The sequence below is a fragment of the Comamonas sp. E6 genome, from assembly GCF_001010305.1.
GTDB lineage: Bacteria > Pseudomonadota > Gammaproteobacteria > Burkholderiales > Burkholderiaceae_C > Comamonas > Comamonas thiooxydans.
Genome location: NZ_BBXH01000020.1, coordinates 56122 through 112462, shown reverse-complemented (window position 1 = coordinate 112462; position 56341 = coordinate 56122). Strand labels below are relative to the sequence as shown.

Here is a 56341-nt window from a genome sequence, read left to right as displayed (position 1 = left end):
ACCTTCATAGGACTCACTGTGGCCGCGCTGGCATCCATCGCCAGCGCACAAGGCGCCGGCTTTGACGACACAGCCCTCGGTGCGCCTCCTGTCCATTGGCATTGCGGCGTCACTGGCAGTGGCACGCCCCATTGGATCGTCACCACCGAGCGGGGCTCCACCAACACCGGCAAGGTGCTGCTGCAGGACGGGCGCGGAACTTATCCCTGGTGCGTGAAGGACGGAACCTTGATCACCGACGGGTTTGTCGAAACACGGTTCAAGCCCTTGGCTGGCCGGGAGGATCAGGCCGGCGGCATCGTCTGGCGCTGGAAAAACGCCAACAACTATTACATCGCCCGTGCCAACGCGCTGGAGAACAACCTCTCGCTGTACTACGTCGAGGGCGGCAGCCGCAAAACCATCAAGTACACCGACGCGCCGGTGGCCCCTGCCTCGTGGCACACCTTGCGTGTCGAATTCTCCGGAACCCATATCGCCGGCCCCGGCGCCGCCGGCGTCTGGACCAAGGCCGACAGCGTGACCGCCTTCAGCCGCTTTCACGCAGGCTCAAGCAACTAACGACATCCCCACGCAGGAGCATCTCATGGATCTGCAGCCACGTCCTCTTATCCTGAACCCGGCGACTCTCAACGGCCTGTCGGAGAAGCTGATCGTCCGCCACCACGCCAACAACTACACCGGCGCCGTCAAGCGCCTGGACGCCATCCGCCAGCAACTGGCGCAACTGGACTGGCCGAGCGCACCGGTGTTCACGATCAATGGCCTGAAACGCGAGGAGCTGATTGCCGCCAACTCGGCCTGGCTCCATGAACTGTATTTCGACGCGCTGGGCGGCGACGGCGTCTTGCCTGATTCCGGTTTGGCCTCGGCCCTGACGCGCGATTTTGGTAGCACCGACCGCTGGCGTTCGGAATTCTCTGCGCTGGCCAAGGCCATAGGTGGTGGCTCGGGATGGGCGCTGCTGTCCTGGTCAACCCGGGAATCGCGGCTGATCACCCATTGGGCGGCCGACCACACGCACCTGCTGGCCGGGGCCACGCCGATCCTGGCGCTGGATATGTACGAGCACGCCTACCACATGGATTTCGGCGCCAAGGCGGCCGCCTATGTGGATGCCTTCATGCAAAACATCCGCTGGCGTGCGGTGATGCAGCGCTACGCTGCCGCTGTCGAAGCGAATGCACAGCCTTGGTCGGTCGCGCCCCAGGAAATCAGCGGTGGCGCTCAGCTCATCGATGTGCGCCGCGCGGCTGACTATGCGAAAGCATCCGATCGCCTAGCTGGGGCGACCTGGCGCGACCCTGCCCAATTGGCAGAGTGGAGCGCCGGACTCGATGCATCCAAACCTGTCCTCTTCTACTGCGTGCACGGCCATGATGTCAGCCAATCCGTGACGCTCGCCCTGCGGGCACGTGGCTTCGATGCGCGCTATGTAACAGGAGGCATCGAGGCCAGTCGCGCCGCCGGTGTGGCGCTGGAAGCGAAGGAGTAAAACCATGCAATGGATCACCCGCGAACGCCCGAAGATCGACCGCATCGCGTGCCCCTGGCTGATCGCGCGTTTCATCGACAAGGAGCCCGAGTTCCTCTACGTGCCGGCCAGCGAGGTGCTGAGCACCGCCAAGGCCACTGGCGCCATCCCCTACGACATTCCGAATGTCGAGCTGAGCCATGTGGGCGAGTTGTGCAGCTTTGATGCCTTCCTAGCGAAGTACCACTTAGACGACCCCGCATTGCGCCAATTGGCCGAGATCGTGCGCGGAGCCGATACATCGCGGCTCGACCTAAAGCCGCAGTCGGCCGGTCTTTATGCGCTCTCGCTTGGGTTGTCGCACAACTTCAACGACGACCACGAGATGCTCAAGCATGGGCTCGTGATGTACGACGCACTGTATGCATGGTGCCGCTCCTGCCAGGCCGAGACACACAACTGGCCTCCCGCGATGACTGCCTGAACACCCAGATCGAGAACACACCAAATGCGTCCCTTTACCCCACAACCCCAGACCCGTAGTCGGGCCTGGGTCTCCCAGCTTGCGCTCACCGTATGCGTCCAGGCCATAGGCCTGACTGCCGCTTCAGCCGCAGTTGGGCATGGCGATCTCACCGGCTCGCAAATTCACGCTGCAATCGTCGGCAAGTATGTGACCGATGACCACCATTGGGGGCACAAGTATTTCCCCAATGGGCGCGTTGAGCGGCTGGAGAACGAGCGATTGAAATCAGCTCACTGGTCTATCAAGAATGACCGACTGTGCTTATTGCAACCAGAGATCAGCAAGGTCGAGCCGATCTGCTACCGGGTGGTGCGTGATGGGCAAGAGTTGCAATACTTGGATGACCGCAACTATGTAGTTTTCCGTGGTCTGGTGAGGTCCATGCCCAAGCGGCAGTAGAGGGAGCGGAGGGGCATACATGCGTTCGTTCCATGTCTTCCGTTTCCTGAACAATGCCTGCAAGCTTTAAGTCCCCTCCGAATCGCTACGAGGATCGCTTTCGACGTCTCTTTTATCTCCCCCCCAATTGGGGGCCACAGTAAGATTCAGTACTCGGATGCCTGCTATAGAGCTGTCGTCGAGGGAGTATCGCAGGCGGCAAAATCTAACCACCCGCGAGGGCTAACGTAGCGACTGGATTGTGTCCGGGACTACAGGGGCAAGATCAGTTAAGTTTTCAGAAGGAATGCCCATACTGGTTGATTCCGTACTTAAGTACGGAAGTAAGCTTACTCCATGAACACCATTCAGACGGAAAGCATCGGCGATAAAAATGGGCGCCGCAGTCTTGTTGCCGGAGCACTTGCGGCGTTCCTGGCCTCCACATGCTGCTTGGGACCACTGGTTTTGATTTCTCTGGGGTTCTCCGGCGCATGGATTGGCAATCTGACCGTGCTAGAGCCGTATCAACCTATTTTCATAGGCGCAGCGTTAATTGCCTTGTTCGTCGCAGGCAAGTGCATATGGCGGCCTGTGGCGCATTGCTCGCCTGGTGAATTCTGCGCATTACCCCGTGTGCGGCTTGGCTACCAAATTCTCTTTGTGGGGGTCTGCGCCCTACTGTTGGCGGTATTGCTGTTCCCCCTGATCGCTCCCAGATTTTACTGAAAAGACATTTCTATGAATACCTCTGTTGCGTCGCAATTCAAAAATCTGCTGATTTCTACCGGCGTATGCATCTCCTTGGCAGGCGTATCGCTTGCCGCCAACGCTGCGCCCAAGACGGTCACTTTGGCGATTCCGACTATGGACTATCCCGTATGCCCCATCACGGTAAAAAAGGCCTTGCTGCAGGTCCCAGGGGTCAGCCAGACTGAAGTGAACTTTAAGAAACGACAAGCAACCATTACTTATGACGATGCCAAAACCAATGTTGCAGCTTTGACGGAATCTACGAAGAACGCGGGATACCCGTCTACCTTGGTCGGAGTCGCAAATTGAAAAAGATCACGCTGGAGTCCACGCTGACTTGTCCTGCGTGTGGCTTTTCTAAGAGTGAGACGATGCCCACGGATGCCTGTCAATGGTTTTACGAATGCACGAACTGCCACACCGTGCTCAAGCCATTGCCAGGGGATTGCTGTGTGTATTGCTCCTACGGCACAAACCCTTGCCCTCCGATTCAAGAGACTGGAACGCAAAGTGGGTGCTGCGGTTAGTCGATTTGAAGCTTCCTCGCTTTCCTGTTCCACCTAAAAGTAGAGGTCAGGGAAATGTTGGACACAATACGCGACCGGTGGTATTCAACCCAGCGATTCGTGCGGACGATGGTGGTTATAGCGATGCAGCCAGTCCTCGGTCATCGAGCGGACTTCCTGCCGCGATTCAAAGACATAGCAGTCGAGCAGCTCCGTGCGATAGGTTCTGTTGAAGCGTTCGAGGTAAGCGTTATGCGTCGGTTTACCTAGCTGAATGTGACGCAGCTCTATGCCTTTGCTTTAAAGCCTGCCTGAACGAGCACTGGTTCACCAGCTTGCAGCATGCCAGAAACGTCAGAGAGACATGGCGACGGGAATACAACGAGGAAAGACCCAAGGGGCACTGGTTGGTTTGACGCCTGCAGCCTATGTGCGAACCTTAAAACAGAAAGCAGTTAAATTAACTCAGGACTCTAAACCCAGCACTACTGAAAACGGGGGACGTCGCATGAACCTTGACATACTCGGTCTACAAATCAACTCGCCCCTGGCTCATCCCGAGGCGAAGAATTTCAGGCCGCCAAGCTGGCCACCACCGTCCGATTGGGCCCCAATCGTAGACGCCCAGGGTATGGCCCAATGCGTCTACGCTGATTCCTGTTGGCCACTGGATGTATGGGCAGGCTCTCCTCTCAAAATCAATTTTGGGGATGGAAAAAAAAACAGGGGAGTGCACATCTCCCCCGCTAATGCCGATCTTTTACGCCAATGCGCGACGTGGTTCATGTGGGGCTCAAGAGGATGCCGCACTCCAACATCGTTTGCATTCAAAGTTACGACGCTCAAACCACTGTTTGCAGTCTGCACCCGAGAGGGTATCGTCGCTACTGACTTGATGCGCTTTGAATCAATAATTGACCAGATCGCAACATCGCTCGCACCGTCTCAGTTTGACAATGCGATCACCCTCTTGCATGAATTGTTCGATGCTAGAAAAGAGCTCGGTTTTTACTTGCTGAATCCGGATGGTTTGGCTCGACTGGCAAAGCTAGCACCACAGCATGAGGCCAAGCAAACGCCGTACATCCCACCAAGAATCTGGACTTACCAGCTCTCTCGTCTACGAGAGTGTCTGGAGGAGTATGTCAATCACGCTATCAGGATTGAGGAGTGCTTTGAGTTCTGTCTAGATGCCTATGCCCATAACTTTGGATCGCTCAAGCAGGCTATTAATACAAAACGTCAGCCCGGAACGTCTCCTTTTAATAGCAACAATCCATCGGGCGACTTAAAGTACCTCGGCTCCTTCAAGCTAACCACTGACCGTTTTGGAGTGACTGAACTATTTGAGAGATGGGTCGGACCATTAAAAGGTAAGAAGCAAATTACCAGGTTTTCGCAATATCTGGATCTTGTCTCCATGGCAGGCTTGGCTTATCTATTGAATTTTTCACTCATGAGAATTGAGGAGGGCTGGAATCTAAGATCAGATTGTCTGCAGGTCGAGAAGGATGAGAAATTCGGTGAAATCCACATATTATGCGGAGAGACCACCAAGACCGACCCAGATTCAGACGCACGATGGCCCGTAAGCAAAAGCGCTTCTCTCGCCATTGACGTTATGAAGCATATCGCTGCCCTACGCATGCGTTGCGCGAAAGAGCACGGCAACATTGGAGTGACACTCGGTGACGAAAACAACCCTTATTTAATTTCCTACCAGTATGAACCTTGGAGCAAAGGCAAGCACAGGTCTTACCGAACTCGTCCATCGCAGCGGCCTTATCAGCAATGTCTGAACGCCTACCCACAATTATTTGACCCAACCCAGATCACCATAAACGAAGAGGATTTTCGGATCGCTCGATTAATCACACCAAGCCTAGACACAGCAAAATTCAAAAGTGGACATCCTTGGCAATTTGCTTGGCACCAACTACGGCGCACTGGTGCCATCAACATGCTGTCCTCGGACATGGTAGATGAGTCGTCACTGCAGGTGCTCTTAAAGCATCTGTCTCGGGTGATGACTCTATATTATGGCCGCAACCACTCTCGCCTGGCCCTGAGCGAAGAAACCCGCATCCTGTTTCTCAAAACCATGTACCAAGAGATTGGACGGGATTTGCGCAAGCTGCCCTCTCCACAATTCACCAGCCTCTTGGGGCCACGCCGCAAAGAGGTCGTCATCGCCTTTATCACAGAAAACGATGCCATCTCGCTAGAGACAGCAGCCCGACAAGGAAAGGTTGGCGCTCGCCGTATTCGAGCGGGATTTTGCGTCAACCACCGCTCCTGCTCCTATGGGGGCATCGAAGCCATCGCCCATTGCCTTGGTGGCGATGATGACAAAGGCTGCCCCGACCTTTTGCTAGACATTGGCAAGGAAGCCGACATCCGGATCTATGAGAAGGTAGTTGACACACAATTAAAGATCGCTCACCCCAATTCGCCAAGACACCGAAGTCTACAGGCCGAGAAGCGAGCAATCGGAAAATTCTATGAAGTCGTTCAAGCCCAAAACCGCTGAAGTAAATTTTCGGGAGGCATTCGAGCGCCTTAAAGCAGGAGCGCCCAAGGTACTACCACCCGATGCACTTGTCAGTCAAAACAATGTTTCCAAGGAAGCAGGATGCGACCCGTCCGCTCTGCGTAAATCTCGCTTCCCCGGCCTAATAGCCGAGATCCAGAGCTACCTGATCAGCCACAACGACAAACGTGCGCCCTCTAAGCGACAGCAACTGTTCAAACAACGGCAACAGACCAGAAATGCTCGTGAAATCATCAATGATCTCCGCAGACAACGCGATGCTACGGCCTCCTTGCTGGTGGAGGCTAATGCGCAGGTTGGCATCCTCACCCGCAGAGTTCGGGACCTGGAAGCTCTCATTGAGGACCTACAATCCAAGGCTCGCATCTCACTTCTCCAGCCAGCCAAGGCCAGAGCCACTCCTAGAGCTATAGACATGCCTGACGGCAATTGAGTGAGTACCCGATCACACTATGGACATAAGTTCGAAAGAAGAATATTCATATATTTCAATACCTTAAGACTATGTCCATACCACATCAGCACGCCGTTCCCTGAATGCCGGCGGCGCCGTGTTCTATGCCAACTACCTCAAGTTCTTCGAGCGTGCCCGTACCGAGTGGTTGCGCTCGCTGGGCATCGCCCAGCAAAAGCTGCGGGAACAAACCGGCGGCATCTTTGTCGTAACGTCTGCGCAGCTTGAATATCTGCACCCGGCGCGACTCGATGACCAACTCTTTGTTACCGCTAGCTTGAAAAGTGCCGGCCGCGCTTCGCTCACAATCGAGCAGCAGGCGCTGCTGGTCCATTCCGACAGTCACGCCCAAGAGCCCACGCCGCTGTGCACGGGCTCCATCCGAATTGGGTGGGTGGATGGCAAGACCATGCGCCCCGCGAGAATTCCGAACCATATCCTGGAGCAACTTTCATGAACTCCCAAGACATGTCCATCCTCAGCCTCATCATGCAGGCCAGCTGGGTGGTACAACTGGTCATGCTGATCCTGGTGATCGCATCCATAGCGAGCTGGGCCACCATTTTTCGCAAGGCCCAGACCTTGAAGCGAGTGCGCTCGCTCAACGACAACTTCGAGCAGGACTTCTGGTCGGGCACCAGCCTCAACGACCTCTATGCCTCTGCCGCGCAGAACGCCAAGACCGGCGGCCCCATGGAGCGCATCTTTGCCAGCGGCATGCGTGAGTACCAGAAGCTGCGCGAGCGCCGCATCGGCGATGTCGCCACGCTGATGGACGGCACGCGCCGAGCCATGCGCGCAAGCTTTCAGCGCGAACTCGACGAGATCGAATCCGGCCTGTCCTTCCTGGGCACCGTGGCCTCGGTCTCGCCCTACGTCGGCCTGTTCGGCACCGTATGGGGCGTGATGCACGCCTTCACCGGCTTTGCCAACATGGAGCAGATCACTCTGGCCACCGTGGCCCCCGGCATTGCCGAGGCCCTGGTCGCCACCGCCATGGGCCTGTTTGCGGCCATCCCCGCCGTGACGGCCTATAACCGCTACGCCCACCACATCGACCGCATCGCCAGCCAGGAAGAAACCTTCATCGAAGAGTTCTCCAATATCCTGCAGCGCAATGTCGGTGCCACTGCCAGCGGCTCCGCCTCCGGCCATTGAGATGAAACTGTTTCCGAGTCGCTTCAGGCCTCTGGCCTTGACAGGACACAAGGCCCGCGGGCCTTTGCACTGCGCCTCTGGATTGAGCCTCGCGCAAGCAGGACGGCTGCGCGCCAAGCAGCCTATTTGTAAGGAGTGTGATCCATGCCAGCCATGAGTTCACGCGGTCGCAATCGCCGCACCGTCAACGAAATCAATATGGTGCCCTTCATCGACGTGATGCTGGTGCTGCTCATCATCTTCATGGTGACGGCGCCCATGCTCACGCCGGGCTCCATCAACGTACCCAGCGCGGGCAAGTCCTCGCGCCCGCCGACCAAGAACATTGCCTATGTGCTGCTCGACAAGGACGGCAGCATCCAGTTCAAGAACGGCAGCAACACCCAGACCATCAAGCTCGACGACCTCAAGGGTCTGGCCCAGTCCTGGCAGCAAGGCCAGGGCGAGGACAGCGCCATCCAGATCATCGCCGACAAGGGTCTGCCTTTTGACGACGTCATGAAGGCGCACACCACGCTGTCCAAGGCCGGCGTCAAGCGCATTGCCTTCGGCGTCGTTTCCTCTTCCAGCAATTGATCCCCTACAGGAAGCTCTGCCGCCGGCCGCGACTTTGATGCCTTGAAGCCGCAGCCCGCGCAGACCACCAATTCACCATGCCTAACCAGCAAGATCGCGATCAGTTTGCCCCGCCCCGCCCCAAAGGCCGGGCGCGCTCATGGTCGCTCGCCCTGGCCACGCACGGGTTGCTGATCGCGGCCCTGCTGTGGACGGTGCGCCCCCCCAAAGAAGCCGACGAGGCCATGGTCGAAGCCGAGGTCTGGAGCAGTTCCGCCCCGGCTTCCGCAGCCGCCGTGACACCGCCGCCTCCCGCTCCGGAGCCCACGCCGGAGCCGGCTCCGGCTCCCGAGCCGCCACCACCTCCGCCGGAGCCCGTGGTGGCACCGCTGCCTCCTCCTGCGCCTGCCCCCAAGGCTCAGGCCCATGACGACGATCATGAGGCCGAGATTGCCCTGGCCAAGAAGAAAAAGCAGGAGCAGCTGAAGAAGGAAAAGGCCGAGCAGGAAGCCCGCGAACAGCGGGAAAAAGAGCGCAAGGAAAAGGCCGAAAAGGACAAGGCCGAAAAGGAAAAGGCCGAAAAGGCTCAGCTGGAAAAACAGAAGGCTGAAAAGGCGGAGAAGGAACGCAAGGAAAAGCTCGAGCACGAGAAAAAGGAAAAGGCCGACAAGGCTGCCAAGGACAAGGCCGAGAAGGAGAAAGCGGAAAAGGCTGAAAAAGAGAAAGCCGACAAAGCCGCCAAGGACAAGGCTGCCAGGGAAAAAGCCGAGAAGGACAAGGCAGAGAAGGAAAAAGCAGCCAAGGAAGCCAAGGAGAAGGCGGCCAGGGACGCCAAGGATGCCAAGGCAGCCGATGACCGTCGCAAGGCCGAGCTGGCACGCCTGCAAGGGCTGGCTGGCGGCTCCGGCGGCAGCGATCAGGCCGGCAGCGGCGGCAGCCGCACGGGCGGCTCGGGCAGCAGTGCCAGCGGCGGTCCCTCGGCGGGTTATGCGGCCAAGGTGGCAGCGCGCGTCAAGCCCAACATCGTCTACCCCGATGCGGTCAGCGGCAATCCGCGTGCCGAGGTCCGCGTGCGCACGGCGCCGGACGGCACCATCACCAGTGCCACGATCTCCAAGTCCAGCGGCAACGCGGCCTGGGATGAGGCCGTGGTGCGCGCCCTGCACAAGACCGACAAGCTGCCGCGCGATATCGACGGCAAGGTGCCCTCGGATCTGGTCATAGGCTTCAGACCCCAGGACTGACGCGGGACTGCTCCCCGCGCTTTCCCCCAAGCCCCGCTGGCATGGCCCGCGGGGCTTTTTTATCTGTGGCCATTCCACAACGCACCGAGCTGCATGGCTTGCGCCGCCGCCCGCCAGTCCATAGCATGTCTTTCTTTGCCGCAATCCACGACGGATTGCGCGCTTTTCCACTCACGCAAAGGAGAGAGCCATGTCCCAGACGACAAATCCCTTTGCAGTCGTGCCCGCCTAAAGCCCTCTAGCGCTTCCCGCCACGCTGCAGACCTCGCCCGGCCCATCGACGCCATGGAGCCAGGCCTTGTGCTGCGCGTGAATTCCCGGATGCCTGCCGGCCGAGCATGTCGCGACTGCCCCATCGCTGATTTCATGCATTCGACCAAGGGCCATTCATGGGCAATTCTTTTTCGGACACCTACGTCAAGGTGTTCGCCAACAGCAGCGTCTGGATCGAGGACACTGCCATCCAGCAACTTCACACCACCGCCGCCAATCTGGACGGCATCCGCGCCGCCGTCGGCCTGCCCGACCTGCATCCGGGCCGGGGCTATCCCGTGGGCGCGGCATTCTTCTCGATAGGACGCTTCTACCCGGCCCTGGTCGGCGGCGACATAGGCTGCGGCATGTCCCTGTACGCGACCGACCTGGCCGTGCACAGGACTTCAGGCGCCAGGCTCGAAAAAGCCGTGGGAAATATCGACGGCCCTCTGCCTCAGGAGCTGCTGGAGACCGTGGACATGGAGCAGCTGCAGCAGATCGCGCAGACCAGCGGTGTCGCCGATCCGGCCTATCTGCTGCAGAGTCTGGGTACCATCGGCGGCGGCAACCACTTTGCCGAACTGCAGCAGGTCGAGACCCTCTACGAGGAAGGCGCGCTCGACAAAAATCGCGTGCACCTCATGGTACACAGCGGCTCGCGGGGCCTGGGCGGAGCCATACTGCGCGAGCATGTGCAGCGCTTCAGCCACGACGGCCTAGCCACCGGCACCGACGCCGCAAGGCAATACCTGCTGCAGCACGATGCCGCAATCGACTATGCGCGGCTCAACCGCCGCAGCATCGCACAGCGCCTGCTGCGCGCGATCCGCAGCCAGGGCGAGGCAGTGCTCGACATCACGCACAACCATGTGCTTGCCCACCACTGGCAGGGCCAGGACGGCTTTCTGCATCGCAAGGGCGCCACACCGGCAGACCGGGGGCTGGTCGTCATTCCAGGCTCGCGCGGCGACTACAGCTATCTGGTGCGGCCCGTCGCCGGCCGGCACGAGGCCCTGGATTCGCTGGCCCACGGCGCCGGCCGCAAATGGGCTCGCACGGACTGCATGGGCCGGCTGCGGCCCCGCTTCACGCTGGACGAGCTGCTGCGCACGCGCTTCGGCAGCGCCGTGGTCTGCGCCGACCGCGAGCTGGTCTACGAGGAGGCCCCCCAGGCCTACAAGGATGTGGACTCCGTGGTCGCCAGCCTGCAGCAAGCCGGCCTGGTGGAGCTGGTCGCACGCCTCAAGCCCTTGCTGACCTACAAGAAGGGAGCCCTGCAATGCTGCTGATGCAACTGAGCTCCGCCCATGGCCCCGCCGAGTGCGAATACGCGCTGCAGCTGACCCTGCGCAAACTGCTGCAGGCCTGCGCCGCCGAGGACCTGGCTGCAGAGGTGCTGGAGGAATTCCGCACCCCGGCCGGCTACCGGTCGGTGCTGCTGCGCTGTGAGCGCGAGACGCCCGCCCTGCGCGAATGGCTGGGCACCATCCAGTGGATCTTCGCCAGCCCCTTCCGGCCCCGGCATCCGCGCAAGAACTGGTTCGTCGCCGTACAGCGCTGCGAGCCCCCGCGCCAGCTGGCCATGGACGGCGAGATCCAGTTCCAGTCCTGCAAGGCTTCGGGCAAGGGCGGCCAGCATGTCAACACCACGGACTCGGCCGTCCATGCCCTGCATGTGCCCAGCGGGATGGCCGTCAAGGTCATGAGCGAACGCAGCCAGCATGCCAACAAGCGGCTGGCGCGCGAGCTGCTGGCCATCAAGCTGGCGCAGCACAATGCGCGCAGCGAGGGGCAGGCGCAGCGCCTGCGCAGCCAGCAGCACTGGGAAGTGGAGCGCGGCCAGGCCGTCAAGGTCTTCCGCCTTTAACCGCCCCGAGACGACATTGCCGCCCTCCTCCCGAACGCAGGGGCGGCGGCAATGTCGCCGCAGCCCCGGCCACTTAGAAGCATAGGTAGACACCCAGGGTCAGCAGACTGAGCATCAGCAGCTTCCGGAAAAGCTCGGGCGAGAGTTTCTCGCGTAGCAACTCGCCCCAGTGCATGCCGGCCAGTGCTGGAATCAGCATCAGGGCCGAAGCCAGCAGTCCCAGTCCCATCTCCTGCGCCTGAGCACCCAGGCCTTGCCCCTTCCAGAACAAACCGGCCCCCAGGGCCAGCGTGGAAGTGGTAAAGCACAGGCCCATGGCCTGCATCAGCGCGGGACGGGCCAGGCCCAGCGACTGCAAAAAGGCCACGGCGGGCACGACAAAGACCCCTGTCACCGCCGTGATGGCGCCCGTCAACAGGCCACATGCCGCGCCCAGCCAGGCCTGGTGCGGCGCCGGCGTCTGCCAGCGCAAGCCCGACAGCCCCCACAGGGCGTACATCACCAGCGCCAGGCCCAGAGCCGGCCTGGCTGCTGACAGGCTGCCGACTCCGCCCCAGAGGGCCACACCTCCCAGCGTGCCCAGCACGATGCCCAGTTGCATCCAGCCCAGACGCTGCAACAAGGGCCACAAACCCGCCACGGGCCGCATCTGCACCAGATTCGTCACCAGCGAAGGCAAAAGCAGCAAGGCCGCCGCCTGCGCGGGCGGCATGAACACCGCCAGCAAGGCCATGGAAACCGTGGGCAGGCCCAGACCCACCACGCCTTTGACACAACCCGCCAGTCCAAACACGGCAATGGCTGCCGCAGCCATCCAGCCTTCATTCCACATCATCAATCCTTCGTATCATCCGAACCATAAAAACCAAGCAGGAATCATCAATACCTTGCATAACGCAGATAATCCGGCTGCAAGACGCGCCTGACCAGCGGGATTTGCCAAAACCAGACTTCGTATAAACCTTAGGCTTGAATCAAATGCGCTTTGACCTGACCGACCTCCAGCTGTTTGTGCACATCCTCGACAGCGGCACGCTGACGACGGCGGCACAGCGCAGCCATCTCACGCTGGCCTCGGCCAGCGAGCGCGTGCGCGGCATGGAACAGCTTTTGGGCACGGCGCTGCTCATTCGCAAGGCACGCGGCGTGCAGCCCACGGCTGCAGGCCACACCCTGGGCCAGCATGCGCGTCAGGTGCTCAGCCAGATGCAGCTCCTGCGTGGGGCCATGGGCGAATTCGGCGCCGGCCTGGCCGGCCAGATCCGGCTGCGCGGCAATACCTCGGCCGTGCGCGAGCATCTGCCGCTGGCCGTCAGCGGCTTTCTGCGCCAGCACCCGCAGATTGCGCTGGAGCTGCAGGAATGCCCGAGCAGTGAAGTGCTGGCCGGACTGCGCCAGGGCTTGTGCGATATCGGCGTGGCCGCTTGGGATGTCGAAGACGCGGCGGCGCTGGCAGGACTGCACTGCCAGCCCTGGAGGCCGGACCCGCTGGCCGCCGCCTTGCCGCTGGGCCATGCGCTGGCCGGGCGCGCGCACCTTCCGCTGGCCGAGCTGCTGAACGAGAACTGGGTCGGCCTGCCACGCGACTCCGCCCTGCAGCAGTTGCTGCAGAAACAGGCCTTGCGGATCAACGACAGGCTGCTGCGCATTCAGGTCCAGCTGCAGCATTTCGAGGGACTGTGCCAGCTCGTGGGCCAGGGCGTGGGCATTGCCGTGCTGCCGCTGGCCGCCGTGCAGCGCCACGCCGCCGCCACCGGCGTGGTGGCCGTGCCGCTGTCCGACACCTGGGCGCAGCGCCAGCTGCTGCTGTGCACGCCCGCCGCGACGGCCTCCCTGTCATTGCCTGCGCGGCAGTTGCACGCGCAGCTGCTACAGACCGCGTAGCCTTAGCAAGCCACGGTGAAAAGCGCTATGCGGGACAATAGCGCCATCATGACCCTCAAAGCCCCCGAACTGCTGCTGCCTGCCGGCTCGCTCGACAAGATGCGCGCCGCCTACGACTTTGGTGCCGACGCCGTCTACGCCGGCCAGCCGCGCTACAGCTTGCGCGCGCGCAACAACGAATTCCGCCTGGAGCAGATCGGCCAGGGCATTGCCGAGGCGCATGCACGCGGCAAGAAGTTCTTCCTGACCAGCAATCTGATTGCACACAACGACAAGGTCCGCACCTATCTGCGCGACATCGAACCCATCATCGCCATGAAGCCCGACGCCATGATCATGGCCGACCCCGGGCTCATCATGATGGTCAAGGAAAAGTGGCCCGAGCAGGAAATTCATCTGTCCGTGCAGGCCAACACCACCAACCACGCCACCGTGAAGTTCTGGCAGAAGATGGGCGTCTCGCGCATCATCCTGTCGCGCGAGCTGAGCCTGGACGAGATCGAGAAGATCCGCCAGGAATGCCCCGACATGGAGCTGGAAGTGTTTGTGCACGGCGCGCTGTGCATTGCCTACTCGGGCCGCTGCCTGCTGTCGGGCTACTTCAACCGCCGCGACCCCAACCAGGGCACCTGCACCAACGCCTGCCGCTGGGACTACAAGACGCATGACGCGGCCGTGGACCCCAACACCGGCGAGGCGCTGGGCCAGACCATGGAAAACGGCTTCAACTTCGAAGAAGCCAAGAACGATCTGGACAACCAGTTCACCAGCACCTGCGGCGACCAGCAGCGCCACCCCAAGGCCGATGCCATCTATCTGCTCGAGGAAAAAGGCCGCCCAGGCGAGATGATGCCCATCATGGAAGATGAGCATGGCACCTACATCATGAACTCCAAGGACCTGCGCGCCGTGGAGCATGTGGAGCGCCTGACCAAGATCGGCGTGGACTCGCTCAAGATCGAAGGCCGCACCAAGAGCCTGTACTACGTGGCCCGCACAGCCCAGACCTACCGCCGCGCCATCGATGACGCCGTGGCCGGCCGTCCGTTCAACCCGCATCTGATCACCGAACTCGAAGGCCTGGCCAACCGCGGCTATACCGGCGGCCTGCTGGAGCGCCGCCCTGCCAACGACTACCAGAACTACGAAACCGGCCACAGCGTGCTGCAGCGCAGCCACTTCGTGGGCGCGGTGCGCGGCTATGCCGACGGCATGGCAGAGATTGAAACCATGAACCGTTTCGCCGTGGGCGACACCATCGAAGTGATTCATCCCCAGGGCAACCGCCAAGTCAAGCTGGAGAAGATGTTCAACCTCGAAGGCCAGCCCGTGGAAGTCGCACAAGGCAACCCCGTGCGCGTGCGCATTCCGCTGGAAGGCCCTGTGGAAGGTGCGCTGATTTCGCGTCTGCTGTAAGCTCGACCGGCTTTGCTTTTCCAACGCCCCATACGCTGGGGCGTTGCTCTTTTCTCTATAGCTGCTTTCGCTCGTCTGTTCTTGAATTCAAATTGAATTCATGTTGAAAACTAACGACAACAAGCGCAGGCAGCTCCTCAATTTAAAGAACACACATGGAACTGAAGATTGACGAAGGCCTGAAGGCCTATATCGACCCTCTGACCCCGGACGAGCACGAATCGCTGGAGCGCAGCATCCTTTCCGAAGGCTGCCGCGACTCCCTGGTGGTCTGGGGCGATCTGCTCATCGACGGCCACAACCGCTACGGCATCTGCCAGAAACACGGCCTGCCCTTCAACACCGTGCAGGCCACGCAGTTCAAGAACATGGACGACGTGCATCTGTGGATGATCGACCAGCATCTGGGCCGCCGCTCAGTCTCGGACTTCCAGCGCGGCGTGCTGGCGCTGCGCAAGCGCGAGATCATTGCCGAGCGACGCGCTGCAGCAGCCGCTGCCGTGAACGCCGCCAAGGCCGCCCAGCCGGCCAGCGAGGAAGCCCCATGGGAAGGCGAGACCGACCCCGTGGTGGCCCAGGCTCTGGCCAGCGTGGCCAAGGTGCCCGACGAAGCGCTGGACACACGTGAAGCCCTGGCACGCGCCGCCCGCCTGTCGGCCGGTCAGGTCAAGATGATCGAGACCATCCAGGAAAAGGCCGCGCCCGAAGTCGTGGCCGCGGTCAAGGCCGGCGAACTCTCGCTCAATGCCGCAGCCGTGGTCGCCACCCTGCCCGAGGAAGAGCAGCAAGCCGTGGCCGCCGAAGGCGCCGATGCCCTCAAGCAGGCAGCCAAGCGCGTGCGCGATGCCAAGAAAAAGCCCAAGGCCGCCAAGCCCGAAGCCGAAGAATCGGCAGAAGCCGCGCCAGCCGCCAGCCCCGAAGAGCTGCAGGCCCGCGTTACCGAGCTGGAAGCCGAGAACGAGCGCCTGCGCCTGCAGGTCAAGACCTTGCAGGACCTGCTGGCCGAACAGGGTTAAGCCGCAGCAGCTGCGATGGCCCCTGCCTGCCGCTCAGAACGCGTCGAAACCATGGGCGCGCAGGCTTTTGCGCATGAGCTGCACGATCCGGCGCTGGCGGCCTGACCGAAAGCATGTCTTAGCTCCGACCAGGCGGTGCGACGGGGCCGAACCGCCCGTCAAGTCGGCGGCACGGCCCCGAGACCACCGGACACGGTTGATCAGGCCTCGGCCGTGAAGCCCACCTGCTTGACGATGGGCGCCCACTTGGCCAGGTCTTCCTTGATCAGCGCCGCCAGCTCGGCGGAAGAGGACGACATGGCCTCCAGGCCGAACACGGCCAGGCTGTCGACCACATCGGGACTGGCCAGGGCCTGACGCATCTGAGCGTTGAGCCGCTCCACCTGATCGGGCTTGGCCTTGGCCGGCAGGAAGAAGCCGAACCACTCGCTGTGGGCCATGTTCTTGTAGCCCTGCTCGGTATAGGTGGGCACCTTGGGCATGAAGCGGTTGCGCTTGGCGCCGCTCACGCCCAGCAGGCGCATCTTGCCGCTGGCCGCGTGCTGCATGGCATCGCCCACGGGGCAGCTCACCGCGGCGATGTTGCCGCCCATCATGTCCATGAGCGCGGGCTGCGAGCCGCGGTAGCCCACGTGCTTGAAGTCCACGCCCGCCTGCTGGCCCAGCAAGGCGCCGACGAAGTGCGGCGTGGAGCCCGCGGCGGGCGAACCGAAGCTGGCACCGTCGGGATGGGTCTTGACCCAGGCAAAGAACTCGGGCACGGTGGTCACGCTGGCCGGCACCATGGGGCCGACGGCAAAGCCGAAGTCGAAGATGCAGCCCACGGTCACAGGCGTGAGATCGGCCACGGGGTCGTAGCCCAGCTTCTTGTAGATGTGCGGGTAGATGGTGAGCATGGAGGTGGGCGTCTGCAGCATCACCGAGCCATCGGCCGGGCGACCCTTGACGTAGTTGATGGCGATCTGCCCGCCCGCGCCCGTGCGGTTCTCCACCACCACGGCCTTGGCATAGGCGGCGAGCTTGGTGCCCACGCGGCGGCAGATGGCGTCCGAGGTGCCACCGGCCGCGAAGCCGGTGATGATGTTCAGATTCTCTAGCGGCGCCTGGGCCAGTGCCGGCAGGCCAAGGCCCGAAAGCAGCGCTCCCGCGCTGCCCGCACCTGCGGCCTGCAGCCACTCACGGCGGTTGAAGTTCATATTGGTCTCCTTGGTGTTTTGAGTCGTCGTTAATTCTGTCTTTCAGGCCCTGGAGTCGCTTCACCCTCCCGAGTCGCTGTCTTTGCCTCTGTGCGCATCACTTGCTGTCGCGCAGCCAGGTCACCGCCCCCGAATGCGTGACCGCGCCCTGGTGGGCGGGGCGCACGGTCAGCGCGTATTTCTCCAGCAGCCCGCCCAGGGGGCGCTGCTGCGCGCGGCTGGCCCTGGCGGCTTCCAGCCGCGCGGCAATGACGGCGGGCTCCAGCTCCACCGTGATGCTGCGCGCGCCGGCCCGCGCATCGATGGCGATGATGTCGCCGTCTTGCAGTGCGGCAATCGGCCCACCGTCAGCGGCCTCCGGCCCCGCGTAGCCTATGCACAGGCCGCGCGTGGCGCCCGAGAAGCGCCCGTCGGTGAGCAGTGCCACCTTGTCGCCCATGCCCTGACCGTAGAGCAAGGCTGTGATGCCCAGCATCTCGCGCATGCCGGGGCTGCCCTTGGGGCCTTCGTTGCGTATCACCAGCACATCGCCGCTCTCGTAGGCCATGGCCTGCACGGCGTCCTGCGCCTGTTCCTCGGAGTCGAAGACGCGGGCCGGACCGCGGTGCACCAGGGTCTTGAGCCCTGCGGTCTTGAGCAGGGCACCGTCAGGGCACAGATTGCCCTTGAGCACCGTGAGCCCGCCATCCGCCGAGATCGGGTTGCCGGCCTTGCGCACCACTTCGCCGTCGGGCTCGGCCGCATCGGCCACTTCCTCGGCCAGCGTGCGGCCCGTGAAGGTCAATGCATCGCCATGCAGCAGGCCCTGCTCCAGCAGGGTGCGCAGGATGACGGCCGCACCGCCGATGTAGTAGACATCGCGCGCCAGGAAGCGGCCGCCGGGCTTGAGGTCTGCGATCAGCGGCGTGCGCGCGAAGATCTCGGCCACGTCGTCGAGGTGAAAGCGTATGCCGGCCTCGTGCGCGATCGCCGGCAGGTGCAGGGCCGCATTCGTGGAGCCACCCGTGGCGCAGACCACGGCGCAGGCATTTTCCAGGGCCTTGCGCGTGACGATGTCGCGCGGCAGCACGGCCTCGCCCCTGGCGCTGGCCCAGACCATTTCCATGAGCTGGCGGCCCGCGCGGCGCATCAGCGGCGCACGTTCGCTGAACACGGCCGGCACCATGCTGGAGCCTATAGGCGCCAGGCCCAGGGCCTCGCTGACCATACCCATGGTGTTGGCCGTGAACTGCCCGGCGCAGGCCCCGGCCGAGGGTAGGCAGGAGCGTGTGACGGTGTCCAGCTCCTGCATGGTGGAGGTACCGGCCAGCACCTTGCCTATGGTCTCGTAGGTGTCGACCACGTTGAGGTCGCGCCCCGAGACGCTGCCTGGCATCTGCCCGGGCAGGGCCGAGCCGCCATGCACGAAGACGCTGGGCACATTGCAGCGCACCATGGCCATCATCAGACCCGGCAGGTTCTTGTCGCAAGCGCCCACGGCAAAGATGCCGTCCCACTGGTGGCCGCGCACCGAGGCCTCCACGCTGTCGGCGATCAGCTCGCGTGAGATCAGCGAAAAGCGCATGCCCGAATGCGCCATGGTCAGGCCGTCGCTGACCGAGACCACGGGGCACTCGTGCGGCATTCCGCCGCCCGCGTAGATGCCGGTCTTGGCATGCTGGGCCTGGTCGCGGAGATTCATATTGCAGGGGCTCATCTCCCCGCCCGTATGGAACACACCCACATGCGGGCGTGCAATCTCCTCATCGTCCTGGCCCAGCGCATGCAGAAAGCTGCGCGCGCTGGCGCGCAAGGTGCCGCGGTGCACGATGGCCGAGCGCAGGCCCGGGGCGGAGGATGGCACAGAGGAGTCGGAGGGTTCAGCGTGGCCGCTGACGGCGGCCTGGGAATCGGTAGAGCGGGAATCGTTCATGGGGCGCGAAGCGGAAGCGGGATGAAGTCCAGCGGCTGCAGGAATGTGCCGGAACTTCGCCGCATGCTTATGAACAATAACGGTCAGCCCCAGTCCTGAACATTGGCGTTTCACCTTGCCGCCGCCCGCCTTGCCACAAGAAAAAGCCCGCTGACGCAGCATTGCGCAAGAGACATCTGCCGAACGTCCACGGACCGCTGACTCCACTGCGGCCAGGCATGTCAGGCCGGCAGCTGCCTGCCCCAACTGCCCAGTCTGCAGGAGCTGCTGCCCGAGCAGGGTCAAGCCCTTCTCCTGCCAACGCCCACACGCAGCGGCCTCGACCGCCGAGATTGCCGAACAGGGAGGCTGTTTTTTTGTGTCTCAACATAACCACATACAGCCAAATGACAGCCATTCTCATTAATATCTGCGCCTGCCAATAAACGCCACATAGTCCCCTCCGGCCCCGACTGAAGACAAGAGATGCCGCCAGCGCAAGGCTGGGGCAGCGCGCTGTTCATGCCAGCCAGGTGCTGTGTGCACTCCCCTACAACACCCATGGCTAACCTCCATCTTTCCGACTCCCCCGCTTTTCGCCTGAGCAGCGCCGCCGCTGCCGTTGCCGCAGCCCTTGGCGTGCTCGCCAGCCCCGTTCATGCACAGACGGCCAGCGCCGCCGCTGCCGAAGCCGCCCTGGACTCGGTCACCGTCACCGGCAACTGGCTGGATGGCGACATGTCCAGCGCCGAGAAGGTGCTGGAGCATCCAGGCGCCCGCACCATCGTCGAGCGCGAGCGCATTCAGGAAAGCGGCGCGGCCACCTTGCGCGAAGCGCTGCGCCTGGTGCCCGGTGTGCAGGTTCAGGACAGCAACGGCACGGGTGGCAGCGATATCTCCCTGAACCTGAGCGTGCGCGGTCTGACCGCGCGCCTGTCGCCACGCTCCTATGTGCTGCAGGACGGCGTGCCCGTTTCCTACGCTCCTTACGGTCAGCCCCAGCTGTCGCTGGCGCCCGTGGCGCTGGGCAATCTGGACTCCATCGACGTGGTGCGCGGTGCAGGCTCGGTGCGCTACGGCCCGCAGAACGTGGGTGGCATCATCAACTTCACGACGCGTGCCATTCCAAAGACCTTTGCGGCCGAAGCCTCCATCGGCACCGAGATCTACAGCCACGGCGGCAACGTGAAGACCACGCCCAGCTTCTTTGTGGGCGGCACCAACGAGTCGGGCCTGGGCCTGGCCGTGCTGTATTCGGGCACGCACGGCAAGGGCTGGCGCAGCAACAACGACAAGACCGACATCGACGACCTGCTGGTCAAGGGCAGCTACAAGCTCAGCAACAACAGCAGCATTTCCGCTTCGCTGCACCATTTCGAGGGCAAGGGCCAAATGCCCGGCGGCCTGACCACGGCCCAGTACGCAGCCGACCCGTTCCAGAGCACGCGCAACTATGACCAGTTCACGGGCCGTCGCACCGACGGCTCGCTCAAGTACAGCTACAAGGACGGTCGCAACAACTTCGAAGTGCTCAGCTACTACGTGGACTCCTTCCGCGGCAGCTATATCGAACGCGACGCCACTGGTGCCAATGCCGGCAAGCGCAGCCTCACGGCCGCACCGCGCGACTACAGCTACTACGGCGTGGAGCCGCGCTACTCGCGCATTTTCGAGACCGGCTCCGTGGTGCAGGAAGTCAGCGTGGGCTATCGCTACCTGAAGGAAAAGAGCTCTGAAACGGCGCTGGCCACTTCGGGCTTCTATGTGCCCGGCCAGGTCGATGCCATGGCCCTGCCGCTGAAAACCACCCAGACCAGCCAGGGCGGCACCACGGCCAATGCCTTCTATATCGACAACCGCATCGATGTGGGCAACTGGACCATCACGCCCGGCGTGCGCTACGAGCGCATCCGCTCCTTCAACAATGTGGTGGACTACAAGGGCGCGACCGCTGCAGCCATCTACCCGACGGCGGCCGCCAACGAATGGCTGCCCACGCTGTCGGTGCTCTACCGCGTCGACAGCCACTGGTCGGTGTTCGCCAATGCCGGCAAGTCCTTCGGGCCCCAGCAGTACGCACAGCTGGCCCAGTCGTCCAACAACCAGCTCTATCCCGAATCGGCCAAGACCTATGAGCTGGGCACGCACTACAAGAGCGACACCTGGAATGGCGAGCTGACGCTGTTCAATATCGACTTCAACAAGGAGCTGTTCCTGGACCGCCCGGGCGACGGCACCGGCAACGGCATCTGGACCGATCTGGGTGCCACGCGCCACCGTGGTCTGGAATCGGCGCTGCGCTATGACTTCGGCAAGAACTACCCGGCACTCAAGGGCCTGTCGCTGGGCATGAGCTATACCTTCACCCAGGCCACCAGCCAGGCCGGTCCTTTCGCGGGCCGCGACCTGCCGCTTTATTCGCGCCACACGGCCGGCCTGTCGGCACGTTATGCGATGGAGCGCTGGACCTTCAATGCCGATCTGAACGCCCAGTCCAAGCAACGCTCGCCCGGCACGCCCGGCACCAGCGCCAAGCCCAATCCCTACATCACGCAGGAAGACGCCAATGGCAATCTGGGCGATATCCCGGGCTTTGCCATCCTGGGCCTGCGCACCAGCTACCAGGCCGGCAAGGAGCTGAACAATCTGCGCCTGACCGTGGGCATGAAGAACGTGTTTGACCGCCGCTACTTCACCCGCTCCACCGACAACAACGGCGGTGGCAAATACGTGGGCATGCCACGCACCCTGTACGTTCAGGCCACCCTGCCGTTCTAAGCGGCGGCCCCGCGAGCCCACCTCGCGGGGCATCACACCATCACGCGCAATGACTTCGCTCCGTTCTCTGTGGCTGCGGCTGCATCGCTGGTTTGCCCTGGGCCTGGGCTGGATTCTGATTCTGGCCGGGCTCACCGGCACCCTGCTCATCATCGGCCAGCCGCTGGACCGCATGGCACACCCCGAGCTGTTCCAGGCCCGCACGACGCATGCGCAGCAGGCCGCAGCACTGACGCCGATACTGGCAAGAGCCCATGAGGAGTTCGGCAGCAAAGCCACTCTGCGCTTCCGGCTGCCTCAGGAGACACAGGACAGCCTGTGGCTGCGCGTTCAGGCTGCGGACTGGCGCGGCACCATTTACCTGAACCCCGTCACCGGAGCGGAGCAGGGCCGCCGCGGCGAGACCGAGGGCTTTGTCAACACGCTGTTCAAGCTGCACAGCACCTTGCTGCTCGACGCCAACGGCAAGGCCATACTGGCCTGGACCACCCTGGCCTACGTGCTGCTGCTGCTGACGGGCGTCATTCTCTGGTGGCCCAAGCGCTGGCCGGGCAACTGGCGCATAGAACTCAATAAAAGCCTGGTGCGCGCCCTGTTCGACATGCACCGCATCGGCGGCGTGATCATGGGCCTGCTGATAACGGTGTCGGTCGTCACCGGTGCCTATATGGCATGGCGGCCGCTGGGCGACTGGCTCAATGTGCTCAGCAGCAGCACGGCAATCAAGCCACCCAAGCTGCCCGCACTGACTACGGAAACATCTGCCAAACCGCTGCCAGCCGATGTGGATGCCATGCTGGCCTCGGCCCGCGCGGCCATGCCCGATGCCCAGGCCAGCTTCGTGCAGCTGCCGCCCAATGCCAAGCAGGCAGTACGCATCCGCTTTCGCGCCCCCGGTGAACCGCACCCCAACGGCATCAGCTCGGTATGGCTGGACCCGCGCAATGGTGCCGTGCTGGACGTCAGACGCTGGAATGAACTCGACCCCGGCGCTGCGGCGGTGGCCGTGGCCTATCCGCTGCACACGGGCGAGCTGGGTGGCGTACTGATGGAAATCCTGGCCGGCCTCAACGGCCTGGTGCTGGGCGGCTTGGGCATCAGCGGAATCTGGCTCTGGTGGCACCGCCGCAAGGCCAGAAAGCTTGCCGCCCGGAGAAAGCCCTGAGAGTGCGGGCCGGCGCCCGGCAGCCCGCGCCCGGCCCTTGCCCCATGTTCCAGGCTCGAAGCCCCTGTTAAGGGCCGGGTCTGCTTGCATCACAGCCTCTGCGGCCTCAGCATCTGGACTTCCACCGATGAGCAGACAAGGAGCTGAAGATGGCTATGAATCCCGTTGGCTGGTTCGAGATCTACGTGCAGGACATGTCGCGCGCCAGGAGCTTCTACGAAGCCGTGCTGGGCTGTCAGCTGCAAGCGCTGGCCATGCCGGAAGGCGGCGAGCACCCCGACATGGAGATGTGGGCCTTTCCAGGGCAGCCGGATAACGCTGGTGCCACCGGAGCGCTGGTCCGCATGCCGGAATGCCCCTCTGGCGGCGGCGGCACGCTGGTCTATTTCGTCTGTGAAGACTGCGCCGAGCAGGCCGCCCGCGTCGCACGCAACGGCGGCAGCCTGCACCGCGACAAAGTCTCCATAGGCCCCTATGGATTTATTGCCCTGGCCATCGATACCGAAGGCAATATGTTTGGCCTGCACTCGATGAAATAGGGCTCGCGCCAGCCCACGAAAAAGGCCTGCCTCCGAGGAGGACAGGCCTTTTTACCTGGCAAGCGGGCGCAATCAGGCCAGCAGCTGCCTCAGCACATAGGGCAGGATGCCGCCATGGCGGTAGTAGTCCACCTCGATGGGGGTATCGATGCGCAGCTTCACGGTCACGGTTTTCTTGCTGCCATCGGGCCTGGTGATCACCAGCTGGGCATCGCTTTGCGGCGCCAGGTCGGCGGCCGGGATCACATCGATGAACTCCTCGCCCGTCAGACCCAGGGTTTGCCAGCTGTCATTGCCCTTGAACTGCAGCGGCAACACGCCCATGCCCACCAGATTGGAGCGGTGAATGCGCTCGAAGCTGCGCGCCACCACGGCCTTGATGCCCAGCAGTTGCGTGCCCTTGGCCGCCCAGTCGCGGCTGGAGCCCGTGCCGTATTCCTCGCCTGCCAGCACCACCGTGGCACGGCCCGCGGCCTGGTATTTCATGGCCGCGTCGTAAATGGCCATCTTCTCGGCCCGGCCATGGTCGTCGCGGAACAGGGTGACACCGCCCTCCTCGCGCGAGCCGTCGCCTGCGGCGGGGATCATCAGATTCTTGATACGCACATTGGCAAAAGTGCCGCGCATCATCACCTCATGGTTGCCCCGGCGCGAGCCATAGCTGTTGAAGTCGGCCTTGTGCACGCCATGCTCGAGCAACCACTTGCCTGCCGGCGAAGACTCCTTGATGGAGCCTGCGGGCGAGATATGGTCGGTGGTGATGGAGTCACCGAACAAGGCCATGATGCGAGCACCGTGCACCGCACTGGAGTTAGAGCCTTTCTGACCTGCAGCGCTGCCCCCGTTTTCGGGTAGTGCTTTCAAATCCAGAGCGAAGTCGGCAAAGAACGGCGGCTCGGCGATATAGGTGCTCTCGGGCCAGGTATAGGTGGCGCCCGTCACACCCCGAATCTTTTCCCAGAGCTTGCCCGGCTCACTGGCCACCTGCTCGTAATTGCTGCGGAAGGCCTTGCCGTTCATGGCGAACTTGAGCAGCTCCTGAATTTCCTCGCTGCTGGGCCAGATGTCGCCCAGATACACATCCTTGCCGCCCTTGCCCTTGCCCACGGGCTCGGTCATCAGGTCTTTGCGCACCGTGCCGGCAATCGCATAAGCCACCACCAGCGGAGGGCTGGCCAGGAAGTTGGCCTTGATATTGGGGTGAATGCGAGCCTCGAAATTGCGGTTGCCCGAGAGCACGGCCGAGCAGACCAGATTGTTCTGCGTGATGACGGCATTGATCTCGGGGGTGAGATCACCGGCATTGCCGATGCAGGTGGTGCAGCCGTAGCCTGCCAGCGCAAAGCCCAGTTTTTCCAGATAAGGCAGCAAGCCCGCCTCGGTCAGATAGCGGGTGACCAGGCGAGAGCCCGGGGCCAGCGAGGTCTTGATATGCGGCTTGACCTTGAGGCCTGCCTGCACCGCCTTCTTGGCCAGCAGGCCCGCCGCCAGCATGACGCTGGGGTTGGAGGTATTGGTGCAGCTGGTGATGGCTGCAATCAGCACATCGCCGCTGCCGATATCGAAGCTCTTTTCCGGCGCTGCAACCGCATGGCTGGCATCAGCAGCAATCGCACTGGCCTCGACCTTACCTGTCTCGGGTGTGTTGCTCACCATCTCGGCCTTGTTGCGCTCCGCACCGGCCGACAGGGGTTTGCTCTCGGGCTGCAAGGCCTCGGGACCATCGGGGCTCACCACGTGGCGACGCGCCAGCTGATCGGCAGGGAGATTGAAGCCATTCTGGGCCACGGGAGCGCTGAACAGCTCGTCGAACTGCCCTGCCACATGGCCGATCTCGATGCGGTCCTGCGGGCGCTTGGGCCCGGCCAGACTCGGTGCCACCTTGCCCAGATCCAGCTTGACCACATGCGAGTAGTCGATTTCGCCGGCCTTGGGCACGCCAAACAGCTGCTGGGCCTTGAAGTAGGCTTCGAAGGCCTGAATCTCGCTCTTGGTACGTCCCGTTCCCTTGAAGTACTCGATGGTCTTTTCATCGACTGGGAAGAAACCCATGGTCGCCCCATACTCAGGAGCCATATTGCCGATGGTGGCGCGATCCGGCAGCGACAGGCTGCGCGTTCCTTCGCCAAAGAACTCGACGAACTTCCCGACCACTTTTTCCTTGCGCAGCAGCTCCGTGACCGTGAGCACCAGATCGGTGGCCGTCACGCCTTCGCGCAACTGGCCGGTCAGCTCAAAGCCCACCACATCGGGCGTGAGGAAGTACACAGGCTGGCCCAGCATGGCCGCCTCGGCCTCGATGCCGCCCACACCCCAGGCCACCACGCCTATGCCGTTGATCATGGTGGTATGGCTGTCGGTACCGACCAGGGTGTCGGGGTAGTACACCGCCTCGCCCTTGCCACTCCTGGCCTTGTGCACGCCACGCGCCAGGTATTCCAGATTGACCTGGTGCACGATGCCGAAGCCCGGCGGCACGACGCCGAAGGTGTCGAAGGCCTGCATGCCCCATTTCATGAACTGGTAGCGCTCCTGGTTGCGCTGGAACTCCAGCTTCATGTTCAGGTCCAGCGCCTTCTTGGTGCCGAAGTAGTCCACCATGATGGAGTGGTCCACCACCAGGTCCACGGGCACCAGCGGCTCGATGGACTTGGGCCTCTTGCCCAGCTTGGCAGCGGTGCTGCGCATCGCGGCCAGATCGGCCAGCAAGGGCACGCCGGTGAAGTCCTGCAGCACCACGCGCGCGACGACAAACGGAATCTCGTCGACCCGCTCCGCCTTGGGTTGCCAGCGCGCCAGCTGCGCCACATGCTCCTCGGTGATCTTGTTGCCGTCACAGTTGCGCAGCACCGATTCGAGCACGATACGAATCGAGACAGGCAGGCGCTTGATCTCCGGGAACTGCTTGGCCAGGGCCGGCAAGGAATAGAACTTGCCCTTCTTGCCCTCGGCCAGTTCAAAGGACTTCAGGGTTTTGGCAAAAGCATGCGACATCGTGAGACTCTCCATGGACAGAACACAGGGAAAACGCTTTTGCATTCCATTGTGCACACAATGCCCGTGAAAAGGGTGGGACAGGGCGCCGGCAACGCAAACCAGCTCACATGGGCGCAAGAGAAGAAAGCCCGCACGGGGCGGGCTGGAGTCGCGCCGAAGCAATCTCAAGCGCCAGCGTCCGGCAGAAACTCCTCTCCTTCGCTCAAGGGCGCAAAGCGGTAGCTGGCCGGCGTGCGGCTGAGCTTGACCGGAGCGCCCAGCCCCTGGTATTGGCCCATCGTCACCACCATCTCGCGGTGTGCGGTGTGCGGGTGCTCAAGCGCCTGAGCTACATCGAGCACCGGCGCGGCAGGCACGCCGATGGCCATCAGCTCGTCGGCAAGCCTCACGCCATCGAGGGGCGCAAACGCCTGCTCGAGCAAGGGCTTGAGTTCGGCACGATGGACGGAGCGCTGGCCTGCGGTGGCAAAGCGCTCGTCCTGCGCCAGTCCCTCCTGCCCGACATGCTGGCACAGCAACCGGAACTGCCTGTCGTTGCCCACGGCCAGAAAGATGGGAGCACCGCCCGTGCTGAGCACGTCATAGGGATAGATATTGGGATGTGCATTGCCCGAACGCTGCGGCAGCTTGCGCCCCATGAACCAGTTGGCCGCATGGGGGTGGAGCAGCGACAGCCCGGAGTCGTAGAGCGAAGCATCCACCAGTTGCCCCTGTCCGCTGCGCCCCCGCTCGTGCAGGGCCAGTAGCACGCCTATGGTGGCATTCAGCCCCGTCACCATGTCCACCACCGGCAGTCCCACGCGCAGCGGCTCGCCGTCGGCTTCGCCGTTGATGCTCATGATGCCGGCCATGGCCTGGATGGCGGCGTCGTAGCCGGGCAGGCTTCCCAGAGGGCCGTCGGCGCCGAAGCCCGTGACGCGGCACCAGATCAGATGCGGCAGCTCTTCGCGCATCTGCTCATAGCCTATGCCCCATTTCTCCATGGTGCCGACCTTGAAGTTCTCCACCACCACATCAGCCTCGGCCATCAAGGCGCGCACGCGCTGCTGGCCTTCGGGCGCGGACAGGTCGAGAAACTGGAGGCGCTTGTTGCGGTTCAAGCCGAAGTAGTAGGAGGCCACGCCGTCGCGAAACGGAGGCCCCCAGGTGCGGGTGTCATCGCCCTGCGGCGGCTCCACCTTGAGCACATCGGCGCCATGGTCGCCCAGTATCTGGCCACAGAACGGCCCGCCGAGAATGCGTGACAGATCAAGCACCTTGACGCCCTGCAGGGCTCCGGCGCCAATCGTGGCTGGATTGTGCATGTTTCACTTTCCGACAGAATGCGGGCCCATGGCCTGCGTGTTGATCAAAGATTGCTCGTGGGCTTGCACCGCCAGTCGCGGCAGCCCATGTCTCAGGCCAGAGGCTTTCGGCCCACGCTGCGCACCAGCGCGCTCAGGCGCTGATGGATGGCATGGAAGCTCTGGTCCGCCTCTAGCTGCGAGGCAACAGGCTGGCGCAGGTGCTTGCCCTCCAGTTCCAGCTTGGCGCGGATTTCCGGATTCACCAGCGCCTGCCCTATGGCGCTGCGCAGCGCGGCGACCCGGTCCGCGGAGGTGCCCCTCTTCACAAAATAGCCCGCACTGACGGTGTATTCAAAATCCGGGCTGAGGCGGCTTTGCGATATCAGCGGAACATGGGTCAGCTCCTTGGGCAATACCTTGGAAAAGCTGGTCAGAATCTTCAGCCGTCCCTGCTTGGCCATGCCTTCAAAGCTTGCCTGATAAGGCAGGATGGCGAAGTCCACCTGCCCTCCTGCCAGGTCCTGCAGGGCCGGCGCGCCGCCCTTGTAGGGCACATGCAAAAACGGCAGCCTCAGTCTGGCTGCAAGAGCATCGCCCATGAGGTTGTACATGGAGTCCACACCCACCGTGCCATAGGTCAGCGGGCCGTTCTTGCTGGCGCGTGCATATTCGATGAACTCGTCATAGCTGTTGACCGGTAACCCGCTCTTGACCATGAGCACTATGGGCGACTCCGTCGTGGGAGCGGCCAGCGTGAAGTCCCCCGGCTTGTAGCGCGCTGCCGTATTGAGCATGGGTGCCAGGAAGATCTCGTTGGCCGAACCATGGAAGAACATATAGCCGTCTGCAGGCGCGTTGAGCACCTTGGCTGCGGCAATCATGCCCGTGCCGCCGCCCAGGTTCTCCACCACCACCTGCTGCCTGATGCTGCGGCCTATGGATTCGGCAAAGATGCGCGCCGCCACATCGCTGGCCCCGCCTGCGGGAAAAGGCACCATGAGAATCAGTGGCTTGGCAGGAAATCTTTCTGCAGCCCGGACCCAGCTCGAACCTGCCGCCAGGGCAGCCGTCTGCCACAGCGTGTGCCGCATAAAGCCGCGGCGGTTCCATGTGTTCATCTCTTCTCTCCCGTTCAGGGTGCGACCGCTCAGGCCAGATAGCTTTGCACCAAGTGCGTCCAGAAGGCCGCGCCTATGGGCAGGGCCTTGTCGTTGAAGTCGTACAGCGGGTTGTGCACCATGCAGCCTCCGTCCTCGCCTACGCCGTTGCCCAGCCGGATATAGGCGCCGGGGCGCTTTTGCAGCATGTAGGCAAAGTCTTCGCTGCCCATGGTCGGCGTGCGCTCGCCCACCTTGTCCTCGCCCAGCAGGCGTATGGCCACCTGCCGCGCATATTCGGTCTGGGCGGCGCAATTCACGAGCACCGGGTACTTGTGCACGTAGTCGATATCGCAGCTGAGCTGATAGCTCTCGGCCTGGGCCTGCACGAAGGCCTTGATGCGCTTTTCCACCCAGCTGCGCACGTCCGGGTGCAGGGCCCGCACGCCGATCTTGAGCACGGCGCTTTCAGGCACGATGTTGAAAACCTCGCCGGCCTGGATGGAACCCACCGTGATCACGGCCGCCTGCTGGGCATCGATCTCGCGCGTGATGATGGACTGCAGACCCAGCACTATGCTGGCCGCGCACTGCATGCTGTCTATGCCGTGGTGCGGCATGGCGCCATGAGCACTGCGCCCGCGCAGCGTAACGGTCACGCGGTCGAACGATGCCATGGCCGGTCCCTGGCTGATGGCCATCCGGCCCACGGGCAGGCCAGGTGCGTTGTGAAGCGCATAGATCTCGTCGCAGGGAAACAGCTCGAACAGCCCCTCGTCCACCATGCGCATGGCACCGCCTTCGTTCTCCTCGGCCGGCTGGAAGATCAGGTTCAGCGTACCGTTGAAATCGAGCTTCTCGGCGACGTACTTTGCCGCGCACAGCAGGATGGCTGTATGTCCGTCATGGCCGCAGGCATGCATTTTCCCGGGCAGGCGGCTGGCGTAGTCCAGGCCTGTTCTTTCATGGATAGGCAAGGCATCCATGTCCGCGCGTATGCCCAGCGACTTGCTGCCCGAGCCCTTTTTGAGCACGCCGACCACGCCGGTCACGCCCAGGCCGCGGTGCACCGCATAACCCCAACGAGCCAGGGAATCGGCCACCATGTCGCTGGTGCGCGTCTCTTCGAAAGCCAGTTCGGGATGGGCATGGATGCTGCGGCGGATCTCCACGAACTCGGCAGCAACGGACTGCAGTTGGGCGAGCAGAAGGGAAGTTGAAGATGTCATGGCTATGGATAGTTGAAATACCCCGACTCATGCCTTGCATGGGCTCTCGGGCAGTGGCAGGCAGTGCGAAACAGTGTCCTCCTCTCGGCCAAGGCGAGACGTTTCGAAAAGTTCTAACACGTCCACCCTTCGATGGCATGCCTACGCTTGCGCCCAAGCGACAGCGTCATCAGTCAAGCTTCACGCCGGCCTTTTGCACCACCTCGCTCCATTTGTCGAGCTCGCTCTTCACGAAGCCGGCCAGATAGGCGGGCTGGGCATCCGCGCCGCGCTCCAGGCCCTGAGCCGCAAAGGCTTTCTTCACATTCTCGGAATCCAGCGCCTTGGCATAGGCCTGATTGAGCAGCTCAACCCGCTCCACTGGCATGCTCTTGGGGCCGACCACGCCGAAGAACACGCTCACGTCATAGCCTGCCAGACCCTGCTCGGCGATCGTGGGGATCTGGGGCATGGCACTGGAACGTTTGGCCGTGGCCACGCCAAGGGCCTTGACCTTGCCGGCCTTGATATAGGGCATGGCCGTGAGGATGTCGGTGAAAGTCATGTCCACCTGACCGGCCAGCAAGTCGTTAAGCGCCGGCCCCGTGCCCCTGTAGGGCACATGCTGCAGCTGGGTGCCGGCCAGGCCGTTGAACAGCACACCCGCCAGATGGGATGAAGCGCCATTGCCCGAAGACGCGAAATTGAGCTTGCCGGGCTTGCTCTTTTCCAGCGCGATCAGCTCCTTGACGTTGCTGACGCCCAAGTCCGGCCGAACCACCAGCACATTGGGCAGATAGCCCACGTAGATGATGGGCGTGAAGCTGGTGCGCGGGTCGTAGCTGATGGACTTGTACAGCGGCTTGTTGATGGCCAGCGGACCCGAAGTACCGAACATCAACGTATAGCCGTCAGGCTTGGCACGTGCCACGAAGTCCGCTCCGATATTGCCGCCGGCGCCGGCCTTGTTCTCCACGATCACGCTCTGGCCCAGCTCCTTGGTCAGCTCGGTCGCCAGAATGCGTGCCATGGCATCGGTAGGGCCGCCGGGCGGAAACGGCACGATGAACGTGATGGGGCGTGTCGGATACTTCTCCTGGGCAAGCGCGGGCAGTGCCGCCGACAGGGCGGCGGATGCCATCAGGCCCAGCGCTGCGCGTCTGGCTTTATGCATGTCTGTCTCCTTGGAAGGGTGTTGCCGATGAACCGGCAAAATCACTGCGGGGTGCCGCCGGCAACGGCCTTGAAGCGCTCCATGCGCGTCTTCTCGCGTGCGTAGGCGCTCCTCGCGTACTGCTCGAACTCTTGCGGGCTGCGGTAGTTCAGCGGCTGATTGAGTTGTTCGAGGATCTTGCGCCCCTGTGCCGACTCCAGCGCCGCCTTGAAGGCGTCATGAATGATGCGCAACCGCGCTGGCGCCAGGCCGGCAGGGGCGGCAATGCCATAGGGCGACTCGATCACTGCGTCCACGCCCAGCTCTCTCAAAGTGGGCACTTGGGGGAACTGCGGAACACGGCTGGACGTGAACATTGCCAGGTAGCGCAATCGGCCCGACTGGATATGCTGGGAGGCTACGCCGGAGAGCACGCCCGCATCGATGTGGCCGCCCAGCAGATCGCTGGCCTGCTCCGAATCTCCCTTGTAGGGCACGCGATTGAGCTGCAGGCCCGTGGACTGCACCAGCTCGCTCAGTACGATGCTGGGCGTTTGCACCGGACCGGCCGCACCGACGGAGATCTGGCCGGGACGCCTGCTCGCATCTTCGGCAAACTCCTTCCAGCTCTTCCACGGTGCATCCCTGCGCACAGCCAGCCCGAAGGTGTAGTCGGTCATGCCGATCACGTAGCTCAGCTTCAAGGGGTCGAAGCTCACCCGGTTCAGATACGGTTCGCGATAGACACTGGCAGGCAGCACCGCCAGGGTGTAGCCATCCGGCTGAGCCCGCGCCAGCTCCACCGCACCAAACGTGCCGTTGGCGCCTGGCTTGTTCTCTATGACCACCAGTTGCCCCAGCAGCTGCGAGGCTTGCTGTGCCACCACCCGCAAATGCGCGTCCGTCGGTCCGCCGGCACCATAGGGAACCACCAGGCGAATCGGCCGAGCCGGATAGGATTCGCTCTGAGCCTGCGCGGCCGAATGGGCTGCCGCCAACAGCACTGCTCCCGAGGCTGCGGCCAGCAGCCGTCGGCGCTCTCTTGCGTGATTGCGCATACTTGTCTCCTTGCAGAAATAATCCGAGAGCCGATAACACCTTTTTCACGAAGCGTTTCAGCCGTTTCTTCTACTTATTTCAAGGCCGCCGGCAATCACTCCAGCCACTGCGCCGGCACGGCAGCCGCATCGTCCAGCGGATCGCGCGGCAGCACACGGTGCAGCAGCACCAGTTGCGACAGGCGCAGGCGCTCGGCCGAGCCGGTCTGTGCGGCTTCCCAAGCCATGGCGATGGCCGTGGTGCAGTTGTAGAGAGCTGTGGCGGCCTGGCGGGCCAGCACTTCGCCACCGTCCTGAGCAGCCCTGTCGGCCAGGGTGCCGGCGCGGGCCAATGCATCTTCCAGCGCCTGGCGGTAACCGGGCACCAGACTGGCATGATCGAGCAAGCCATGTAGATACTGCTGCAGCACAGGCAACGAACCTTCGCGCTTGATGGCGCGGATCACGTCCAGCGCCACGATATTGCTTGTACCTTCCCAGATGGAGCCCAGGTGGGCATCGCGCACCAGACGCGGATCGCTCCACTCCTCGATATAGCCACAACCGCCGCGCACTTCCATCGCATCACCAGTGACCTTGCGTGCATCGCGGCAGGCGCGGAACTTGATCAGCGGCGTCAGAATGCGCAGCAGCGCATAGGCATCCGGCTGGCCCGCGTCGGAGCGCATCAGCGTCTGCGCGGTCTGGAACACCATGGTGCGCGCCTGCTCGGCGGGCACGCGCAGCTTGTCGAGCTGGCGCTGCATCAGCGGCATCTGCTCCAGGCGCTTGCCAAAGGCAATGCGTTCATGGGCGATGAATTCGGCCTCGGCCACAGCACGGCGCATCATGCCGGCGGAACGCACACCGTTGGACAAGCGCGAGTTGTTGACCATGTCGGCCATCTGCACAAAGCCCCGGCCTTGCTGGCCCACGAGATAGGCCACGGCGCCGTCCATGCGGATCTCGCCGCTGGCCATGGACTTGGTGCCCAGCTTGTCCTTGAGACGGATGATGCGGTAACGGTTGGTGCTGCCATCGTCCAGGGAACGCGGCAGCAGAAACAGCGAGATGCCCTTCATGCCCGGCGCCCCGCCCTCCACACGAGCCAGCACCATGGCGAACTCGGCATCGGGGTTGGAGCAGAACCACTTGTCGCCGGTGAGAAGCCATGAGCCGTCGGCCTGCGGGGCGGCCAGAGTCAGCGTGCCCGCGATGTCCGAGCCTGCGGCCTGCTCGGTCATGAACATCGCGCCCTGGGCCTGGTTCTCCCAATCCAGTGAGAGCAGCTGAGGCAAATACTTGTCCACCAGCTCGGGGGTACCGTACTTCTTGAGCGTGCGCGTCAGCGAATCGGTCATGGACAACGGGCAGCACAGGCCGAACTCGGACTGCACGAACAGAAAGGTCAGTGCGTACTTGACGATGGGCGGCATCTTGCCGCTCCAGCCCAGCATGTCTTCCCGGTGCGAAATGGCTTGCAGACCGAACTCACCGTAGGCGATGCGCTCAAGCTCTTCATAGGCTGGATGCTTGATGATGCGCTGGCTGTCCTGGCCCGCGCGGCTGCGGTGCTCAAGCGTGGGCGGATTCCTGTCGGCAACGCCGGCCAGCTCGTCGATGCGCCCACCGGCCAGCTCACCCATGCGCTGCAGATAGGGCTGCAGATGGGCCAGCAGATCGGCTGGCAGATAAAGCGCCAGCAGCGACTGCAACTCAGGATCGGTGGCGTAGAAATTGGCACTGTGGCGATCAGGCACGGGATGGGCTGCAGCGCGGACAGCCTGGGCCACGGCATGCACCTGGCTCTTATCGTTGGCGGACATGAACGTCTCCTGCTGAATTCGAATATCCCTGATGAGCTGAGCCCCCTCTCATCGGAAAGAGGACGACAACCTCGCTACAGGGCTTACCTTGCTTGCCGTCTCTGGGTTCGGCCATGACGAATTCAGGCGGTATGTACCGCACACAAAGCCAGCAATTGAGGCAAGGACTGCCACGAATTTCAGCACCCTCATATATTCACGTCAAATATTATTAAAATCTTTCTCAATACTTTTTAAATATCAATAAATCATGGAACTGAGGTTGCTGCACTACTTCGTCACCCTCGCCGAAGAGCTTCATTTCAGCCGTGCGGCGCAGCGGCTGTCGATCTCCCAGCCCCCGCTGTCCGTGGCCATCAAGCAGCTGGAGCAGGAACTGCAGGCCCAGTTGTTCGAGCGCAGCAGCAAGGGCGTACGGCTGACTGCGGCCGGTGAACATTTGCTGGACAAGGCACGCCAGCTATTGGCTCTGAGTCAGCAGGCCGCACAGGAAACGCGCGACGTGGCCCAGGGCACGCGCGGCCATCTGCGCCTGGGCTTCGTGGGGTCGAGCCTGTACCGCGGCTTGCCACAGGCGCTGGAACAGTTCCAGCACGACCACCCCCTGGTGCGCGTGGACATGCTTGAGGCCAACAGCGCAGAGCAAATCCTGGACCTGCAGCAAATGCGGCTGGACATGGCCCTGGTCCACTCCATACAGCCGCCCGAAGGAATTGCCAGCCGGCTGCTGATGGAAGAGCCTTTCGTGGTCTGCCTACCCGACCGCCACCCGCTGCAGGCCAGCGCCGCCATCGATCTGGCCGAACTCAAAAACGACCGTCTGATTCTGTTCTCCAGCCTGGTCTCGCCTACCTATCACCAGCGCATCTACGAGATGTGCCTGGCCCATGGCTTTGCACCCGAAGTACGCCACGAGGTACGGCACTGGCTGTCGGTGATCTCGCTGGTTTCGCTGGGTCAGGGCGTGGCACTGGTACCCCAGGCGCTGACACGCGTGGGCATGCCGCGCCTGGTGTTCCGCCCGCTCAAAGGCTCGCACCCATCATCAGAGATGCTGGCCATGTGGCGGCGTACACCGGCCAATCCGCTGGTGCAGGCATTGCTGGACTGCCTGCAGCAGGCCGTGACGGAACTATGAGGCCAAGTCAGGACTGATCATCGCTGACCGGCAGGCCTGCCCGGATCTGCTTCAACGCTTCACCGCCGAATTCTTCGAAATAGCATTGGCTGCTCACAAGGAACGCTTATTGGCATGGAAATAAGAGGCCAGGACGATTTACACAACTCCGGGCAATTCATCCTGCCACTTGGCTAGTGAATGGGAAGCCGGTCACGCGCTTGGCTCGGGGCGGAGCGTAGGTACGGACCTTGGAAGTGCTCAGGCCCAGGCGCACGAGCGACTCGGCAATGGTTACGGCCGCGGCTACTCCATCGACCACTGGTACACCGGTCAGTTCACGGATCCTGGCATCCAGTTCAGCCATGCCTCCACAGCCGAGGCAAATGACTTCCGCATGGTCTTCGCTGACGGCAAGGCTGGCTTGACGAACAATCGCTTCGACCGCGCGCTCGGGTTGAGTTTCCAACTCCAGCACAGCCATGCCGCTGGCGCGAACCGATGCACAGCGCTCGTCCAGGCCGGCAAGCTTGAGTCGATCCTCGATCAATGGCACAGCTCGATCCAGCGTCGTGACCACCGAGTATTTGTGGCCCAGGAACATGGCCGCGGTGGCCGCTGCCTCGGTGATGTCCACCACGGGAACGTCCAGCAACTCCTGCAGGCCCTCGCGGCCATGTTCACCGTAGCCGGCTTGAATGACTGCATCAAAGGGTTGTCCATAGCTCATCACGGCGTCCATGACGCCGACCGCGGCAAGATAGCTCTCAAAATTCCCCTCGACCGATTCGGCACCAAAGCGCGGGGTCAGCGCGACTATCTCTGTTCCAGGCGCAGCAACCTTCCGAGCTTGCATGCCAATGGCATGGGTCATCGACTCAGTGGTGTTCACGTTCACGATCAAAATGCGCATGATTTTCAACTTTCCTTCTCAGTGTTTGGCGGAGGCTACGGAAATGGCTTCGCCATCCTGGTCTTCGTAGGTGAGACCTTTCGGTGCAACCATCCAATAGAACAAGGCACCCAGTCCGGCTGCGATGAACCAGGAGAACTGGGACAGCGATTGCAACGTCGGCAGGAATGCAAAGAGCAGCGAGATCAGGGATGACGGAATCAGGGCCTGAATTGCCTTGGGGTTGATGCCATTGCGGTAGTGATAGGGGCCTGCAGGGTCGTGTGTATAGAGCGCCGGAACGTTCACGCGCTGTTTGCGGATCAGCCAGTAGTCGGCCATCACGATGCCGAACAGCGGTCCCAGAAATGAACCCAGCCCTCCCAGGAAGTAGACGATGACCAGCGGAGAGTTGTAGAGATTCCAGGGCAGGATCACGAAACCGAGAACCGCGCTGACAAGAGCTGCCCGGCGGAAGTTCAGATGCCTGGGCATGAGGTTGGCCAGCGCCAGGGCAGGAGCCACGAAATTGGCCATCAGGTTCACGGCGATGGTCAAAATCAGCAGCGAAAGACTGGCCAACATCAACAGCGGCTTATTGGGAATGTTCTGGACGATGTCGGTCGGGCTTTGAATCAGCGTGCCGTCGATGGCAAGCTGGCCGCCTGTCAGGATGACCACGATCAAGCCGAAGATCAGCATATTGATCGGAATGCCCCAGAAATTGCCTTTCACCACGGCGCTGCTTGAGGTGGCTGCGCGTGTGAAATCACAGAAGTTCAGCACGAAGGTGCCGTAGATCGCCACCCATAGCGATGCAGCGCCCAGAATCTGCAGCCACATGGCTCCGCCACTGCTTGCAAATGGGGCAGACCAGTGCAGAGTCCATTTGGCGCTGTAGAAGATCCATCCTGCCAGGGCAATGAAAGTCAACAGAATTACAGGCCCGGCAAAGGCCTCGTACTTTCGGATGCTCTCCATGCCCCAGCAGGCAATGAGAACCTGCACAACCCATAGGATGGAAAAGCTGATCCAGCCCAGCAATGGCAGGCCCAGCACGACTTGCTCTTTCAGCGACTGCAAGCCGGGAAACAGCGTGATCAGCATCACGTCAAGAACCATCGATGCCAGGTAGGTTTGAATGCCGAACCAGGCAATGGCGACTCCGCCGCGGATCAATGCTGGGATCTGCGCACCGCGTGTACCAAAGCTGATGCGGCTCATCACCGGAAAGGGAATCCCTGTACGGGTCCCCATAAAGCCCGAGAGGGACAGCAGCACGAACAGAAATGCCGCCCCCAGCAGAAGCGCCATCAGAATCTGGTGTCCTCCCAGCCCAAGTGTGAAAAGACCGATGGCAAACGCGTAGTTGCCGAGGCTGTGTACATCGTTGGCCCAAAGAGTGAACAGGCTGTAGCTCCCCCAGGTACGCCCCTCTTTCGAGGTAGGTGCCAGATCGTGGTTGTACAGCGCCGGAGAAACTCCGGCCGGCAAGCCTTTATCTCGCTTTGGGCTGGTGGTGTTGGCCCCCGAGGTTAGTGACTCACCATGGGTGTCCAGTACTAGGTTGTTCATATGCCGCCTTCCATCAGGGTGCTCCATGGAGCCCCTTTGCCATGACCTCATTTCGGCTGAGCGGGTCATGCTTGTCTACCGTTATTAGCGGCTACGGGCGACGCAGGCCTGCAGCCATGTTTTCGCTGCTGAAGAGCTGTGATGCTTATGAAGCGAATCAAATCTGCCTCATGTCCACTGCTTCAGCAAGCTTGTCCAGAAATGCTTTGAACACATCGCTGACATGCATGCAATGTATACAAGACATGAATTCAAGATGCTAGTAGGAACCCTGGTTCTATCGGCCAGAGATATTCGTTCGATGGAGTCCTCAGATGGGAGGACAAACGGTCAGTAGCAGGCGCAGCAAGCCCTGGCGTGCATTTCTGCCCTGGGCGAGGTGCTGAAACCTACACTTTGATCATGGCTGTTTTGCGTAGATACCCATCTATGAACCTCTCCACGATCCGCGCTGAGCAAAGCCAGGTTGCTGTGCGTATCAAGGGGCTATAGAAAGTACTCTCGAAGTCACACACCGGAATGAGTACCAGTAGTCACTGGTCAGTTGTTGCAAAGCCGGCATTCAGCCCGCGTCCATCGCAGCAATATTGCTCGCCAACGAGCAATCGGCGCTGATGCTCCCATGGCTTTGAGATCAGTTGCGATACCGGGCAGGACAGTGATAGCTGCATTCACCAAGGGCGGCAGCAGTTGAAATAGATGAATAGTCCATTCGGCGGGCAATGCGGAGACCAGCGCTTTGTTGCGATCGGTGGCATTGGCAATTCTTGCTGGAAGACCATTCCACGATGCGATGGCTATCCATGTGGTTTCATGGTCCTGATTGAAACCGTTCCGGCGTCTATCTGCAACGCGAGCCATTCCAAGTCCTGGTCGAGGAACTGGCGTAGCGCCGGTGCCATGATCACCATGGACCGAGGCGGCTCCTTGATGAATGCTGCCGGGCACGATCAGCGAACGCGTAAGTCATCACCGGCACAGATGGCGAGCTCAATCGCCCCCTGGTAGGGACAAGCGCTTCAAGCCTCAACTCAATATTGACTCGACGCAAAGTGTTGGGAGCTCGAGATCGGCAAAGCGGCCGAGCGGCTCAACCAGGCTGGATCCCGCCAAGGACTCCCATCGGCTTTGAAACGCCTATTTGGCTGAAGACGAATCTTCAGGAGCCAGAATGGAGCGGAGTCGGTTGCGTGCTCCGCGACGACCGATCAGGCTTTCATCAAGGCGCGATGCCAATGCATCGATGTGAGCAATCATTAATTGTTCAGCCCGCAGATTGTCTCCAGCCGCCAGCGCCTCAACAATGGCGGCGTGATCGTCATTGAAGACTCTGGCCTCGGTCTTCGATTGGTATAGATCTGAAATCAGAGTTGTTCGTGCCGAGAGATCGACCATCATAGAAGTCAGGAACCGATTGCCCAGACACTCTGCCAGGCAAATATGAAAGTCGGCCAGCAGCCAGCTGCGAGCTTCTGCGTCCCCACAGGCAATGGCTTTGCGCTCTTCGGCGATGTGCTTGCGCAGGCGTTTCAGTGTTGCCTGCAAGGGTTGACCAGCATCACGCAGCATGCCCGGCTCAACGACGCGCCTCGCTGCATAGGTTTCCTGAGCTTCCTCAAACGAAGGCTCTGCAACATACCAGCCAACCCTGGAGCGGACTTCCACAAATCCCCTGGTCTGAAGGTGCATCAAGGCCTCGCGGACCAGGGTGCGGCTGACCTGAAACAAGTCCGCAATGTCTTGTTCACCCAGTTTCTCTCCCGGACGAAGCTTGGCTGTCAGGATCGACTCTATGAGACGCTCGGCGATCTTGGTTTTGGTGATGACTGGAGTACTCATTAAATTGATTTTATGCGACCGAGCTGTTACGAAGTTGAGGATAGGAAGAGTCAATAAATTCGACCATGCCCGCAATGGCAGGTGATAAATATTGCGCTCCAGAGAACATGTGACGGAGCTGACTGAAGAAGGAGCGTAAGTTAAATATGCCTAGTGGGCTATTCGTCTTTCTTCTCCTGCGGTTGCCTCAAGAAACGTCCGGCACACCTTAAGGGAGAACACCTAGCTTTTCCTCAATCAATGTTGTATACAAGTGTTGAGTTCAAGATTTATGATGAAGCAATGGAAACCTCACTCACCTGGTCCATTGCAGAAAGTCTGACCAAAGCAATTGTTGAACATCGACTGATGCCCGGCACCAAGTTGTCGGAACAGAAGCTGGCCAATCATTTTGGTGTTTCCCGCACTCTGGTTCGCCAGGCTTTGTTTCATGCATCACAGAACCGGCTGATCAAGCTCGAGCCCACGCGCGGTGCCTTTGTGGCCACGCCCTCGGTTGAAGAAGCGCGCCAGGTCTTTGCTGTGCGTCGCATGCTCGAAGCCGAAATGGTGCGCAATTTTGCCGCGCAGCAGACACCCTCCCGCTTGTTGGAGCTCAAAGCGCATGTGGCTGCCGAAAGGAAGGCCATGGAAGCCAATGACGTGGGCCAGCGCACCGAACTGCTGGGCGACTTCCACGTGCGCATGGCCGAGCTCATGGGCAACGAGGTGCTGGCTCAGCTGCTGGGCGAGCTGATTTCCCGCTGCGCATTGATCACCCTGGTGTACCAGTCTGCATCAGCGGCCGAGCATTCGCACGAAGAACATGCCGACATCGTGACCGCACTGGCTGCGGGCGATGCCGAACATGCGGTGCAGTTGATGCAGCTGCACCTCGATCACATGGAAGAAGGTCTGTCCTTTAACCGTACTTTGCCAACGCACGATTTGTCGATGGCACTTTCATCCGTATCCCTATGACTTACGATTCCACCGCCTCCTACCCACGCGACCTGATTGGCTACGGCCGCAACACGCCCCATCCCGAATGGCCCGGCAAAGCCCGCGTGGCTGTTCAGTTCGTGCTGAACTACGAAGAAGGCGGTGAGAACCATATCCTGCATGGCGACCCCGGCAGCGAGCAGTTTCTGTCGGAGATGTTCAATCCCGCCAGCTACCCGGCCCGTCACATGAGCATGGACGGCATCTATGAATACGGCTCGCGTGCCGGCGTCTGGCGCATTCTGAAAGAGTTCGAGAAGCGCGGCCTGCCGCTGACCGTGTTCGGCGTGGGCACGGCGCTGCAAAAGCATCGCGAGCTGGCCCAGGCCTTCGACGAGCTCGGTCACGAGGTGGCCTGCCACGGCCTGAAGTGGATTCACTACCAGAACGTGCCCGAAGAGATCGAGCGCGCCCACATGCTGCAATGCGTGGACATTTTTGAAGAGCTGTACGGCGCGGGCGGCGACCACGGCCTGGGCTGGTACACCGGCCGCGACAGCCCCAACAGCCACCGCATCGTGGCCGATGCTGGTCGCTTTACCTACGACAGCGATTACTACGGCGACGACCTGCCCTTCTGGATGAAGGTCGCCAAGAGCGACGGCACGACGCACAACCAGCTCATCGTTCCCTACACGCTGGACGTGAACGATATGCGCTTTGCCCTGCCCCAGGGTTACTCGCATGCCGATCCGTTCTTCCAGTACATGAAGGACACATTCGATGTCCTGTACGCCGAGGGCAATGCCAGCGGCGACAACGCCCCCAAGATGATGAGCATCGGCATGCACTGCCGACTGCTGGGCCGTCCCGGCCGGATTACAGCGCTGCAGCGCTTCCTCGACCACATCCAGAAGCACGACAAGGTGTGGGTGTGCCGCCGTATTGATTTGGCTCGTCACTGGGCCGAGCGTTTCCCTTGCAATGAAGCAGTCTCGGCCTGACTGTACGATCCGAGAACCCCAGGCGATTGAGGAAGGCAAGCTGGGCACTCGATTTTCGAGGCATCATCGCAGCCAGTTCCAACTCGTGCGGCCCTGCATCCTGCCCTGTGGGCAGGGCTAGCCTCTGCGGAGGCTTGCCAAGTGCGCCAAGTGCTGTCCCTGCTTTACCGTTGATCGGTCCATGCTGACCAAAAGTGCTGGGTGTTATCACCATCCCTTGCGAGGAATCGAACGAACCCGATCAGCCTCGATACGCACCAAGCAATGCGAATGCATCTGCTTACAGCCCGCATCCAGAGCGCGTACGCTCGGGAATTGATAGCTGCCTTTGATTCCCGAAGCCAGTCGCGGGATACTTCAGGCTTCGAAAACTCACCGAGAACAACAACTATGCAAGGCCATCCCGAAGTCGTCGACTACCTCAAGGACCTGCTTCGCGGCGAGCTCGCGGCGCGCGACCAGTATTTCGCCCACTCGCGCATCTATGAAGACCAGGGGTTCGCCAAGCTCTTCACGCGCCTGGACCACGAGATGCAGGAAGAAACCCAGCACGCCGACGCACTGCTGCGCCGCATTCTGATGCTGGGCGGCCGCCCCGACATGCGCCCCAAGGAATTCACGCCCGGTGAGACCGTTCCCGAGATGTTGCGCAAGGACCTGGATACCGAATACGAAGTCCGTGCCGGCCTGCAGCAAGGCGTGGCGCTGTGCGAGCAGCACCGCGACTATGTAAGCCGCGACATCCTGCTGGCCCAGTTGCACGATACCGAGGAAGACCACGCCTACTGGCTGGAAAAGCAGCTGGGACTGATCGACAAGATCGGACTGCAGAACTATCTGCAAAGCCAGACCTGAGCCCTGCAACGCAGCGCGGAAAAATACCGAGGCCGTCCTTGATAGACGGCCTTTTTCATGGACTTGGGACGAGTTCGGAAACCATAGTCATCACCAGTGGCGGCAGAGCGGCCTTGTGCCGGATTGTCGATCTTGCAAGGCTCGCCCGACCCCATCTTCTGGAACGAGGCTCTACCAAAATTCACGCCCTTGTGGCATCCCATTGACTCGTTGACAAACGACAAGTCAGAGCCCCCGGGGCGACTCGGCCATCACCGGATGTCATACGGGACTGCCGCTCTTCGTCTCCAACCAGGCACAAGCTGCAGCTGCCAGCAAGACCTGGCAAAGCAGATGCACATGTCGGGCAGGCCCCTGCACCCGGGCCTGCCCTGCACGCCGCATCCTCAGCGCATCGCCGCTGCAGGCGCGACCTGCACCTTCATGCTGCGCACAATGGCCGCCAGCACTACGCCATAGGCGGGAACAAACAGCAGCAGACTCACACCCAGCTTGATGACATAGTCGACCATGGCGATTTCCACCCAGTTGGCCGCCATGAAGGCATCGGAGCTATGCCAGAAGGCGATCGAGAAAAAGGCTGCGGTGTCCAGCACCTGGCCGAACACCGACGCAGCCGCCGGAGCCAGCCACCAGGAATGGCTTTTCTGGCGGATGCGGTCGAAGACCTGAATGTCCAGCAACTGGCCCAGCACATAGGCGGCAAAACTGGCCAGTGCAATGCGGAACACAAAGCCGTTGAAGCTTTGCAGTGCTTCCCAGCCATTGAAGCGGCCCTCGTGGAACAGCACGCCCACCACATAGGACACCACGAGCGCGGGCAGCATGGCACGCATGATGACGCGTCGCGCCGCGGTCTTGCCGATCAGGCGCACGGTCAGATCGGTGGCCAGAAAGATGAACGGAAAGCTGAAGGCGCCCCAGGTGCTGTGAAAGCCCAGCAGCGTAATGGGCAGCTGCACCAGGTAGTTGCTGGCGATGACCAGGGCGATATGGAACGCCACGAGAACGGAGAGATAAAACGGCACGCGCGACGCTTGCGTCTGCACGGCATGAGCGGATGTCATGACAGTCCTTTTTGGTCGATGGGGGCGAGGGAACCCATGGTTGCGAAGAGTGCGCCAGCGCGGCGCAACCGTGAATTTTATGCTGTACGGAATTATCTCTGCCTCCCCCGGCCCGCTTATCCGCCCCGGCGCATGGCGGATATAACAAAAAGCATAGCTTATAGCGCCTTCCAACCCATGTTTTCAGCAGTGAATCAGCCTGCTTTCAATGAATGACAGGCGCTAGCCGCTATCCTTTTTTTGCATCACTCAAAGCGCGAGCTGAGCCTCCTGCCGGGCCGCATGGCGCGTGGCACGCAGCCCTGCCCACTGCAGATCGGCCAGGACCAGCACCACGACGGCCTGTGCCGCCACCCAGGCCAGACCCCAGGCACTGAGCGCCAGCCCGGAGCCAAACACCAGGACCGCGCAGCCCAGCGCCCAGCCCAGATTGCCAACCGCCACGAGACCGATCAGCGTGCGCGGCAGGGGCTCGCGACGCGCCATCCAGGCGGCGGCCGATGCATAGGCCAGCAAGAAAAGACCTGTTGCCGTCAGCAGGAAAGGCGGCAGCCCCGTCAGATCGGCCAGCGGCCGCTGCAAGGCCAGTTGCAGCGCGCCCGTGGCGGCGCAGGAGGCCGCATCGGCCCACATCACAAGACGCAGAAATCGGGGAGAAGCAAAGAGGGACATGGAAGACTCCTGTTCTGAGAGCAAGTTCTTGCGGCCGGCCCTGTGCCGGCTGCTGGGGCCCATGATTGCCATCCGCTCGCACAGCGTCGATAACCTCGCAGGTCATGGCCTGCTGTCCGGCCTGCCACTACGATGCGGGCATGAACTCCAGCACCGCCCCCTCTTCTTTTCATGCCGCTCATATGCCGCCCGGCGCACGCGCGCCGTTCGGCGAGCACCTGCGCCATTGGCGCCAGCATCGCCGGCTGAGCCAGCAGGGGCTGGCACTGGAGGCCGAGATCTCGACGCGTCACCTGAGCTATGTGGAAACAGGCCGTGCACAGCCCAGCCGCGAGATGGTGCTGCGGCTGGCCGAGCGCCTGTCGGTGCCGCTGCGCGAGCGCAATGCATTGCTGGTGGCTGCGGGCTTTGCCCCCATGTACCAGGCCCGTCCCCTGGACCACCCCGATCTGGCCGCCGCGCGCCAGGCAGTAGAGCTGGTACTCAAGGGCCACGAGCCCAGCCCGGCCCTGGCCGTGGATAGACACTGGAACCTGGTGGCGGCCAATGCCATCGTGCCGCTGCTGCTGGACGGTGTGGCGCCCTGGCTGCTGGAGCCACCCGTGAATGTGCTGCGCCTGAGCCTACACTCCGAGGGACTGGGCCCACGCCTGGCCAACTCCGCGCAGTGGCGTGCCCATTTGCTGCACCGCCTGCAGCAGCAGATCGCCGCCACGGCAGACAACGAGCTGCAGGCGCTTCATGACGAAATCGCAGCCTATCCGTTCGCCGAGGACAAGGACTCGCCTCTGCCCAGCCCCATCGCCGTGCCCTTTGAATTGCACACCCATCTGGGCACACTGAGCTTCATCAGCACCATCACCATCTTCGGCACGCCCGTGGACGTGACGCTGCAGGAGCTGGCCGTCGAATCCTTCTTCCCGGCAGATGCCGAGACCCAGGCGGCGCTGCAGCGGCTGCGCCAAGCTTCAGCATCCTGAAGCTTACAGAGCCCTGCCAGCGTAGATGGCCCCCTTGACCACTTCCACGAACTCCTCAATCTGTTCGAAGTTCCGCAGAGATAGGCATCAGCTTCGCTATGGCATGCACACCCATTCTCACTGACCTGCCACACACGGCGAACGATGCCGGCCTCACAACTACCACCCCATAGCGGTATTGACCGCCTGCTCGGTACCAAGCAAGTGCTGCTCCATCAATGCGACTAGAGCGTCTGCATCGCGGCGCAATGCCGCATCGAGCAAGGCCTGGTGCTCGGCCTGGACATTGCGCGCAACCAACGGCCCATGTAGTCGTATCTTGCGATAGCGCTCCGAGTGATCGACCAGTTGGTTCCAAAACTGCAGCAGCCATTCGGAGCCGCAAGCGCCCACCAGCGCCTCATGAAAGCGCCGGTGCTGCGACTCCCACTCGGAAGACATCGCTGCGGAGCCGCCGAGATCAGGCAGCGGCACATGCGCCAACATGTGGAGCGACGCTATCACCTCGGCCTCCCATCGGGCATCGCCACGTCGAATGGACTCGACCAGGCACAGGCGCTCGATGTCGCGGCGGGTCTTCATCAGGTCTGCGAACTCCTGCGATGAAATCCCCCGCACCCGGGCACCGCGGTTTGACTCCGCCAACACCAGCCCTTCAGTACCCAGACGTACGAGCGCCTCGCGGATAGGCGTCAGCCCCAGGCCAAACCGCTCATCTAGGTCTGCAGCCCTCAGGCGCTGCCCAGGTGCCAACTCCCCGCGAAGAATCTCTGTTCTCAGGCGCTGGTAGGCGCGCTCCGTCCTTGAGCCGGCGTCGCTTTTTTCATCTGCTACTGCATTTTCCTGCATAGATGTACGAGAGCTTGTCCTTATATTAGATTTCATTAAACACCTTAAATTTCATGAAATTAAAAATATTTCATGAAATATGAATCTCCATTATCCTGCCCCACCCAAGACACAGCAGAACAAGATGTTCCCACTGCTGTCGCACGTATTCATGGCGTCGCTCACCGCCGGCCTGGCCTTGATTCCCAGCGCGCCCAGTATGGCTCAAAGCAGCTCCACGGTTTACGGAGTCGTCGATCTCGGCTTTGTCCGCGAGAGCGGCGGCCCGAATGGCACCAGCGCCAGCAGGCTGACCAGCGGCGTCGCCTCGGGCTCCCGGCTGGGTTTCAGAGGCAATGAAGACCTGGGAGGCGGGCTGTCGGCGTTCTACGCGCTTGAAATGGGCCTGCTCGCCGATACAGGCGGCTTGGCCCAGGGCGGCCTGGCATTCGGCCGCCAAGCCACAGTCGGCATCCATGGCAACTTCGGCTCCATCACGCTGGGTCGCCAGTACACGCCCGTGGCGTTGATCCAGACCGAGACCGACCCATTCGTCACGGGTCTGGCGGGCGACTCCGCCAACCTCATCAGCGCAGGCGGCGCGGGCGGCAACAACCGCATGGACAATACGCTGCGCTATACCTACAAGGCAGCCAACGGCCTGATGGCCGACGCGGTCTACGGGTTTGGCGAAGTCGCCGGCGACTCCGGCGCCAAGCGGCAGTACGGAGGCGCCCTAGACTATGTGGCAGGCCCTGCCTATGCCAAGCTGGGCTACCACAGCGTCAACGATGCGACCGGCAAGGCCGGCCGGCTGACCTTTCTCGGCGCGACCTATGACTTCGGATTCGCCATGGCCCACTTCAACTATGTGGTGAACAAGGGCTCGGCCGTCTTCGGCATCGTGAACCAGGATTCACGCGACATGCTGCTCGGCATCAGCGTGCCCTATGGGCCGGGCAAATTCATGGCCTCGTACATCCGCAAGGACGACCGCACGGTCGCCAATTTCGACGCCAGCCAATGGGCCGTCGGCTACATGTACTTTCTGTCGAAGCGCACCACGCTCTACACCTCGATCGCACGGATAGACAACAACGCCCCCGCAACGTCAAAAACAGGCTTCTACCGCGTGGGCAACGCCACGGAGCAGGGCCTGGGCTCCCGCGCCTTCAACTTCGGAATCCGGCACGCCTTCTAGGCCAGCTTCGTACCCCGGCATTGCAATCACCATAGGAATACCCACCATGAACCATCATCGCCGGCGCGCCTTCATCGCGGCCGCATGCACCACGGCCCTCGGCCTTCTGTCTGGCACCGCGCCATCACACGCGGCCGACCGCTACCCGCACAAGCCCATCACCCTGGTGGTGGCCTATCCCGCTGGCGGCGACACCGACGTGCTGGCCCGCCTGATCGGAGAAAAGCTGGGTGCCCGACTTGGCCAGCCGGTGATTGTCGAGAACCGCACCGGCGCGGCTGGCACCATCGGCACCGCCTATGTCTCGAAGGCAGTCCCCGACGGCTATACCCTGCTGCTGGCGCCGAACACCATCACGATCACGCCCCACGTGCTCAAGGGCGTGGCGGGCGCCCAGGTGGACCCGGTGCGCGACCTCACCGCCATCTCGCAGTTGGGCAGCCAGTCGCTGTTCGTCGTGGCCACGGCAGCTTCGGGCGTCTCCTCCGTGAAGGAGCTGCTTGCCAGCGTGAAGACCGGCAAGATCACCTCGTATGCCAGCCCCGGCAACGGCTCGCCCATGCACATCCTGGGCGAGCTGTTCGACAAGGCCACCGGAGTGAAGATCACCCAGGTTCCCTACCGCGGCAGCGTGCCCGCCGTGGCAGACCTCGTGGGCGGCCAACTGCCCATGATGTACACCACCCTGGGGCCAGTGGCCCAGTACATCAAGGCCGGCAAGCTGGTGCCGCTTGCGGTCGCGGACGCGAAGCGCTCACCCTTCCTGCCCCAGGTGCCCACGCTTGCCGAGCTGGGCTATGCGGGCGCCGAGGTCGGCGCCTGGCAGGCACTGATGGGCCCCAAGGGCATGCCACCGGATCTGGTCAGGCTGCTCAACCAGCACTGCGATGCGATCCTCAAGATGCCCGATGTGAGAGCACGCATGGAGACGATTGCCCTGGCGCCCGTTGGCGGCGATGCCGCCGTGCTGGGCCAGGTGGTGCAGAACGACTACCGGCGCTACCGGCAGATCGTCAAGGAGTTCGGCATCCAGGCAAACTGAGGAACACCATGACAACGCTTGTTACCGGCGCCGGCGTGATCGGCTGCCACACGGCCCGTCTGCTGGCGCAGCGCGGAGAATCCGTGCTCCTGGCCGACGTGGCTCCGGCCCTCGCGGCCATCGCCACCATCGTCGACGATCCCCGGGTCCGCATCGAAGTCGCCGACGTCACGGATTTCGCCCGGCTGACCCGGCTTGTCGAAAGCCACGGCGTACGCCGTATCGTCCACACTGCGGCCCTGCTGTCCACCGCCATCCGCCAGGACCCGGTCAAGGGCGTGGAAGTCAATGTCATGGGCACGGCCCACCTGCTCGAAATCGCCCGGCAGCACCGGCTGGAGAGGGTCGTCATCGCCAGCTCCACGACCGTCGGCTACCCCGTGTTCGGCGACTTCGAAGGCGACAGCCTGCCAGAGGACTTCAGCCTGAAATCGATCCGCCATCGCCCGGGCTCCATCTACGCGGCCACCAAGGTGGCGGCGGAACATCTGGCGCTGCTGTACCGCGACCTGTACGGCGTGAATACCGTATCGCTGCGTTATGCCGCAGTGATCAGTGCCTGGAGCGGCCCCGGCACATCGGTGCCGGCGCGCGTGCTCTCATCGCTGGCCGGGCCCGCCGCCCGGGGCGAGGTCTCCGTCATCGACGACCCCTACCTCGTCTGGCAGGGAGGGGAGGAATTCATCGACGCGCGCGACTGCGCGCATGCCAACGTCGCGGCCCTGGATGCCGAAGATCCGGCGCAGGGCATCTACCACATCGGCCTGGGCCGGCTGCACGGCTTCGAGGACTTCGTGGCCGGCGTGCGCCGCTGCCACCCCGCCCTGCGGGTGGACATGCGGGTCGCGCCGCAAGGCGGCTTTGCCGGCTTTGCACATGTGCGCCGTGCCGCGTCGGATATATCCGCTGCGGCGCGCGAGCTGGCATGGCAACCCACCCATGCGCTCGCCGACTCCATCGAGCACTTCGCCCCCTTCTGTATCGCCAATGAAAATTGAATCCATGCAGGCTCAACACCTTGCGGGCAACGGCCGTCCGACCGATGCACAGTGGCTGCTGGCAGACCCCGATCACCAGATGCCATTGCCCTTTCCCCAGGCCGAGGCCTATGCGCGCCAGGTCATGGCCCTGGCCCGGGAACTGCCGACCGACGGACTCGACGTGCGCCTTGGCGTCCCCTACGGCCGGCACCCGCTGCACCGCTACGACGTTTTCGGTCCGAAAAATGCCCAGGACGCACCAGTTCTGGTCTTCTGGCATGGCGGTGGCTGGACCAACGGCTACCGCGGCTACGTCAGCTTCATGGCGCCGCTGGTGGCGGAGCTGGGCTGCATCCTGATCGCCCCCTCCTACCGGCTTGCGCCACGGGACAGGCTGCCTGCGGCCTACGAAGACGGGCTTGCCGCGCTGCGCCATGTGTTCGACAACGCACCGTCCTTCGGCGGCTGCGTCCATCGCCTCCACCTCGCTGGGCACTCCGCCGGCGGCCATCTTGCGGCCCTGGTCGCCCTGCGGCATGCCGACATCCGGCAGGCAGGCATCCCGGCTGGCGCCATCCGTGCCTGCCTGCCCATCAGCGGCATCATGGACCTGCACCATCCGGCCCCAGAGGAAGGCAGCCTGGAGCAGCGTGTCTACACCATGGTGCTGAGCGAGCCCGGCGACGATGTGGTCATGAGCCCGGTCCACTGGAGCATGGGCAGCACCGTTCCCATGCACCTGAGCTACGGCGAGCGGGACAGCGAACGCGTGCAGCGCTCCAACCAGGAGCTTGCGCACAGGCTGTCGCAAGCCGGCACGCCATGCTCGCTTTCCGTTGAAGCAGGCCTGGACCACTTCTCCACCCATACCACCTTGCGCGCACCCCAGGCCTCCTGGTACCAGCGCCTGGCACGCATCCTGGAGGCATCCGCACCATGAAGCAAATCGTCGATACCGGCCTGCCCTCCATCGGCCAGCCATGTTCCTGGGCCGTGAAAGCTGGCGGGCTCCTGTTCACCACGCATGGCCCGGTGCGCAGCGACGGCACGCTCGACACCGGCCCCATCGAGCAGCAGGCCCGCCTGACGCTGGAAAACGTCCGCCGGGCCGTCGCGGCGGCCGGGGGCAGGATGAGCGATGTGGCCCAGGTGCTGATCTACATGACGGATGAGCGAGACATGCCTGCCATCGACCGCGTCTACCGCGAGTTCTTCGAAGCACCCTACCCCAACCGCTCCAGCGTCGCCGTGCGAGGCCTGGTTGCGCCAGGCATGCGCATGGAAACGGTGGTCTATGCGGCCATCGCCCCCTGAGCCCGCCAACGCCTGGCGCAAGCGCCGCGACAACACCCTCCACCAGGAAACACCGCCATGCCATTTGCAAGCAACGCCTCCTCAATCACTGCCAGAACAGACCAGCGACTGACATCCCTGGCCGCCGCGCTGGCGCCGCTATCCGATGCGTCGCTGCTGGCCATCGAAGATGCCATACCGGCATACGCCGGCAGCGACTGGCGTGGCAAGCGCGGCGCCGCTCCGCTTGCCGTACTGCGCCCGCGCACGCCGGAACACCTTGCGGCAGCCATGCGGGCCACGCATGCGCTGGGGCTGCCGATCGCTGTGCAAGGCGGAATGACCGGCCTGGTGGATGGAGCATTGGCCCGGCCCGGAGAGATCATCCTGTCGCTTGACCGGCTGAACGCCATCGAGGACATCGATGTGGCCAGCCAGACCATGACCGTCCAGGCCGGCGTGAAGCTGCAGGAGGCCCAGGAAGCCGCGGCCGCACGCGGCCTGCTGCTTCCCATCGATATAGGCAGCAAGGGCTCCTGCCATGTGGGAGGCATCGCCGCAACGAATGCCGGGGGCAACCGGGTCCTGCGCTACGGCATGGCACGCCAATCCATCATCGGCCTGGAAGCCGTGCTTGCGGATGGGCAGGTCATCAGCCACCTTGGCAAGGCACTCAAGGACAACGCCGGATACGACCTCAAGCACCTGTTCATCGGCAGCGAGGGAACGCTGGGCGTCATCACGCGGCTGGTGTTCGCGCTGCAGCCTCAGCCGATCTCGCGCCAGACCGCCATCGTCAGCGTGCAGAGCTTCGAGCAGATGGTGGAGCTGCTCAACCACTGCAGAAGGCGGTTGGGCGCACGCCTGACAAGCTTCGAGGCAATGTGGCGCGACTTCTACGACATGGTGACGGCCGAACTGCAGGTGGGAGGAACGCCATTCGCCGATCCTGGCAGCAACCTCGTACTCATCGAAGCCATGGGCCAGGATGCCGAGACGGACGAACCGTTGTTCGTCGAGGCACTGGGTGAGTTTCTTGAGCTCGCCGCCGGCTCGGACGCGGTGATCGCCCGCTCCGAACAAGACGCCCGGCGCCTGTGGAGCATCCGGGAGTCATCCGGCGAAGCTGCGGCCGCAGCAGCGCCATTCGCCGGCTTCGACATCAGCCTGCCCATCACCGCGATGCCTGCGTGGCTCGAAGACGTCCACTCGCAACTGCGCGCGCACGGCCTGCACCGCACGCAGACCTATGGGCATCTCGGCGATGGAAACCTGCACCTGGTCGTCGGCTATCCCGCGGACCAGCCGCAGATGAAACAGAAGATCGAAGACCTGGTGCATCGATCCGCAGGCCGGCTGGGCGGCTCCGTCTCGGGAGAACACGGTATCGGCATCTCGAAGAAGCCATACCTGGCCATCAGCCGGAGCCCCCAGGAAATCGAGCTGATGCGCGCACTCAAGCGCGCCCTTGACCCCGCCGGGCGGCTGAACGCTGGCCGCATCTTCGATCAGGAATGAATTCACCGCACACAGAGGAGCCCGTCCATGACACCTGCCCGCAACACCTGCATGCGACGTGCCGCCTGCACGCTTCTTGCAAGCGCATTTGCCGCCACCCTTGCCCTGTCCAGCCCCATCGCGCTCGCGCGCGAAGGCAACAAGACGAAGCCCATCAAACTGCTCGTCGGATTCTCACCGGGCGGCGGCACCGATGTCGTGGCCCGCTATCTGGCCGACAAGCTCAGGGAAGAACTGCACCGGTCCGTGATCGTGGAAAACCGGCCAGGCGCAGGCGGCCAGGTGGCCGCGCAGGCGCTCAAGGCCGCGCCCAAGGATGGAAGCACCCTTTTCTTCACCAATGACCACACCATCTCCATCATTCCCCTGGTGATGAAGCAGCCGGGCTTCAATACCTCCAGGGACTTCACGCCGGTGGCTGGCGTAGCCATCTATGTCTCCGCGCTCTTTACTGGCGCCGGCACGCCCGTCAAAAGCTACGCCGAGTACATTCGCTGGGTTCACGACAAGCAAGCAGGCAAAGGCAGCGTGGGCATCCCTGCGCCAGCTTCTCTGCCTGAATTCATGACCATCGCCATCGGCGCCAGGAACACCCTTGACCTGACCCCTGTACCCTACAAGGGGGCTGCGCCCATGCTCGGCGACATCATGGGCAACCAGATTCTGGCCGGCATCTCGTCGCTCAACGATGTGCTGGAATCGCAGAAGGCAGGCAAGATCAACGTTCTGGCGGTGTCCGGCAGGCAACGGCATGCCGGCGTACCCGACACCCCTACCTTCTCGGAACTGGGAGTCCCCGGCTTCGAGGAAAGCCCGTTCTACGCAATCTATGCGCCGCAGGGCATACCCCCCGATGAAGCGGCGGCATTCTCGCAAGCCATGCAGAAGGTGCTTGCCAGGCCCGAGGTACGCGAGCGGATGGTGAGCCTCGGCCTGATCCCCCAGTACCTGAATCCCGAGCAAATGCGGCAGCGCGAGCAGACCTACGCACAGACCTGGGGCAAGCTCATCAAGGACAGCGGGTATCAGCCCCAATAGCGGCCACGCCTCACATCCCATCACCTGAGTAAGAAGCGCCCATGAACCCTAGCCAAGCATCTGGCTCCGCCAAGGAAACCGCCTTCGTCACCGGAGCCGCTTCGGGCATCGGCCTGGCCGAAGACGGCTTTCGCGTCGCACTTCTCGACCAGAACCCGGACGCGATCTGGAAAGCTGCCGCATCGCTACAAGGCGAAGGCTGGGATGCCATCGCCCATGCTGCGGACATCCGGGACCGCCCGGCCATCGCGGCTTCGCTTTCCGCCGAGGCACGGATCGACGTCATGGTGTGCGCCGCGGGCATCGCCCCCATGCACTCCTTCCTGGGCATCACCAAACAAGACCTTCACACCGCGGTCAATGCCAGCCCGCTCGGTACCTTCATCTGCTGCGAGGAAGCCACACGGCGCATAAAGTCCAACGACCGTCTCACCGCTCGCAAGAAAGAAGCCCGCAGGACTTGCATCCTGCGGGCTTCTTAGCAAGACCCTTGAAGGCCTCGATTTCTGGTGCCTAGACGCTTAGATCTTGGCAGCCACTTCAGCGTACTCGGCGATTTCGTTGAAGTTCATATAGCGGTAGACGGAGGCCTTGTCGGCATCGATCACGCCCATTTCCTTCAGATACTCTTCCTTGGAAGGCAGATAACCCAGACGCGAAGCGATGGCTGCCAGTTCGGCCGAGCCCAGATACACGTTGGTGTTCTTGCCCAGACGGTTGGGGAAGTTACGAGTGGAAGTCGAGATGACAGTCGCACCTTCACGCACTTGAGCCTGGTTACCCATGCACAGCGAGCAGCCGGGCATTTCTGTACGGGCACCGGCAGTGCCGAAGGCAGAGTAGTGACCTTCCTTGATCAGCTCGTCCTGGTCCATCTTGGTGGGAGGAGCCACCCACAGCTTGACGGGGATGTCGCGCTGGCCGCCAAGCAGCTTGGCTGCGGCGCGGAAGTGACCGATGTTGGTCATGCAGGAACCGATGAAGGCTTCGTCGATCTTGGCGCCGGCCACGTCAGACAGGGTCTTGGCATCATCAGGATCGTTCGGGCAGCAAACGATGGGTTCCTTGATGTCGGACATGTCGATTTCGATGACGTGAGCGTACTCAGCGTTCTTGTCGGCTTCCAGCAGGTCTGGCTTGGCCAGCCAGGCTTCGACCTTTTCGATACGGCGCTGCAGAGTCTTGGCGTCGGCGTAACCGTCAGCGATCATGTTCTTCATCAGAACGATGTTCGATGTCAGGTATTCCTTGATCGGCTCGGGGTTCAGCTTGATCGTGCAACCGGCGGCAGAGCGCTCGGCAGAAGCGTCGGACAGCTCAAACGCTTGTTCGACCTTCAGATCTGGCAGGCCTTCGATTTCCAGGATGCGACCCGAGAATTCGTTGATCTTGCCGGCCTTGGCCACGGTCAGCAGACCTTGCTTGATGGCGTACAAGGGAATCGCGTGCACCAGATCGCGCAGAGTCACGCCAGGCTGCATTTCGCCCTTGAAGCGCACCAGCACGGATTCGGGCATGTCCAGAGGCATCACGCCGGTAGCGGCGCCGAAGGCCACCAGACCGGAGCCTGCGGGGAAGGAGATGCCGATGGGGAAACGGGTGTGCGAGTCGCCACCGGTACCCACGGTGTCGGGCAGCAGCAGGCGGTTGAGCCAGCTGTGGATCACGCCGTCACCAGGACGCAGGGCCACGCCGCCACGGTTGCTGATGAAATTGGGCAGTTCGCGATGGGTCTTCACGTCCACGGGCTTGGGATAAGCCGCTGTGTGGCAGAAGGACTGCATCACCATATCGGCGGAGAAGCCCAGGCAGGCCAGATCCTTGAGTTCGTCGCGGGTCATGGGGCCGGTGGTGTCCTGCGAACCCACGGTGGTCATGCGAGGCTCGCAGTAGGTACCGGGGCGCACGCCCTGACCTTCGGGCAGACCGCAGGCGCGGCCGACCATCTTCTGGGCCAGTGTGAAGCCGGCCGTGGAAGCGGCAGGAGCCTGGGGCAGACGGAATTCGGTGGATGCGGGCAGACCCAGGGCTTCGCGAGCCTTGGCGGTCAGCGAACGGCCGATGATCAGGTTGATACGGCCACCGGCTTGCACTTCGTCCAGCAGCACGTCGGACTTGAGCTGGAAGTCAGCCACGGTTTCGCCGTTCTTGACGATCTTGCCAGCGTAGGGCAGCACGTCGATCACGTCGCCCATTTCCAGCTTGGAAACATCGACTTCGATGGGCAGAGCGCCAGAGTCTTCTTGCGTGTTGAAGAAGATGGGAGCGATCTTGCCGCCCAGAGTCACGCCACCAAAGCGCTTGTTGGGAACAAAGGGAATATCCACGCCCGTGCCCCAGATGATGGAGTTGGTGGCGGACTTGCGCGAAGAACCGGTACCGACCACGTCACCCACGTAGGCAACCAGATGGCCCTTCTTCTTCAGGTCTTCGATGAACTGCATGGGGCCGCGCTTGCCGTCTTCTTCGGGCTTGAACGCCGCGTCGGGACGCGTGTTCTTGAGCATGGCCAGGTAGTGCAGAGGAATATCGGGACGGCTCCAGGCGTCGGGAGCAGGCGACAGGTCATCGGTATTGGTCTCGCCGGGCACCTTGAAGACGGTGACGGTGATCTTTTCCTCGACCTTGGGACGCGAAGTGAACCACTCGGCATCGGCCCAGCTTTGCATCACTTCCTTGGCCTTGGCATTGCCGGCCTTGGCCTTGTCGGCCACGTCGTTGAAGAAGTCGAACATCAGCAATGTCTTCTTCAGCGCGTCGGCAGCCACGCCAGCCACTTCGGCATCGTCCAGCAGCTCGATCAGAGGGTGAACGTTGTAGCCACCCACCATGGTGCCCAGCAGCTCGGTGGCCTTGGCCTTGGAGATGAGACCCACCTTCAGGTCGCCGTGAGCCACGGCAGCCAGGAAGGAAGCCTTGACCTTGGCTGCATCATCCACACCGGGCGGCACGCGATGGGTCAGCAGATCCATCAGGAATGCATCTTCACCAGCGGGTGGGTTCTTGATCAGCTCGATCAGGTCTGCGACCTGCTTGGCATCCAGAGGCAGCGGGGGGATGCCCAGTGCGGCTCGTTCTGCCACATGGTCACGGTAGGCTTTCAACATGGGTTCTCTCCAATGGTTTTTTGAAAAAGGCTGCGCGTGGAGCGCGAATTACAGGACTGGCGCATGTGCGATACGCCAGTCCTCAGCCTCGCCAGACTTATTTGCTGTCCAGCAGGCTGGGAGGTGGGTTCTTGCGGATGGCTTCGGCCACTTGCTGCTGCTCGGGGCTCATACACTCATCCGCCAGACGCTGGCCGGCCTT

53 protein-coding genes and 3 pseudogenes (2 of these 56 running past the window's edge) are annotated in these 56341 nt (G+C 62.3%); 35 read left to right on the top strand and 21 right to left on the bottom strand.

Translation table 11 applies throughout. The features are described from left to right. From CSE6_RS18260 to CSE6_RS26515, 7 genes are all read left to right on the top strand, one after another. Positions 1-561 carry the 3' portion of a hypothetical protein gene (locus CSE6_RS18260; RefSeq protein WP_034398787.1) on the top strand. Its footprint begins 9 nt before the window's first position, so 561 of the gene's 570 nt are visible here — the last part of the coding sequence; the start codon falls outside the window, past its left edge; its stop codon occupies positions 559-561. A gap of 25 nt (positions 562-586) precedes the next feature. After that, complete coding sequence (locus tag CSE6_RS18255; protein ID WP_034398763.1) at positions 587-1495, top strand: Fe-Mn family superoxide dismutase; 909 nt, start codon at positions 587-589, stop codon at positions 1493-1495. A gap of 4 nt (positions 1496-1499) precedes the next feature. After that, on the top strand, positions 1500-1958 hold the full coding sequence (locus CSE6_RS18250; RefSeq protein WP_059441175.1) for a chromate resistance protein ChrB domain-containing protein: 459 nt from the start codon (positions 1500-1502) through the stop codon (positions 1956-1958). A gap of 24 nt (positions 1959-1982) precedes the next feature. After that, a complete protein-coding gene (locus tag CSE6_RS18245) occupies positions 1983-2399 on the top strand; it encodes a hypothetical protein (RefSeq protein WP_034398769.1) in 417 nt (138 codons plus the stop codon). Positions 2400-2735: 336 nt separating this feature from the next. Continuing rightward, on the top strand, positions 2736-3107 hold the full coding sequence (gene merT, locus CSE6_RS18240; protein ID WP_059441174.1) for a mercuric ion transporter MerT: 372 nt from the start codon (positions 2736-2738) through the stop codon (positions 3105-3107). A 12-nt stretch (positions 3108-3119) separates the two neighbouring features. Further along, on the top strand, positions 3120-3440 hold the full coding sequence (gene merP / locus CSE6_RS18235) for a mercury resistance system periplasmic binding protein MerP (RefSeq protein WP_083994763.1): 321 nt from the start codon (positions 3120-3122) through the stop codon (positions 3438-3440). Further along, on the top strand, positions 3437-3658 hold the full coding sequence (locus CSE6_RS26515) for a GDCCVxC domain-containing (seleno)protein (RefSeq protein ID WP_083994762.1): 222 nt from the start codon (positions 3437-3439) through the stop codon (positions 3656-3658). Before merP ends, CSE6_RS26515 begins: the two co-directional genes overlap by 4 nt. A gap of 87 nt (positions 3659-3745) precedes the next feature. Here CSE6_RS26515 and CSE6_RS18225 read toward each other — a convergent pair. After that, positions 3746-3928: pseudogene (locus CSE6_RS18225) on the bottom strand (transposase); the annotation flags it as partial. Positions 3929-3945: 17 nt separating this feature from the next. On the opposite strand from CSE6_RS18225, the pseudogene CSE6_RS18220 reads away from it, so the two are divergent. The 9 genes and pseudogenes from CSE6_RS18220 to prfH all read left to right on the top strand — a co-directional run. Further along, positions 3946-4088, top strand: a pseudogene (locus CSE6_RS18220) (integrase core domain-containing protein); the annotation flags it as partial. A 57-nt stretch (positions 4089-4145) separates the two neighbouring features. After that, positions 4146-6167 carry a hypothetical protein gene (locus tag CSE6_RS18215; protein ID WP_202967607.1) on the top strand — a complete coding sequence of 674 codons (2022 nt, stop codon included), beginning with the start codon at positions 4146-4148 and terminating at the stop codon, positions 6165-6167. Beyond that, entirely contained in the window at positions 6139-6621 is a 483-nt protein-coding gene (locus CSE6_RS18210; RefSeq protein ID WP_193751145.1) for a hypothetical protein, read from the top strand. Before CSE6_RS18215 ends, CSE6_RS18210 begins: the two co-directional genes overlap by 29 nt. 100 nt (positions 6622-6721) lie before the next feature. Then, complete coding sequence (locus CSE6_RS18205; protein WP_059441171.1) at positions 6722-7099, top strand: YbgC/FadM family acyl-CoA thioesterase; 378 nt, start codon at positions 6722-6724, stop codon at positions 7097-7099. Further along, on the top strand, positions 7096-7800 hold the full coding sequence (gene tolQ, locus CSE6_RS18200; RefSeq protein ID WP_003063920.1) for a protein TolQ: 705 nt from the start codon (positions 7096-7098) through the stop codon (positions 7798-7800). Before CSE6_RS18205 ends, tolQ begins: the two co-directional genes overlap by 4 nt. 144 nt (positions 7801-7944) lie before the next feature. After that, positions 7945-8376 (top strand): biopolymer transporter ExbD, encoded by a 432-nt coding sequence (locus tag CSE6_RS18195; RefSeq protein ID WP_012839211.1) that lies wholly within the window; start codon positions 7945-7947, stop codon positions 8374-8376. Between the two features lie 77 nt (positions 8377-8453). Then, positions 8454-9599, top strand: coding sequence for a cell envelope integrity protein TolA (gene tolA / locus CSE6_RS18190; protein WP_059441170.1), 1146 nt, complete (start codon positions 8454-8456; stop codon positions 9597-9599). Positions 9600-9988: 389 nt separating this feature from the next. Further along, positions 9989-11143: an RNA ligase RtcB family protein gene (locus CSE6_RS18185; RefSeq protein WP_059441169.1), complete on the top strand. Its 1155-nt coding sequence runs from the start codon at positions 9989-9991 to the stop codon at positions 11141-11143. After that, a complete protein-coding gene (prfH, locus tag CSE6_RS18180; protein WP_059441168.1) occupies positions 11134-11721 on the top strand; it encodes a peptide chain release factor H in 588 nt (195 codons plus the stop codon). Before CSE6_RS18185 ends, prfH begins: the two co-directional genes overlap by 10 nt. Before the next feature lie 73 nt (positions 11722-11794). On the opposite strand, the gene CSE6_RS18175 is transcribed toward prfH, so the two are convergent. Then, positions 11795-12553 carry a sulfite exporter TauE/SafE family protein gene (locus CSE6_RS18175; protein ID WP_059441183.1) on the bottom strand — a complete coding sequence of 253 codons (759 nt, stop codon included), beginning with the start codon at positions 12551-12553 and terminating at the stop codon, positions 11795-11797. A gap of 146 nt (positions 12554-12699) precedes the next feature. Here CSE6_RS18175 and CSE6_RS18170 point away from each other — a divergent pair, with 146 nt between their 5' ends. The 3 genes from CSE6_RS18170 to CSE6_RS18160 all read left to right on the top strand — a co-directional run bounded on the left by CSE6_RS18170 (position 12700) and on the right by CSE6_RS18160 (position 16037). Then, positions 12700-13605, top strand: coding sequence for a LysR substrate-binding domain-containing protein (locus tag CSE6_RS18170; RefSeq protein ID WP_059441167.1), 906 nt, complete (start codon positions 12700-12702; stop codon positions 13603-13605). A 27-nt stretch (positions 13606-13632) separates the two neighbouring features. After that, entirely contained in the window at positions 13633-15021 is a 1389-nt protein-coding gene (yegQ, locus tag CSE6_RS18165; RefSeq protein WP_034407466.1) for a tRNA 5-hydroxyuridine modification protein YegQ, read from the top strand. A gap of 155 nt (positions 15022-15176) precedes the next feature. After that, positions 15177-16037 carry a plasmid replication/partition related protein gene (locus CSE6_RS18160; RefSeq protein WP_034359442.1) on the top strand — a complete coding sequence of 287 codons (861 nt, stop codon included), beginning with the start codon at positions 15177-15179 and terminating at the stop codon, positions 16035-16037. Positions 16038-16237: 200 nt separating this feature from the next. Here the strand turns inward: CSE6_RS18160 and CSE6_RS18155 are convergent, their stop codons facing one another. Continuing rightward, positions 16238-17233 (bottom strand): Bug family tripartite tricarboxylate transporter substrate binding protein, encoded by a 996-nt coding sequence (locus CSE6_RS18155; protein ID WP_034359444.1) that lies wholly within the window; start codon positions 17231-17233, stop codon positions 16238-16240. A gap of 97 nt (positions 17234-17330) precedes the next feature. After that, on the bottom strand, positions 17331-19145 hold the full coding sequence (gene ilvD, locus CSE6_RS18150; protein WP_034359447.1) for a dihydroxy-acid dehydratase: 1815 nt from the start codon (positions 19143-19145) through the stop codon (positions 17331-17333). Between the two features lie 540 nt (positions 19146-19685). Here ilvD and CSE6_RS18145 point away from each other — a divergent pair. The 3 genes from CSE6_RS18145 (at position 19686) to CSE6_RS18135 (ending at position 23606) form a co-directional block, all read left to right on the top strand. Further along, positions 19686-21902 carry a TonB-dependent siderophore receptor gene (locus CSE6_RS18145; protein ID WP_059441166.1) on the top strand — a complete coding sequence of 739 codons (2217 nt, stop codon included), beginning with the start codon at positions 19686-19688 and terminating at the stop codon, positions 21900-21902. Between the two features lie 49 nt (positions 21903-21951). Next, on the top strand, positions 21952-23067 hold the full coding sequence (locus CSE6_RS18140) for a PepSY domain-containing protein (protein WP_059441165.1): 1116 nt from the start codon (positions 21952-21954) through the stop codon (positions 23065-23067). A 149-nt stretch (positions 23068-23216) separates the two neighbouring features. After that, the gene (locus CSE6_RS18135; protein WP_012839226.1) at positions 23217-23606 is read left to right on the top strand and encodes a VOC family protein; all 390 of its coding nucleotides are present in this window, start codon (positions 23217-23219) and stop codon (positions 23604-23606) included. Between the two features lie 72 nt (positions 23607-23678). Here CSE6_RS18135 and CSE6_RS18130 read toward each other — a convergent pair whose 3' ends face one another. From CSE6_RS18130 to CSE6_RS18100, 7 genes are all read right to left on the bottom strand, one after another. Beyond that, positions 23679-26600, bottom strand: a complete 2922-nt coding sequence (locus tag CSE6_RS18130) for an aconitate hydratase (protein WP_059441164.1) — start codon at positions 26598-26600, stop codon at positions 23679-23681. Between the two features lie 167 nt (positions 26601-26767). Next, positions 26768-27907 carry a CaiB/BaiF CoA-transferase family protein gene (locus CSE6_RS18125; protein WP_059441163.1) on the bottom strand — a complete coding sequence of 380 codons (1140 nt, stop codon included), beginning with the start codon at positions 27905-27907 and terminating at the stop codon, positions 26768-26770. A gap of 92 nt (positions 27908-27999) precedes the next feature. Then, positions 28000-29007, bottom strand: coding sequence for a tripartite tricarboxylate transporter substrate binding protein (locus CSE6_RS18120; RefSeq protein WP_059441162.1), 1008 nt, complete (start codon positions 29005-29007; stop codon positions 28000-28002). 29 nt (positions 29008-29036) lie between these two features. Beyond that, a complete protein-coding gene (locus tag CSE6_RS18115) occupies positions 29037-30215 on the bottom strand; it encodes a M20 aminoacylase family protein (protein WP_059441161.1) in 1179 nt (392 codons plus the stop codon). Between the two features lie 169 nt (positions 30216-30384). After that, positions 30385-31368: a tripartite tricarboxylate transporter substrate binding protein gene (locus tag CSE6_RS18110; RefSeq protein ID WP_059441160.1), complete on the bottom strand. Its 984-nt coding sequence runs from the start codon at positions 31366-31368 to the stop codon at positions 30385-30387. Positions 31369-31409: 41 nt separating this feature from the next. Next, positions 31410-32405 carry a tripartite tricarboxylate transporter substrate binding protein gene (locus CSE6_RS18105; protein WP_059441159.1) on the bottom strand — a complete coding sequence of 332 codons (996 nt, stop codon included), beginning with the start codon at positions 32403-32405 and terminating at the stop codon, positions 31410-31412. A 95-nt stretch (positions 32406-32500) separates the two neighbouring features. Then, entirely contained in the window at positions 32501-34210 is a 1710-nt protein-coding gene (locus tag CSE6_RS18100; protein ID WP_059441158.1) for an acyl-CoA dehydrogenase family protein, read from the bottom strand. Between the two features lie 250 nt (positions 34211-34460). Here CSE6_RS18100 and CSE6_RS18095 point away from each other — a divergent pair, with 250 nt between their 5' ends. Then, a complete protein-coding gene (locus tag CSE6_RS18095; RefSeq protein WP_059441157.1) occupies positions 34461-35348 on the top strand; it encodes a LysR family transcriptional regulator in 888 nt (295 codons plus the stop codon). A gap of 157 nt (positions 35349-35505) precedes the next feature. Here the strand turns inward: CSE6_RS18095 and CSE6_RS18090 are convergent, their stop codons facing one another. From CSE6_RS18090 to CSE6_RS18080, 4 genes are all read right to left on the bottom strand, one after another. Then, entirely contained in the window at positions 35506-36240 is a 735-nt protein-coding gene (locus CSE6_RS18090; protein WP_003063973.1) for an aspartate/glutamate racemase family protein, read from the bottom strand. An 18-nt stretch (positions 36241-36258) separates the two neighbouring features. After that, positions 36259-37794, bottom strand: a complete 1536-nt coding sequence (locus CSE6_RS18085) for an NCS1 family nucleobase:cation symporter-1 (protein ID WP_034378444.1) — start codon at positions 37792-37794, stop codon at positions 36259-36261. A 540-nt stretch (positions 37795-38334) separates the two neighbouring features. Further along, the gene (locus tag CSE6_RS26160; protein WP_193751144.1) at positions 38335-38655 is read right to left on the bottom strand and encodes a hypothetical protein; all 321 of its coding nucleotides are present in this window, start codon (positions 38653-38655) and stop codon (positions 38335-38337) included. Between the two features lie 276 nt (positions 38656-38931). Beyond that, entirely contained in the window at positions 38932-39633 is a 702-nt protein-coding gene (locus CSE6_RS18080; protein ID WP_003063980.1) for a GntR family transcriptional regulator, read from the bottom strand. A gap of 282 nt (positions 39634-39915) precedes the next feature. Between CSE6_RS18080 and CSE6_RS18075 the strand changes: the two genes are divergently transcribed. The 3 genes from CSE6_RS18075 to bfr all read left to right on the top strand — a co-directional run bounded on the left by CSE6_RS18075 (position 39916) and on the right by bfr (position 42413). Continuing rightward, positions 39916-40593, top strand: coding sequence for a GntR family transcriptional regulator (locus CSE6_RS18075; RefSeq protein ID WP_059441156.1), 678 nt, complete (start codon positions 39916-39918; stop codon positions 40591-40593). Next, positions 40590-41558 carry an allantoinase PuuE gene (gene puuE / locus CSE6_RS18070; RefSeq protein WP_059441155.1) on the top strand — a complete coding sequence of 323 codons (969 nt, stop codon included), beginning with the start codon at positions 40590-40592 and terminating at the stop codon, positions 41556-41558. The genes CSE6_RS18075 and puuE overlap by 4 nt, the downstream gene beginning before the upstream one ends. A 390-nt stretch (positions 41559-41948) precedes the next feature. Next, positions 41949-42413, top strand: coding sequence for a bacterioferritin (gene bfr, locus CSE6_RS18065; protein ID WP_003063542.1), 465 nt, complete (start codon positions 41949-41951; stop codon positions 42411-42413). Between the two features lie 386 nt (positions 42414-42799). Here bfr and CSE6_RS18060 read toward each other — a convergent pair whose 3' ends face one another. Continuing rightward, positions 42800-43480, bottom strand: a complete 681-nt coding sequence (locus CSE6_RS18060; protein ID WP_034380684.1) for a 7-cyano-7-deazaguanine/7-aminomethyl-7-deazaguanine transporter — start codon at positions 43478-43480, stop codon at positions 42800-42802. Positions 43481-43729: 249 nt separating this feature from the next. Continuing rightward, on the bottom strand, positions 43730-44152 hold the full coding sequence (locus CSE6_RS18055) for a hypothetical protein (protein ID WP_059441181.1): 423 nt from the start codon (positions 44150-44152) through the stop codon (positions 43730-43732). Positions 44153-44292: 140 nt separating this feature from the next. Between CSE6_RS18055 and CSE6_RS18050 the strand changes: the two genes are divergently transcribed. Continuing rightward, the gene (locus CSE6_RS18050) at positions 44293-45132 is read left to right on the top strand and encodes a helix-turn-helix domain-containing protein (protein WP_059441182.1); all 840 of its coding nucleotides are present in this window, start codon (positions 44293-44295) and stop codon (positions 45130-45132) included. 159 nt (positions 45133-45291) lie between these two features. Here the strand turns inward: CSE6_RS18050 and CSE6_RS26510 are convergent, their stop codons facing one another. Together CSE6_RS26510 and CSE6_RS26820 are read right to left on the bottom strand one after the other, a co-directional pair. Further along, positions 45292-45714, bottom strand: coding sequence for an FCD domain-containing protein (locus CSE6_RS26510; RefSeq protein ID WP_012839244.1), 423 nt, complete (start codon positions 45712-45714; stop codon positions 45292-45294). A 45-nt stretch (positions 45715-45759) separates the two neighbouring features. Then, positions 45760-45981: pseudogene (locus CSE6_RS26820) on the bottom strand (GntR family transcriptional regulator); the annotation flags it as partial. A gap of 124 nt (positions 45982-46105) precedes the next feature. Between CSE6_RS26820 and CSE6_RS18040 the strand changes: the two are divergent. Genes CSE6_RS18040 through CSE6_RS18005 form a run of 8 tightly spaced genes read left to right on the top strand, consistent with a single transcriptional unit; the run spans position 46106 to position 53514 of the window. Next, complete coding sequence (locus CSE6_RS18040) at positions 46106-47161, top strand: porin (RefSeq protein ID WP_238585736.1); 1056 nt, start codon at positions 46106-46108, stop codon at positions 47159-47161. Positions 47162-47207: 46 nt separating this feature from the next. Beyond that, the gene (locus CSE6_RS18035; RefSeq protein WP_034407098.1) at positions 47208-48203 is read left to right on the top strand and encodes a tripartite tricarboxylate transporter substrate binding protein; all 996 of its coding nucleotides are present in this window, start codon (positions 47208-47210) and stop codon (positions 48201-48203) included. Positions 48204-48211: 8 nt separating this feature from the next. Further along, entirely contained in the window at positions 48212-49201 is a 990-nt protein-coding gene (locus CSE6_RS18030) for an NAD(P)-dependent oxidoreductase (protein ID WP_059441154.1), read from the top strand. 4 nt (positions 49202-49205) lie between these two features. After that, on the top strand, positions 49206-50123 hold the full coding sequence (locus CSE6_RS18025; RefSeq protein WP_059441153.1) for an alpha/beta hydrolase: 918 nt from the start codon (positions 49206-49208) through the stop codon (positions 50121-50123). After that, a complete protein-coding gene (locus tag CSE6_RS18020; RefSeq protein WP_059441152.1) occupies positions 50120-50497 on the top strand; it encodes a RidA family protein in 378 nt (125 codons plus the stop codon). Before CSE6_RS18025 ends, CSE6_RS18020 begins: the two co-directional genes overlap by 4 nt. 57 nt (positions 50498-50554) lie before the next feature. After that, positions 50555-51994 carry an FAD-binding oxidoreductase gene (locus CSE6_RS18015; RefSeq protein WP_059441151.1) on the top strand — a complete coding sequence of 480 codons (1440 nt, stop codon included), beginning with the start codon at positions 50555-50557 and terminating at the stop codon, positions 51992-51994. Positions 51995-52021: 27 nt separating this feature from the next. Further along, positions 52022-53032 (top strand): Bug family tripartite tricarboxylate transporter substrate binding protein, encoded by a 1011-nt coding sequence (locus tag CSE6_RS18010; protein WP_080745915.1) that lies wholly within the window; start codon positions 52022-52024, stop codon positions 53030-53032. Positions 53033-53073: 41 nt separating this feature from the next. Further along, positions 53074-53514, top strand: coding sequence for an SDR family NAD(P)-dependent oxidoreductase (locus CSE6_RS18005; RefSeq protein ID WP_059441150.1), 441 nt, complete (start codon positions 53074-53076; stop codon positions 53512-53514). A gap of 39 nt (positions 53515-53553) precedes the next feature. Here CSE6_RS18005 and acnB read toward each other — a convergent pair whose 3' ends face one another. Both acnB and CSE6_RS17995 read right to left on the bottom strand, forming a co-directional pair. Beyond that, on the bottom strand, positions 53554-56139 hold the full coding sequence (gene acnB, locus CSE6_RS18000) for a bifunctional aconitate hydratase 2/2-methylisocitrate dehydratase (protein ID WP_003063559.1): 2586 nt from the start codon (positions 56137-56139) through the stop codon (positions 53554-53556). A 97-nt stretch (positions 56140-56236) separates the two neighbouring features. Then, positions 56237-56341: the 3' end of a hypothetical protein gene (locus CSE6_RS17995; RefSeq protein ID WP_059441149.1), read on the bottom strand. Its footprint extends 468 nt past the window's final position; only the last 105 of its 573 coding nucleotides appear in the window; the start codon falls outside the window, past its right edge; the stop codon is at positions 56237-56239.

Excerpts from the sequence above, each read along its gene's own strand:
- CSE6_RS18255 (WP_034398763.1), top strand. The coding sequence starts at position 587 with ATGGATCTGCAGCCACGTCCTCTTATCCTGAACCCGGCGACTCTCAAC.
- CSE6_RS18250 (WP_059441175.1), top strand. The coding sequence starts at position 1,500 with ATGCAATGGATCACCCGCGAACGCCCGAAGATCGACCGCATCGCGTGC.
- CSE6_RS18245 (WP_034398769.1), top strand. The coding sequence starts at position 1,983 with ATGCGTCCCTTTACCCCACAACCCCAGACCCGTAGTCGGGCCTGGGTC.
- merT (WP_059441174.1), top strand. The coding sequence starts at position 2,736 with ATGAACACCATTCAGACGGAAAGCATCGGCGATAAAAATGGGCGCCGC.
- merP (WP_083994763.1), top strand. The coding sequence starts at position 3,120 with ATGAATACCTCTGTTGCGTCGCAATTCAAAAATCTGCTGATTTCTACC.
- CSE6_RS18215 (WP_202967607.1), top strand. The coding sequence starts at position 4,146 with ATGAACCTTGACATACTCGGTCTACAAATCAACTCGCCCCTGGCTCAT.
- CSE6_RS18210 (WP_193751145.1), top strand. The coding sequence starts at position 6,139 with ATGAAGTCGTTCAAGCCCAAAACCGCTGAAGTAAATTTTCGGGAGGCA.
- tolQ (WP_003063920.1), top strand. The coding sequence starts at position 7,096 with ATGAACTCCCAAGACATGTCCATCCTCAGCCTCATCATGCAGGCCAGC.
- CSE6_RS18195 (WP_012839211.1), top strand. The coding sequence starts at position 7,945 with ATGCCAGCCATGAGTTCACGCGGTCGCAATCGCCGCACCGTCAACGAA.
- tolA (WP_059441170.1), top strand. The coding sequence starts at position 8,454 with ATGCCTAACCAGCAAGATCGCGATCAGTTTGCCCCGCCCCGCCCCAAA.
- CSE6_RS18185 (WP_059441169.1), top strand. The coding sequence starts at position 9,989 with ATGGGCAATTCTTTTTCGGACACCTACGTCAAGGTGTTCGCCAACAGC.
- prfH (WP_059441168.1), top strand. The coding sequence starts at position 11,134 with ATGCTGCTGATGCAACTGAGCTCCGCCCATGGCCCCGCCGAGTGCGAA.
- CSE6_RS18175 (WP_059441183.1), bottom strand. The coding sequence starts at position 12,553 with ATGTGGAATGAAGGCTGGATGGCTGCGGCAGCCATTGCCGTGTTTGGA.
- CSE6_RS18170 (WP_059441167.1), top strand. The coding sequence starts at position 12,700 with ATGCGCTTTGACCTGACCGACCTCCAGCTGTTTGTGCACATCCTCGAC.
- yegQ (WP_034407466.1), top strand. The coding sequence starts at position 13,633 with ATGCGGGACAATAGCGCCATCATGACCCTCAAAGCCCCCGAACTGCTG.
- CSE6_RS18160 (WP_034359442.1), top strand. The coding sequence starts at position 15,177 with ATGGAACTGAAGATTGACGAAGGCCTGAAGGCCTATATCGACCCTCTG.
- CSE6_RS18155 (WP_034359444.1), bottom strand. The coding sequence starts at position 17,233 with ATGAACTTCAACCGCCGTGAGTGGCTGCAGGCCGCAGGTGCGGGCAGC.
- ilvD (WP_034359447.1), bottom strand. The coding sequence starts at position 19,145 with ATGAACGATTCCCGCTCTACCGATTCCCAGGCCGCCGTCAGCGGCCAC.
- CSE6_RS18145 (WP_059441166.1), top strand. The coding sequence starts at position 19,686 with ATGGCTAACCTCCATCTTTCCGACTCCCCCGCTTTTCGCCTGAGCAGC.
- CSE6_RS18140 (WP_059441165.1), top strand. The coding sequence starts at position 21,952 with ATGACTTCGCTCCGTTCTCTGTGGCTGCGGCTGCATCGCTGGTTTGCC.
- CSE6_RS18135 (WP_012839226.1), top strand. The coding sequence starts at position 23,217 with ATGGCTATGAATCCCGTTGGCTGGTTCGAGATCTACGTGCAGGACATG.
- CSE6_RS18130 (WP_059441164.1), bottom strand. The coding sequence starts at position 26,600 with ATGTCGCATGCTTTTGCCAAAACCCTGAAGTCCTTTGAACTGGCCGAG.
- CSE6_RS18125 (WP_059441163.1), bottom strand. The coding sequence starts at position 27,907 with ATGCACAATCCAGCCACGATTGGCGCCGGAGCCCTGCAGGGCGTCAAG.
- CSE6_RS18120 (WP_059441162.1), bottom strand. The coding sequence starts at position 29,007 with ATGAACACATGGAACCGCCGCGGCTTTATGCGGCACACGCTGTGGCAG.
- CSE6_RS18115 (WP_059441161.1), bottom strand. The coding sequence starts at position 30,215 with ATGACATCTTCAACTTCCCTTCTGCTCGCCCAACTGCAGTCCGTTGCT.
- CSE6_RS18110 (WP_059441160.1), bottom strand. The coding sequence starts at position 31,368 with ATGCATAAAGCCAGACGCGCAGCGCTGGGCCTGATGGCATCCGCCGCC.
- CSE6_RS18105 (WP_059441159.1), bottom strand. The coding sequence starts at position 32,405 with ATGCGCAATCACGCAAGAGAGCGCCGACGGCTGCTGGCCGCAGCCTCG.
- CSE6_RS18100 (WP_059441158.1), bottom strand. The coding sequence starts at position 34,210 with ATGTCCGCCAACGATAAGAGCCAGGTGCATGCCGTGGCCCAGGCTGTC.
- CSE6_RS18095 (WP_059441157.1), top strand. The coding sequence starts at position 34,461 with ATGGAACTGAGGTTGCTGCACTACTTCGTCACCCTCGCCGAAGAGCTT.
- CSE6_RS18090 (WP_003063973.1), bottom strand. The coding sequence starts at position 36,240 with ATGCGCATTTTGATCGTGAACGTGAACACCACTGAGTCGATGACCCAT.
- CSE6_RS18085 (WP_034378444.1), bottom strand. The coding sequence starts at position 37,794 with ATGAACAACCTAGTACTGGACACCCATGGTGAGTCACTAACCTCGGGG.
- CSE6_RS26160 (WP_193751144.1), bottom strand. The coding sequence starts at position 38,655 with ATGGCTCGCGTTGCAGATAGACGCCGGAACGGTTTCAATCAGGACCAT.
- CSE6_RS18080 (WP_003063980.1), bottom strand. The coding sequence starts at position 39,633 with ATGAGTACTCCAGTCATCACCAAAACCAAGATCGCCGAGCGTCTCATA.
- CSE6_RS18075 (WP_059441156.1), top strand. The coding sequence starts at position 39,916 with ATGGAAACCTCACTCACCTGGTCCATTGCAGAAAGTCTGACCAAAGCA.
- puuE (WP_059441155.1), top strand. The coding sequence starts at position 40,590 with ATGACTTACGATTCCACCGCCTCCTACCCACGCGACCTGATTGGCTAC.
- bfr (WP_003063542.1), top strand. The coding sequence starts at position 41,949 with ATGCAAGGCCATCCCGAAGTCGTCGACTACCTCAAGGACCTGCTTCGC.
- CSE6_RS18060 (WP_034380684.1), bottom strand. The coding sequence starts at position 43,480 with ATGACATCCGCTCATGCCGTGCAGACGCAAGCGTCGCGCGTGCCGTTT.
- CSE6_RS18055 (WP_059441181.1), bottom strand. The coding sequence starts at position 44,152 with ATGTCCCTCTTTGCTTCTCCCCGATTTCTGCGTCTTGTGATGTGGGCC.
- CSE6_RS18050 (WP_059441182.1), top strand. The coding sequence starts at position 44,293 with ATGAACTCCAGCACCGCCCCCTCTTCTTTTCATGCCGCTCATATGCCG.
- CSE6_RS26510 (WP_012839244.1), bottom strand. The coding sequence starts at position 45,714 with ATGAAGACCCGCCGCGACATCGAGCGCCTGTGCCTGGTCGAGTCCATT.
- CSE6_RS18040 (WP_238585736.1), top strand. The coding sequence starts at position 46,106 with ATGTTCCCACTGCTGTCGCACGTATTCATGGCGTCGCTCACCGCCGGC.
- CSE6_RS18035 (WP_034407098.1), top strand. The coding sequence starts at position 47,208 with ATGAACCATCATCGCCGGCGCGCCTTCATCGCGGCCGCATGCACCACG.
- CSE6_RS18030 (WP_059441154.1), top strand. The coding sequence starts at position 48,212 with ATGACAACGCTTGTTACCGGCGCCGGCGTGATCGGCTGCCACACGGCC.
- CSE6_RS18025 (WP_059441153.1), top strand. The coding sequence starts at position 49,206 with ATGCAGGCTCAACACCTTGCGGGCAACGGCCGTCCGACCGATGCACAG.
- CSE6_RS18020 (WP_059441152.1), top strand. The coding sequence starts at position 50,120 with ATGAAGCAAATCGTCGATACCGGCCTGCCCTCCATCGGCCAGCCATGT.
- CSE6_RS18015 (WP_059441151.1), top strand. The coding sequence starts at position 50,555 with ATGCCATTTGCAAGCAACGCCTCCTCAATCACTGCCAGAACAGACCAG.
- CSE6_RS18010 (WP_080745915.1), top strand. The coding sequence starts at position 52,022 with ATGACACCTGCCCGCAACACCTGCATGCGACGTGCCGCCTGCACGCTT.
- CSE6_RS18005 (WP_059441150.1), top strand. The coding sequence starts at position 53,074 with ATGAACCCTAGCCAAGCATCTGGCTCCGCCAAGGAAACCGCCTTCGTC.
- acnB (WP_003063559.1), bottom strand. The coding sequence starts at position 56,139 with ATGTTGAAAGCCTACCGTGACCATGTGGCAGAACGAGCCGCACTGGGC.